The organism is Kineococcus aridisoli, assembly GCF_050871885.1.
Lineage (GTDB): Bacteria > Actinomycetota > Actinomycetes > Actinomycetales > Kineococcaceae > Kineococcus.
Genome location: NZ_JBJLSF010000003.1, coordinates 1 through 57,017 on the forward strand (window position 1 = coordinate 1; position 57,017 = coordinate 57,017).

50 protein-coding genes, 1 tRNA gene and 1 pseudogene (1 of these 52 running past the window's edge) are annotated in these 57,017 nt (G+C 74.9%); 18 read left to right on the forward strand and 34 right to left on the reverse strand.

Features of this window, described 5'->3' with window-relative positions:
* The 3 genes from ACRYM2_RS01420 to ACRYM2_RS01430 all read right to left on the reverse strand — a co-directional run.
* On the reverse strand, positions 1–571 hold a 571-nt coding region (locus ACRYM2_RS01420; protein ID WP_432519330.1), incomplete at its 3' end, for a response regulator.
* A gap of 17 nt (positions 572–588) precedes the next feature.
* Complete coding sequence (locus tag ACRYM2_RS01425; RefSeq protein WP_432519331.1) at positions 589–2,220, reverse strand: chemotaxis protein CheW; 1,632 nt, start codon at positions 2,218–2,220, stop codon at positions 589–591.
* Positions 2,221–2,245: 25 nt separating this feature from the next.
* Positions 2,246–4,180: a methyl-accepting chemotaxis protein gene (locus ACRYM2_RS01430; RefSeq protein WP_432519332.1), complete on the reverse strand. Its 1,935-nt coding sequence runs from the start codon at positions 4,178–4,180 to the stop codon at positions 2,246–2,248.
* Between the two features lie 200 nt (positions 4,181–4,380).
* On the opposite strand from ACRYM2_RS01430, the gene ACRYM2_RS01435 reads away from it, so the two are divergent.
* Complete coding sequence (locus ACRYM2_RS01435) at positions 4,381–4,752, forward strand: hypothetical protein (RefSeq protein ID WP_432519333.1); 372 nt, start codon at positions 4,381–4,383, stop codon at positions 4,750–4,752.
* Here ACRYM2_RS01435 and ACRYM2_RS01440 read toward each other — a convergent pair.
* The gene (locus ACRYM2_RS01440) at positions 4,749–5,144 is read right to left on the reverse strand and encodes a response regulator (protein WP_432519334.1); all 396 of its coding nucleotides are present in this window, start codon (positions 5,142–5,144) and stop codon (positions 4,749–4,751) included. The two genes, ACRYM2_RS01435 and ACRYM2_RS01440, sit on opposite strands and share 4 nt — an antisense overlap.
* Before the next feature lie 324 nt (positions 5,145–5,468).
* On the opposite strand from ACRYM2_RS01440, the gene ACRYM2_RS01445 reads away from it, so the two are divergent.
* Positions 5,469–7,823, forward strand: coding sequence for a diguanylate cyclase domain-containing protein (locus ACRYM2_RS01445; protein ID WP_432519335.1), 2,355 nt, complete (start codon positions 5,469–5,471; stop codon positions 7,821–7,823).
* Between the two features lie 33 nt (positions 7,824–7,856).
* Here ACRYM2_RS01445 and ACRYM2_RS01450 read toward each other — a convergent pair whose 3' ends face one another.
* Both ACRYM2_RS01450 and ACRYM2_RS01455 read right to left on the reverse strand, forming a co-directional pair.
* Positions 7,857–8,414, reverse strand: a complete 558-nt coding sequence (locus tag ACRYM2_RS01450; RefSeq protein WP_432519336.1) for a Uma2 family endonuclease — start codon at positions 8,412–8,414, stop codon at positions 7,857–7,859.
* A gap of 117 nt (positions 8,415–8,531) precedes the next feature.
* Positions 8,532–9,068 carry a glycosyltransferase family protein gene (locus tag ACRYM2_RS01455; RefSeq protein WP_432519337.1) on the reverse strand — a complete coding sequence of 179 codons (537 nt, stop codon included), beginning with the start codon at positions 9,066–9,068 and terminating at the stop codon, positions 8,532–8,534.
* Between the two features lie 200 nt (positions 9,069–9,268).
* Here ACRYM2_RS01455 and ACRYM2_RS01460 point away from each other — a divergent pair, with 200 nt between their 5' ends.
* A complete protein-coding gene (locus ACRYM2_RS01460) occupies positions 9,269–11,512 on the forward strand; it encodes an EAL domain-containing protein (protein WP_432519338.1) in 2,244 nt (747 codons plus the stop codon).
* 66 nt (positions 11,513–11,578) lie between these two features.
* On the opposite strand, the gene ACRYM2_RS01465 is transcribed toward ACRYM2_RS01460, so the two are convergent.
* From ACRYM2_RS01465 to ACRYM2_RS01495, 7 genes are all read right to left on the reverse strand, one after another.
* Positions 11,579–11,917 (reverse strand): hypothetical protein, encoded by a 339-nt coding sequence (locus ACRYM2_RS01465; protein WP_432519339.1) that lies wholly within the window; start codon positions 11,915–11,917, stop codon positions 11,579–11,581.
* Positions 11,918–12,258: 341 nt separating this feature from the next.
* Entirely contained in the window at positions 12,259–15,294 is a 3,036-nt protein-coding gene (locus ACRYM2_RS01470) for a S8 family serine peptidase (protein WP_432519341.1), read from the reverse strand.
* A gap of 50 nt (positions 15,295–15,344) precedes the next feature.
* Positions 15,345–16,349: a glycosyltransferase family 2 protein gene (locus ACRYM2_RS01475; RefSeq protein ID WP_432519342.1), complete on the reverse strand. Its 1,005-nt coding sequence runs from the start codon at positions 16,347–16,349 to the stop codon at positions 15,345–15,347.
* A gap of 13 nt (positions 16,350–16,362) precedes the next feature.
* Positions 16,363–16,722 carry a hypothetical protein gene (locus ACRYM2_RS01480; RefSeq protein WP_432519344.1) on the reverse strand — a complete coding sequence of 120 codons (360 nt, stop codon included), beginning with the start codon at positions 16,720–16,722 and terminating at the stop codon, positions 16,363–16,365.
* Entirely contained in the window at positions 16,719–17,141 is a 423-nt protein-coding gene (fliS, locus tag ACRYM2_RS01485) for a flagellar export chaperone FliS (RefSeq protein ID WP_432519345.1), read from the reverse strand. The genes ACRYM2_RS01480 and fliS overlap by 4 nt, the downstream gene beginning before the upstream one ends.
* 140 nt (positions 17,142–17,281) lie before the next feature.
* Positions 17,282–18,787 (reverse strand): flagellar filament capping protein FliD, encoded by a 1,506-nt coding sequence (gene fliD / locus ACRYM2_RS01490; protein ID WP_432519347.1) that lies wholly within the window; start codon positions 18,785–18,787, stop codon positions 17,282–17,284.
* 116 nt (positions 18,788–18,903) lie between these two features.
* The gene (locus ACRYM2_RS01495) at positions 18,904–20,067 is read right to left on the reverse strand and encodes a flagellin N-terminal helical domain-containing protein (RefSeq protein WP_432519349.1); all 1,164 of its coding nucleotides are present in this window, start codon (positions 20,065–20,067) and stop codon (positions 18,904–18,906) included.
* A gap of 455 nt (positions 20,068–20,522) precedes the next feature.
* Here ACRYM2_RS01495 and ACRYM2_RS01500 point away from each other — a divergent pair, with 455 nt between their 5' ends.
* Together ACRYM2_RS01500 and ACRYM2_RS01505 are read left to right on the forward strand one after the other, a co-directional pair.
* Entirely contained in the window at positions 20,523–22,052 is a 1,530-nt protein-coding gene (locus ACRYM2_RS01500; protein ID WP_432519350.1) for a glycosyltransferase family 2 protein, read from the forward strand.
* Between the two features lie 6 nt (positions 22,053–22,058).
* Complete coding sequence (locus ACRYM2_RS01505) at positions 22,059–23,573, forward strand: glycosyltransferase (protein WP_432519351.1); 1,515 nt, start codon at positions 22,059–22,061, stop codon at positions 23,571–23,573.
* A gap of 64 nt (positions 23,574–23,637) precedes the next feature.
* Here the strand turns inward: ACRYM2_RS01505 and ACRYM2_RS01510 are convergent, their stop codons facing one another.
* From ACRYM2_RS01510 to ACRYM2_RS01540, 7 genes are all read right to left on the reverse strand, one after another.
* A complete protein-coding gene (locus tag ACRYM2_RS01510) occupies positions 23,638–24,738 on the reverse strand; it encodes a glycosyltransferase family 2 protein (RefSeq protein WP_432519352.1) in 1,101 nt (366 codons plus the stop codon).
* A complete protein-coding gene (locus ACRYM2_RS01515; RefSeq protein WP_432519353.1) occupies positions 24,735–25,496 on the reverse strand; it encodes a glycosyltransferase family 2 protein in 762 nt (253 codons plus the stop codon). The genes ACRYM2_RS01510 and ACRYM2_RS01515 overlap by 4 nt, the downstream gene beginning before the upstream one ends.
* Positions 25,493–25,864: a hypothetical protein gene (locus ACRYM2_RS01520; RefSeq protein ID WP_432519354.1), complete on the reverse strand. Its 372-nt coding sequence runs from the start codon at positions 25,862–25,864 to the stop codon at positions 25,493–25,495. The genes ACRYM2_RS01515 and ACRYM2_RS01520 overlap by 4 nt, the downstream gene beginning before the upstream one ends.
* On the reverse strand, positions 25,861–26,601 hold the full coding sequence (locus tag ACRYM2_RS01525; RefSeq protein WP_432519355.1) for a glycosyltransferase family 2 protein: 741 nt from the start codon (positions 26,599–26,601) through the stop codon (positions 25,861–25,863). Before ACRYM2_RS01525 ends, ACRYM2_RS01520 begins: the two co-directional genes overlap by 4 nt.
* On the reverse strand, positions 26,598–27,230 hold the full coding sequence (locus tag ACRYM2_RS01530; RefSeq protein WP_432519356.1) for an HAD family hydrolase: 633 nt from the start codon (positions 27,228–27,230) through the stop codon (positions 26,598–26,600). The genes ACRYM2_RS01525 and ACRYM2_RS01530 overlap by 4 nt, the downstream gene beginning before the upstream one ends.
* The gene (locus ACRYM2_RS01535) at positions 27,227–27,865 is read right to left on the reverse strand and encodes a PI-PLC domain-containing protein (protein ID WP_432519358.1); all 639 of its coding nucleotides are present in this window, start codon (positions 27,863–27,865) and stop codon (positions 27,227–27,229) included. Before ACRYM2_RS01535 ends, ACRYM2_RS01530 begins: the two co-directional genes overlap by 4 nt.
* 105 nt (positions 27,866–27,970) lie before the next feature.
* A complete protein-coding gene (locus ACRYM2_RS01540; protein WP_432519360.1) occupies positions 27,971–29,536 on the reverse strand; it encodes a hypothetical protein in 1,566 nt (521 codons plus the stop codon).
* A 30-nt stretch (positions 29,537–29,566) separates the two neighbouring features.
* On the opposite strand from ACRYM2_RS01540, the gene ACRYM2_RS01545 reads away from it, so the two are divergent.
* Positions 29,567–30,421 carry a WavE lipopolysaccharide synthesis family protein gene (locus ACRYM2_RS01545; protein ID WP_432519362.1) on the forward strand — a complete coding sequence of 285 codons (855 nt, stop codon included), beginning with the start codon at positions 29,567–29,569 and terminating at the stop codon, positions 30,419–30,421.
* A gap of 94 nt (positions 30,422–30,515) precedes the next feature.
* Here ACRYM2_RS01545 and ACRYM2_RS01550 read toward each other — a convergent pair whose 3' ends face one another.
* Positions 30,516–31,400: a sigma-70 family RNA polymerase sigma factor gene (locus ACRYM2_RS01550; protein ID WP_432519364.1), complete on the reverse strand. Its 885-nt coding sequence runs from the start codon at positions 31,398–31,400 to the stop codon at positions 30,516–30,518.
* A gap of 247 nt (positions 31,401–31,647) precedes the next feature.
* On the opposite strand from ACRYM2_RS01550, the gene ACRYM2_RS01555 reads away from it, so the two are divergent.
* Entirely contained in the window at positions 31,648–31,998 is a 351-nt protein-coding gene (locus ACRYM2_RS01555; protein ID WP_432519365.1) for a hypothetical protein, read from the forward strand.
* 19 nt (positions 31,999–32,017) lie between these two features.
* Here the strand turns inward: ACRYM2_RS01555 and ACRYM2_RS01560 are convergent, their stop codons facing one another.
* Complete coding sequence (locus ACRYM2_RS01560; RefSeq protein WP_432519366.1) at positions 32,018–32,422, reverse strand: Uma2 family endonuclease; 405 nt, start codon at positions 32,420–32,422, stop codon at positions 32,018–32,020.
* Positions 32,423–32,566: 144 nt separating this feature from the next.
* On the opposite strand from ACRYM2_RS01560, the gene flgN reads away from it, so the two are divergent.
* The 7 genes from flgN (at position 32,567) to ACRYM2_RS01595 (ending at position 37,460) form a co-directional block, all read left to right on the forward strand.
* Entirely contained in the window at positions 32,567–33,058 is a 492-nt protein-coding gene (gene flgN, locus ACRYM2_RS01565) for a flagellar export chaperone FlgN (RefSeq protein WP_432519367.1), read from the forward strand.
* Between the two features lie 14 nt (positions 33,059–33,072).
* On the forward strand, positions 33,073–34,461 hold the full coding sequence (gene flgK, locus ACRYM2_RS01570) for a flagellar hook-associated protein FlgK (RefSeq protein WP_432519368.1): 1,389 nt from the start codon (positions 33,073–33,075) through the stop codon (positions 34,459–34,461).
* A 31-nt stretch (positions 34,462–34,492) separates the two neighbouring features.
* Positions 34,493–35,380, forward strand: coding sequence for a flagellar hook-associated protein FlgL (flgL, locus tag ACRYM2_RS01575; protein WP_432519369.1), 888 nt, complete (start codon positions 34,493–34,495; stop codon positions 35,378–35,380).
* Positions 35,381–35,417: 37 nt separating this feature from the next.
* On the forward strand, positions 35,418–35,819 hold the full coding sequence (gene fliW / locus ACRYM2_RS01580; protein WP_432519371.1) for a flagellar assembly protein FliW: 402 nt from the start codon (positions 35,418–35,420) through the stop codon (positions 35,817–35,819).
* Positions 35,820–35,940: 121 nt separating this feature from the next.
* On the forward strand, positions 35,941–36,456 hold the full coding sequence (locus ACRYM2_RS01585; RefSeq protein ID WP_432519372.1) for a YbhB/YbcL family Raf kinase inhibitor-like protein: 516 nt from the start codon (positions 35,941–35,943) through the stop codon (positions 36,454–36,456).
* A complete protein-coding gene (locus ACRYM2_RS01590; RefSeq protein WP_432519373.1) occupies positions 36,453–37,022 on the forward strand; it encodes a YbaK/EbsC family protein in 570 nt (189 codons plus the stop codon). Before ACRYM2_RS01585 ends, ACRYM2_RS01590 begins: the two co-directional genes overlap by 4 nt.
* Before the next feature lie 21 nt (positions 37,023–37,043).
* Positions 37,044–37,460: an SRPBCC family protein gene (locus tag ACRYM2_RS01595; RefSeq protein WP_432519375.1), complete on the forward strand. Its 417-nt coding sequence runs from the start codon at positions 37,044–37,046 to the stop codon at positions 37,458–37,460.
* On the opposite strand, the gene ACRYM2_RS01600 is transcribed toward ACRYM2_RS01595, so the two are convergent.
* The 8 genes from ACRYM2_RS01600 to ACRYM2_RS01635 form a co-directional block, all read right to left on the reverse strand.
* On the reverse strand, positions 37,449–38,429 hold the full coding sequence (locus ACRYM2_RS01600; RefSeq protein WP_432519377.1) for an NAD(P)H-dependent glycerol-3-phosphate dehydrogenase: 981 nt from the start codon (positions 38,427–38,429) through the stop codon (positions 37,449–37,451). The two genes, ACRYM2_RS01595 and ACRYM2_RS01600, sit on opposite strands and share 12 nt — an antisense overlap.
* On the reverse strand, positions 38,426–39,241 hold the full coding sequence (locus ACRYM2_RS01605; RefSeq protein ID WP_432519379.1) for a TrmH family RNA methyltransferase: 816 nt from the start codon (positions 39,239–39,241) through the stop codon (positions 38,426–38,428). The genes ACRYM2_RS01600 and ACRYM2_RS01605 overlap by 4 nt, the downstream gene beginning before the upstream one ends.
* Before the next feature lie 112 nt (positions 39,242–39,353).
* Positions 39,354–40,979 (reverse strand): putative bifunctional diguanylate cyclase/phosphodiesterase, encoded by a 1,626-nt coding sequence (locus ACRYM2_RS01610; protein ID WP_432519381.1) that lies wholly within the window; start codon positions 40,977–40,979, stop codon positions 39,354–39,356.
* Between the two features lie 199 nt (positions 40,980–41,178).
* A complete protein-coding gene (locus ACRYM2_RS01615) occupies positions 41,179–42,357 on the reverse strand; it encodes an anhydro-N-acetylmuramic acid kinase (protein ID WP_432519382.1) in 1,179 nt (392 codons plus the stop codon).
* A complete protein-coding gene (gene murQ, locus ACRYM2_RS01620) occupies positions 42,354–43,295 on the reverse strand; it encodes an N-acetylmuramic acid 6-phosphate etherase (protein WP_432519383.1) in 942 nt (313 codons plus the stop codon). The genes ACRYM2_RS01615 and murQ overlap by 4 nt, the downstream gene beginning before the upstream one ends.
* The gene (gene selB / locus ACRYM2_RS01625; protein WP_432519385.1) at positions 43,292–45,064 is read right to left on the reverse strand and encodes a selenocysteine-specific translation elongation factor; all 1,773 of its coding nucleotides are present in this window, start codon (positions 45,062–45,064) and stop codon (positions 43,292–43,294) included. The genes murQ and selB overlap by 4 nt, the downstream gene beginning before the upstream one ends.
* Entirely contained in the window at positions 45,064–46,413 is a 1,350-nt protein-coding gene (selA, locus tag ACRYM2_RS01630) for an L-seryl-tRNA(Sec) selenium transferase (RefSeq protein WP_432519386.1), read from the reverse strand. The genes selB and selA overlap by 1 nt, the downstream gene beginning before the upstream one ends.
* A gap of 19 nt (positions 46,414–46,432) precedes the next feature.
* Positions 46,433–46,528 (reverse strand) — tRNA-Sec (locus ACRYM2_RS01635).
* A gap of 52 nt (positions 46,529–46,580) precedes the next feature.
* Between ACRYM2_RS01635 and selD the strand changes: the two genes are divergently transcribed.
* Positions 46,581–47,591 (forward strand): selenide, water dikinase SelD, encoded by a 1,011-nt coding sequence (gene selD, locus ACRYM2_RS01640; protein WP_432519388.1) that lies wholly within the window; start codon positions 46,581–46,583, stop codon positions 47,589–47,591.
* Between the two features lie 13 nt (positions 47,592–47,604).
* Here the strand turns inward: selD and ACRYM2_RS01645 are convergent, their stop codons facing one another.
* The 4 genes and pseudogenes from ACRYM2_RS01645 to fdh form a co-directional block, all read right to left on the reverse strand.
* Positions 47,605–48,495, reverse strand: coding sequence for a formate/nitrite transporter family protein (locus ACRYM2_RS01645; protein WP_432519390.1), 891 nt, complete (start codon positions 48,493–48,495; stop codon positions 47,605–47,607).
* A gap of 82 nt (positions 48,496–48,577) precedes the next feature.
* Positions 48,578–49,774: an NrfD/PsrC family molybdoenzyme membrane anchor subunit gene (gene nrfD, locus ACRYM2_RS01650; protein WP_432519392.1), complete on the reverse strand. Its 1,197-nt coding sequence runs from the start codon at positions 49,772–49,774 to the stop codon at positions 48,578–48,580.
* Entirely contained in the window at positions 49,771–50,973 is a 1,203-nt protein-coding gene (locus ACRYM2_RS01655; RefSeq protein WP_432519394.1) for a 4Fe-4S dicluster domain-containing protein, read from the reverse strand. Before ACRYM2_RS01655 ends, nrfD begins: the two co-directional genes overlap by 4 nt.
* A 194-nt stretch (positions 50,974–51,167) precedes the next feature.
* Positions 51,168–54,428 (reverse strand): annotated as a pseudogene (fdh, locus tag ACRYM2_RS01660) (formate dehydrogenase); the annotation flags it as partial.
* 106 nt (positions 54,429–54,534) lie between these two features.
* Between fdh and ACRYM2_RS01665 the strand changes: the two are divergent.
* From ACRYM2_RS01665 to ACRYM2_RS01675, 3 genes are all read left to right on the forward strand, one after another.
* On the forward strand, positions 54,535–55,380 hold the full coding sequence (locus ACRYM2_RS01665; RefSeq protein WP_432519395.1) for an aldo/keto reductase: 846 nt from the start codon (positions 54,535–54,537) through the stop codon (positions 55,378–55,380).
* 82 nt (positions 55,381–55,462) lie between these two features.
* Positions 55,463–56,485: a DNA glycosylase AlkZ-like family protein gene (locus tag ACRYM2_RS01670; protein ID WP_432519396.1), complete on the forward strand. Its 1,023-nt coding sequence runs from the start codon at positions 55,463–55,465 to the stop codon at positions 56,483–56,485.
* A gap of 89 nt (positions 56,486–56,574) precedes the next feature.
* A protein-coding gene (locus ACRYM2_RS01675; protein ID WP_432519397.1) for a DUF4383 domain-containing protein crosses the window boundary here: on the forward strand, positions 56,575–57,017 show its 5' portion. 16 nt of this gene lie beyond the right edge of the window; only the first 443 of its 459 coding nucleotides appear in the window; its start codon is at positions 56,575–56,577; its stop codon lies off the right edge, out of view.

Here is a 57,017-nt window from a genome sequence, read left to right on the forward strand (position 1 = left end):
GCCGGCCGTTGAGGGCGCCAAGCACCGCCGGCGCGGCGGGGCCGCCGGGGCGGGCGCCCCCGGCCGCGGGACCGGCCGCGGGACCGGCCCGCCGGGCCGGGCGGGCGGCGGCGTACGCCTCCTCGCGCTGGCGGCGCAGCCGCGCCGTCAGCGAGCCGCGGCGCACCCGCGAGGACGCCGCGCGGCGGACCTTGCGGCGGATCTCCTCGGCGGCCTCGGACATGTTCATCGACACCGTGCCGCCGGGTTTGGCGACGTAGTCCACGGCGCCCAGCTCGAGGGCCTCCAGGGTGGCCACGGCCCCCCGCTCGGTGATCGAGGAGACCATGACCACCGGGACGGGGCGCTCGTCCATGATCCGCGACAGGCACGTCAGCCCGTCCATGACGGGCATGTTGACGTCGAGGGTGACCACGTCGGGTTCCTCGCGCGCCAGGACGTCGAGGGCGTCCTCGCCGTTGCGGGCGAGGACGACCTCCACGTCGCCGTCGGCGGTGAGCATGGTCTTCAGGGCCTTGCGCATGAGCGCGGAGTCGTCGACGACGAGCACCTTCAGGTGCGTTGCGACCACCGGGACGGCTCCCGCGCTCAGGCCGCGGTGGTCGCGGCCGGCACCTCGTCCGCCAGCTGCGCGACCTGGGCGCGGCCCAGGAGCTGGGAGGGCTCGAGGACGAGCAGCATGCGCTCCGAGCGCGGCAGGTTCGCCACCCGGGTGACGACCTCGGCCTGCTCGGGCGACAGCTCGGGGGCGGACTCCAGCTCGGCGCCGGAGACCCGCAGCACCTCGGCGACGGAGTCGACGACGAAACCCGTGCGGACGCCCTTGATGATGAGCACCACGATGCGCTGGCGCTCGTCGCGGGCGCTGCGCTCCAGGCCCAGGCGGGTGCGCAGGTCCACGACCGGCAGCACCGCACCGCGCAGGTTGACCAGGCCCTCGACGAAGTCGAGGGTCTTGGGCACGCGGATCAGCGTCTCCGGCACGCGGATGATCTCCTGCACGGCGTCGACCGCCACGCAGTACTCCTCGCCCTGCAGGCGGAAGACGACGAGCAGCTCGTCGTCGCCCCGGCCGTCGTCCACCACGTCGTCCTCCTGCTCGTCGCGGGTGCGGGTGACCACCGCGTTCTCGGTGTCGAGGTCGGCGAGGGCGCCGACGTCGACGAGGGAGTCGGCCGACAGCACCGACACCAGGCGCTTGCCGTCCTCCAGCCGGCACACCGACTGCACCTCGCGGCTGCGCCCGCCGCCGGAGACCACGTGCGGCAGCGCGCCGACGAGCTCGGCCGGCACCCGCAGCACCTCGCGGACGGTGTCCATGACGACGCCCACGAGGGACTCGCGGCCCTCGCGCTCGACCGTCACGACGACGATGCGGTTGTGCGCCTGCAGCGCCGGCACCTCCAGCCCGAACACCTGGCGCAGGCTGACGACGGGCAGCAGCCCGCCGCGCAGGTCCATGACCCCCAGCACGCGGGCGGCCGCGTTCGGCACGGCCGTGACGCGCTCGGGGGCCTGGACGATCTCCTGCACGCGGTCGATGGGCAGCGCGTACTCCTGGCCGTCGACGGCGAAGCTCACCAGCTCCAGGGTGTCGGAGGAGTCCTCCTCGACCACGGCCGAGGTGGGCGACCAGCCGCCCGCGCCGCCGGTGCCGGCGACCTTGCGCGCCAGGTCGGCGAACTCGCTGCGCACCAGGCGCTGGACGTCCAGCACCGTGGTCATGCGCCCGGCGCCGCCCTTGCCGGAGGCCGGCTTGAGGACCGCGGCCAGCAGCTCGGAGCGCACGGTGCCCTGCACGCCCTCGGCGCTCTCCAGCTGGTCCGCCTCCACCGACACGACGGCGGTGACGCGGTCCACCACGAGGCCGAGGGTCGCCCCGGCGGCCTCGACGACGACGACGCGGGTGGCCTCGTCGTGGCCGGTGGCGGACAGCCCGCAGCAGGCGCGCAGGCTCACCACCGGCAGCACGCGGCCGCGCAGGTTGGCCAGGCCCTCCAGCGCCGCCGGGCCCAGCGGGACCCGGATCAGCTCGGGCATGCGGATGATCTCCTGCACGCGCTCCATGTGCAGCGCGTAGGACTCCCCCGCCATCTCGAACGTCACGAAGTCGCTCGCGACGTCGGCCTCCTCCCCGCCGGTCCCACCGGTCTCGCCGGTGGGCGCGCCTGCCGGCGTCGCGGGGAGCTCCTCCTCGAGGAGGGTTTCCACGGTGCTCATCGCACTCCTCGTTCGACGGGTCCGGTCAGGGCTGCTGCAGCTCGTCGGCGAGGGCGGCGATCTCCTCGATCGCGGTGGCGAGCTCCTCGGCGCCGGTGGACTGCTGGCGGGCGGCGGCGGAGGCCTGGGTCGACAGGGCGTCCGCCTGGTTCGCCGCGGCGGAGATCTGGTCCAGCGCGGTCTTCACCTGCGAGAGCGCGGAGGCGATCTCGGCGCTGGCGGCGCGGACCTCCTCGTTGCCGGCGCGGACCTGCGCCATGTCGCGCTCGACCTCGACGAGGCGGGCGGTGCTGGCCTTGGCGCGCTCGACCTCGACGAGGGCCTGGCGGGAGGTCTCCTCCAGGTCCGCGCGCACGGCGGCGATGCGGTCCTGGACCTCCTTGACGAGGTCCTTGATGCGCTCGGCGTTGTCGGCGGAGTCGCGGGCCAGGTTGCGGATGTCGGTGGAGACGACCGCGAACCCCTTGCCGTACTCACCGGCGCGCGCGGACTCCACGGACCCGTTGACGGCCAGCATGTTCGTCTGGATGGAGACGTTGGCGATGGCGTCGACGATCTTGTCGATCTTGCGGGAGACGATCTCCAGCTCGACGACCTGCTTGACGCTGTCCTTGGCGGCCGCGGACGCGGCGGTGATCGCGGTGATCATCGCGTCGACGGCGTCCTTGTTGGTCGCCAGCTGGGCGATCATCTCGCCGGCCTTCTCCACGGCCACGCCCGCGCGGGTCTCGGCCAGCTGCGCGCCGGACTCGATCTGGTTGATGGCGCTGGAGGACTCCTGCGTCTTGGCCGACTGGGCCTGCGCCCCGCTGGAGATCTCGGTGATGGCCTGGGAGATCTGCGCCGCGGCGCGGTTGATCTCCTCGGCGGCGGCGGCCAGCTCCTCGGCGGAGGCGGCGACCTCCTCGGCGCTCTTGCCGATGTCGGCGGAGCCGCGCAGCTCGTCGGCGATCTCCGAGAGCTGCTCGGCGGCCTGCTCGCTCTGCTGCAGCGCGGCGCCCTGCTGGTCGACGGTCTGCAGGACCTCCTCGGCGGCGGCGGACTGCTGCTCGGCGGCGGCGGCGATCTCCTCGGCGCGCAGCTGCGCGTCCTGCGAGGCGCGCTCGGCCTGGCCGGCGGCGGTCGCGATCTCGCCGGCGCCTTCGAGGATCACGCTCATGTCGTCGCGGATCTGCGCGAGCTGCGCGGTGACGGCGCGGCCCTTCTCGACCTCACCGCGGGAGGTGTCGGCGGAGGCCTGCACGCCCTCGGCGACGGAGGTGACGCCGGCGCGGATGGAGTCGATGAGCTCGCGGATCTGGCTGGCGGAGCGCTCGGAGGTCTCGGCCAGGGTCCGCACCTCGTCGGCGACGACGGCGAAGCCCTTGCCGTGCTGGCGGGCGCGGGCGGCCTCGATGGCGGCGTTGAGGGCCAGCAGGTTCGTCTGGTCGGCGATGCGCGCGACGGCGGCGACGATGGTGCCGATCTCCTCGGCCTGCTTCTCCAGCTCGGTGATCATCTCCACGGAGGTGGTCTGGCGGTCGGCGGCCTCGCCGACGTTGGCGACCAGGCCGGAGATGCCCTCGGCGGTCTCGCCGAGCAGCGCCTGCAGCTTGGTGGTGGTCTCCTGCACGCGCTTGCTGGTCTGCTGCTGGGTGCGGATGCGCCCGGCGACCTGGTTGGTGGCGGCCAGCGACTCCTGGGTGGCGCCCGAGGCCTCCTCGGCGCCGGCGGCGATCTGCTGCATGGCCTCGCGCAGCTGGCGCGAGGCCTCGGCGGACTGGGCGGTGGAGGCGGCCAGCTCGGTGGTGGCGGCGGCGATGCGCTCGGCGGCCTGCTGCTGCTTGGCGACCGTGCGGGCGCGGCGGCGCGCCTCGTCGGACTCGCGGGCGTCCTTGCGGGGGGCGGCCGGGGCGGTGGGGCCGGCAGCGGGACGGGCTGCGGGGATGGTCGCCGTGGCGCCGTTCTTGGTCAGGGGCATCGAGCTGGATCCTTCGCTGGGAGGGCGCGACGAGGCGGTGGCCGGAGCGGTCCGGTCGGCGCTGGGGTGGGGATGACTAGATGGTCGGCAACCCCCGTTGCGGCCTTGAGCGGGGATTCGGGGCGGTCCTGCGCCCGGGCCGGGGAGGGGATCGCCGGGGCCCGGCTCAAGTCCGGTGCCCGGCGGTTCGATGGCGTGCTGTGACCGGACCCGAGCGGGCGCACGTGGCGCCCACCGCCGCGGACGCGACGGCGGACGCCCTCGTCGCGCTGGTCGAGGAGCTGACGGACGCCATCGCCGAGCTCGACCTCGTCCGCGAGCGCGCTCGGGCGGTGCTGCACCGGCGCGCGGCGGGGACCGGTTACGCCGACATCGTCGGCTCCAAGGAGCGCCCCTTCATCGCCGAGATGCTCACCGCGACGATGACCGGGCTGGGCGAGGCCGGTGGCCGCTACCGCCGCGCGCAGGTGCGGGCGCTGCGCGCCGAGGGGTGCACCGTCCCGGAGATCGCGCGGCTGTTCGGCGTCACCCGCCAGCGGGTGTCCGCGCTCCTGGACGACGGGACCCGCTAGCCGCGTTCGAGCGCGGCGGGGTGCACGAGCGCGGCCGCCGGCTCCCCGGTCCCGTCGAGGAGGACGACGGACGGCTGCGCCAGCTCGTCGGTGGCCCGCAGCCGGCGGGTGACCTCGGCGGCGCTGACGCCCGGCAGGTCGTCGCGCAGGACGACGAGGTCGAAGTGCAGCTGCAGCGCCAGGTCGAGGGCCACCTGCCCGCAGACGGTGGTGTGGACCTCGCGCCCGGGAGCGGACACCCGCTCCGCCAGCGCGGACAGCGCGAGCGCGTCACCCGCGGCGAGCAGCACCCGCTGCGGACGCGGGCGGGGCGCCGCCGCGGTCGCGGCGGTCAGCGGGTCGTCCTGCACCAGGACGGCGGTGGGTGCGGTGGAGGCGGTGGGGGGGGTCATCTCGGTCTCCGGGGTTCACCGTGGTCGTGGCACGGCACCGCCCGCTCGGGCGCCGCCGTGCCCGTCGCACCTTGTTCGGCGACGGGGGGGCCGCGCGTCGGGGGGGAGCACGGGCGAGGCCCACCAGGAGCATCGGCGCGGCCGGCGCCGGGCTTGACCACGTCGCGTCACAGCGGCGCGGGTGCGCTGCTCCGTCCGGGTCGGGAGGCGGTGCCGGACGGGTGACGGTCGTCGCCCGCGCGCCCCGGCGCGCCCTCGCGCGGAGCAGTCCCTAGGGTCGGTGCCGACCGGGCCACCGCCCGCGGGCGAGGGGAGGGCGGGGCGATGGGGCATCCGCACGCTGGAGCGCCCGGGCCGGACCAGGCCGGGCCGGACCAGGCCGGGCCGGACGGGGTGGAGCCGGACGAGGTGGAGCCGGACGAGGTGGAGCCGGACGGAGCGGGGCCGGCGCAGCTGCACGCGGTGTACCAGCCGATCGTGGACCTGCGCACCGGCGAGGTCGTGGCCGTCGAGGGCCTGGTGCGGGGGACGCGGGGCGCGCGGCAGCTCTCCCCCGGGCAGCTGTTCGCCGCGGCGGCCGCGCGCGGCGGCGCGGCCGTGCTCGAGCTGGACGAGGCGTGCGTGCGCTGCGTCGCCGGATCGGCGCGGGACCTGCCCCCCACCGCCACCCTGTTCGTCAACGTGGAGCCGCCCACGCTGGCGGCGCTGTCGCGGCGGGACCTCGAGGGCGTCGCGGCGCTGCTGCCGGCCGGTGTGCAGGTGGTCGTGGAGGTCACCGAGCGGGACCTGCTGCAGCACCCCGCACAGCTGCTGGCGGGTGTCCGGCGGGCGCGCGAGCTGGGCTGGGCGGTGGCCCTGGACGACGTGGGCGCCGAGCCGGACGCGCTGGCGCTCATGCCGTTCCTGCGCCCCGAGGTCATCAAGCTGGACCTGGCTCTGGTGCGCTCGCGGCCCAGCCTGGACGTGGCGGCCATCGTCAACGCCGTGCACGCCGAGGCCCAGCGCTGCGGTGCGCTCGTGCTCGCCGAGGGCATCGAGGGCCCCGAGCACCTGCGCCGGGCGCTGAGCACGGGCGCCCGGCTGGGCCAGGGCTGGCACTTCGCCCGCCCCGGCCCGCTGCCGCAGCGCTGGGGCGGGCGGCTGCAGCTGCCGCCGCAGGAGGTCGCGCCGCCACCGGCGGCGACGGTCTTCCAGGCGCTGAACCGGGACGTCGAGGCCCAGCCCACGACCCCCGAGCTGCTGGCCCCCCTGACGCGGCAGGTGGAGCGCCAGGCGATGCTCATGGACGAGACGGCCGTCGTGCTCGCGTCCTTCCAGCACGCCGACCTGCTCACCCCCGCCACCTCGCGCCGCTACGAGGCGATGGCGGCGGTCACCGCGCTGACGGCGGTCCTGGGCCCCGGCATGGGCCCGGCCCCCGTGCGGGGCGTGCACGGCACGCCCCTGGCCGCGGACGACCCGATGAGCGAGGAGTGGGCCGTCGCGGTCGTCTCCCCCCACTTCGCCGCGGCCCTCGCCGGCCGGGACGTCACCGGCCCCCCGCCGCGCGGCGAGCAGGCGGAGCCGGCGCGCGAACCCTCCGGGGCGGCGGGCGCGGACCGCCGGATGGAGTACGTGCTCAGCTACGACCGCGACCAGGTGATCGCCGCGGCGTCGCTGCTGATGTCCCGCGTGCAGGCGCCCGCTCCCCGCGACGGGGCCGACGGCTCCCCGCCGGCCCCGCGGCCCCGGGCCGGCGGCCGGGCCCGCGGCACCGGGGCCCGCCCGCCGGCCGGCCCCGCGCTGGCGGGCGTGGACCCCGAGCACCTGCCGGCGCTGCTGACGCGGGCCATCGCGACCGCCAGCAACGGGATCGTCATCGCCGACGCGACCGCACCGGACATGCCGCTGGTGTACGTCAACGCCGCCTTCGAGCAGCTGACCGGGTACTCCGCCGACGAGTGCCTGGGACGCAACTGCCGCTTCCTGCAGGGCCCCGGCACCGACCGCACCCAGGTCCGGGTGATCGCCCGCCGCCTGCTGACCGGCCGCACCGCGCGGGCCGTGCTGCTGAACCACCGCCGCGACGGCAGCGCCTTCTGGAACGAGGTCACCATCAGCCCCGTGCACGACGCCGAGGGGCGCCTGACGCACTTCATCGGCAACCAGGCCGACGTCAGCGACCGCGTCGAGCGGGAGCGGCGGACCGCGCACCTGGCCTACCACGACGACCTGACGGGCCTGCCCAACCGCGCCCACGTCCTGGAGCACCTGGAGCGGGAGCTGCGCCGCGCCGAGCGCTCGGGGGCCGCCGTGGCGGTGGTGCTCGTCGACCTGGACGGCTTCAAGGCCGTCAACGACCGGTTCGGGCACAGCACCGGCGACCGGGCGCTGGTGCAGGCGGCCCGGCGCCTGCAGTCGGTGGTGCGCGCCGGCGACCTGCTGGCCCGCCTCGCGGGTGACGAGTTCCTCCTGGTGCTCACCGGGCTGCCCGCGGACACCGGGGGCGCCGAGCGCGCCGTGCGCGAGGTCGTGCAGCACCTCCAGGCGGCGCTGCGGGACCCCGTCCAGACCCCCGGCGGCGCCCTGCAGCTGCGCGCCAGCACCGGTCACGCGCTCGTCCCCCGCGACGGCACGGACGCCGCGACGCTGCTCGACGTCGCCGACGCGCGCATGTACCGCAGCAGGCGCGGGGCCTAGGGACCCGCGCCGGACCTGCCCCTCGGCGCCGGTTCAGCCCAGCAGCGCGTCGAGGTCGACGGGCAACCGCGCCACGCCCAGGTCGAGCTCGGCGCGCTCACCGCGCCCGAGGACGGCGGCGGGGACGAACACGCCCTCCTGCAGGACGTAGGCGGTCAGCAGTTCGTCGCGCGGGTCCACCGTCCAGTACCGGGGCAACCCGGCGGCGGCGTACTTGCCCGACCTGTGGACCAGGTCGTCACCGCGGTTGGAGGAGAGGATCTCCACGACGAGGACCGGCATGCCGGTGAACCGGGCGTCCGGGCGGCCCTCCGCCTCGGCGAGCGGGTAGACCATGACGTCGGGGATGAACTCGTCGCGCCGCGGCTTCCAGGCCCACGCGGTGTTGACGTCGTGGGTGGCGGGCAGCACGGCCTGCAGGGCGAACGCGAGCCGCAGGGCGATCTTCTGGTGCCGCCCCGACGGGCTCGGGCTCACGACGAGGTGCCCGTCGATGTACTCCGCACGCGGGTCCTCCGGCAGGCGCTCGTACTCCTCCCAGCTGAGGGCCCGTCCCACGGTCGAGGTGGGCGGTGCGGTCTGCTCGGACACGGGCGGATCACCTCCTGGGGCTCCGCGCCAGCCTAGCCCGGGGGCCGTCCGCGGGGGCCGCGCACCACGCGGCCCCCGCGGGCGCCCCCCGACGCCCCCGACGGGCGCCACGACCCCTCAGACGCGGTCGAAGACCCCGTGCTGGCGCGGCACGCTCGCCGTGGTCGCCACCGGCTGGCGGACGGTCAGCAGGTGCGAGGGCACCTCGGCGAGGTCCCCGCCGAAGGCGGCACCCGGCAGCGCCTTGTGCAGCAGCCGCGCCGAGCGGTGCGTGCCGCGCACCACGTCGTCCACGCGCACCGACATCGCCGGCACGTCGGTGGCGTCCTCGAGCAGCCGGCGCAGCTGCTCGGGGGAGGCCGTCACCTTCTCCCCCGCCAGCACGCACAGCGCCCAGTCGGACTCCACGTGCGCCAGCGCCGCCTGCTGGGCGCGCTCGCGGTCGTCGGCCCAGAAACCGCTGACCACGGTGACGGCCGGGTGCAGCGTGGCGTCGAAGGCGGCGGTGCCGGGGGCGACGTGGTCGGCGGTGTCGTAGACCACGACCTCGTCGGCCACGTCCACGAGGCCGCGCAGGTCCTCCTCCAGGGCGGGGGTGCCGCTGGTGCCCTGCAGCACGAGGCAGGCGGCGAGAGTGGTGCGGGTGCTCGGCATGGTCGTCTCCGTCGGTCGCGTCCGGGCGATCGTCTGCACGCCCTGACTGAGCATCGGACGAGGATGGCGAAGAGTTACGCACGTCACACGGGTTTTACGCGACGTTGACATCCGGACGACATCCGCACGACACCCGCACCGGTCCGCACGGGCCCGTGCGCGCCTCCCCCCACCGCTCAAGCACACCGCCGGACACGCCGATGACGACGCTCGTGCCGACTCCCCCCGCACCCAGCGCCGCACCCGGCGCCGCGCCCGGCGCCGCGCCCGGTCACGCGCAGGGCCCGGTGGCCGACTTCGCCGCGGCCGCGGCGCGCACCCTGGCCGACCTGGCCGTGCGCGTGGGGCTGGAGAGCTGGTGGATCGCGCGCGCCGAGGGCGAGGAGCACGTCGTCCTGGCCGCCACCGACCCCGTCTTCGGGCTGGAGGCCGGTGCCGCGCTGGCGTGGCGGGACACGCACTGCCGGCGCGTGGTCGAGGAGGGCGCGCACCCGGTGCTGCGCGGGCCGCTGCCGGACTCGCTGGCCGGGCGCACCACGGCCGGCGCACCGGCGCAGGTGTCCGTCGTCAGCGTGCCGCTGACCTCGCCCGGCGGCGAGGTCCTCGCGACGCTGTGCGGGGTGGGCGCCGGGCCCGCGCCCGCGCTGGAGGAGGCGCTGCCCAGCGTCCGGCTGCAGGGCGACCTGCTCGGAGCGCTGCTGGCCGCCGAGCTGGAGGTCGTCGAGCGCGCCCGCGCCGCCGAGCGCGCCTGCACCGAGCACGTCGACGAGGTCACCGGCGTCGCCGGCCGCGAGGTCTGGGACGCCGCGCTGCGCACCGAGGAGCAGCGTGCGGCCCGCCACGCGCGGCCGGTGTCCCTGGTGCTGCTGGCCGTGGACGGCCTGACCGCCGTCAACCGCCGCGACGGCTTCGCCGCCGGGGACGCGCTGCTGCACCGGGCGGCGCGCACGGTGGAGTCCCGGTTGCGCGCCGGGGACCTGCTGGCCCGCCTGGCCGGGGACCGCTTCGGCGTGCTGCTGCCCGGCACGGACGCCGAGGGCGCCCGCGCGCTGGCCGGGCGGGTGCGCGCCGCGCTGGCCGCCGAGGGCGTCGCCGTGCGCACCGGCGTGGGCCGCCGCCGCCGCGAGAGCGGGCTGGCCGCCGCCTGGGCGGCCGCCGAGCGCGAGCTGGCCGCCGACGCCCCCACGCCGCTGCCCTCCCCCGAGCCCTCGACCGGTCCGGGCGCGGCTGCGGGCACTGGGGCGGGCGGCGTCCCGACCGCCGGCCCGGCGCCCGCGCGGGTGCCGCCCGCCGGGCGGGGCACCGCGGGGGCGAGCGCCCTGGACGCGATGCTGGACCTGGCCCGGCGCCAGCTGGGGGCCGACCTGGCGTTCATCTCGGCCGTCGACGGCAGCGAGCGGCACGTCCGCAACGTCGTCTCGCCGCTGCAGGTGCCGATGCACCCCGGCATGGCCTTCCCGCTGCAGGGGTCGCTGTGCGAGCGGGTGGTGCGCACCGGCGCCCCCGTCGTCGCCCCCGACACCTCCGCCGCCGAGTTCGCCGGCACCACGGCCCGGCGGGTGGGCATGGCCGCCTACGTCGGCGTCCCGCTGCACCGGCGCAACGGCGGCCTGTACGGAACGCTCTGCGCGGTCTCCGCGCAGCCGGACGAGGGCCTGCGCGAACGCGACGCCGAGGTGCTGCGGGCGGTGGCCGAGGCGGTGATGGACCTCGTCGAGGAGGAGGACCAGGCGCAGCGGGTGCGCCGCGCGCGCCTGGCCCGCCTGGACGACCTGGACGCCGCCGGCGGCCCGCACGTGGTCTACCAGCCGATCCTGGACCTGCTGACCGCCGAGCACGTGGGCGCGGAGGCGCTCAGCCGCTTCCCGGCCGGGACGCCCGCGCCCGACCGCTGGTTCGCCGAGGCGGCCGAGGTCGGCTACGGCGAGGACCTGGAGCTGCGGGCCGTCGCCAACGCGCTGCGGGGCCTGCCGCGGCTGCCCGGTTTCCTCACCGTGAACCTCTCCCCCGCGACCCTCACCTCCCCGGCGCTGGCCCGGCTGCTGGAACCGGCGCCGCTGGAGCGCCTCGTCGTGGAGATCACCGAGCACTCGGCCATCGAGGACTACGCCGCGCTGCTGGCGACGCTGGAACCGTTGCGCCGCAACGGCCTGCGCGTCGCGGTGGACGACACCGGCGCCGGGTACGCGAGCCTGCGGCACGTGCTGGCGATCCTGCCGGACTTCATCAAGCTCGACATCAGCCTCGTGCGCGGCATCGACGCCGACCCCTCCCGGCGAGCCCTGGCGGCCGGCCTGGTGACGTTCGCGGCCTCGACGGGTGCGCGGATCGTCGCCGAGGGCATCGAGACGCCCGCGGAACTGGCCGCGCTGCGCGGCCTCGGGGTCCAGCTGGGACAGGGCTACCACCTGGCGCGCCCCGCGCCGCTGCCCGCCGCCGCCTGAACCGACACCGCCTGAGCCGGCACCGCCGTCTGCCCCGTCCTGCCCGCACCGCCCGGCGGGCGAACCTCAGCGGGCTCGGTAGTCGTAGGTGTCGAATCCCAGACGCTGGGACACCCGGACCACGAACTGGTCCGTCGTGACGAGAGCGTCGTGTCGGGACTCGGCCGCGGCCATCGCGCTGCGGTCCCCGAGCGAGAGCCGACCGACCTCGCGGCCCGCATCCAGCTCGGCTCGGCGGGTGACCTCCTCCTCGAGGGCGTCGGTCTCCTCGTCGTGGTACTCGGCCCACGCCTGCTGGGCGGACACGGCACCGTTCCTGCGGCGGTACTTCGCGCGGACGCGGGCCTGCATGGCAGCGCGCGTCTCGAAGAGGATGCGGCCGGGCCCTTCGGCGTGCGGGATCAACTCGGCACCTTCCGCGATGCCCGCCGCGGCGAGGACTTCAGCGGGGACGACCGCCCTCCGCTTCGAGTCGATCCTCAGCGCCCGACCACTCACGGGTCCCACCCTACGGGTGCCGGTGGGACGCGTCACTGCTCATCCCACCCCATCGCGCGCCGCCGACCCGACACTCCCCTGGTGAGCCTCGTGGACCGCCCGGGACACCGGGTCGGCGGGGACGCGCGAGCGCCACGGGCGCGGCTCCCACCCGAGGGACGGCCACGCATCCGTCGTCACCGGCCCACCTCAGCAACGGATGTCTGCACATCCGTTGCCAAGGCGCGGCTCGCCGTGCACGGGAACGCTCAGAGCGGCGCCCCGGCGCAGCTCGTCTCGCAGGCCCCGGCCGCGAACGCGGCGTCCGGCGAGCCGAGGTCGTCGCGGCGCACCAGCGTCAGGCCCCGGCTCGTGCGGGTCGGGACCGGCGTCGCGCTTCCCGTCGGCGCGGACGGGCCGGCGGACGGAGCGCTGGAGCTGCTCGACGGCGTGCCGCCGCCCGCGCCACCGGTGGGCGTGCTCGACGCGGTGCTCGACGGGGAGGACCCGCCGGAGCCGTTCGTCGGCGCGCCGGAGGGCGCGGTCGTCGGGGCGGTCGTCGGGGCGCTGGACGGCTGCGCGGAGCCGGCCGGGTCCTCGTAGGTCAGCGCCCCGGGCAGCACGCTGGCCCGCGCGAGGTCGCTGCCGCCCTGCTCGAAGAGCGTCACCTCGTAGACACCGGCCACGCGTGCGGGCACCCGCACCTGCAGCGACGTCGAGGACGCGCTGAGGACGGCCGCGGTGGCCGTCGCGCCGACGCGCACGGTGCCGACCCGGTCGAGGTCCGTCCCCGTGATCGTCACCACGTCGCCCCCCGCGGTCGACACCCGTCCCGGGTCCACCCGCGTCACCTGGAAGCGGCCGGTGGACGGGTACGTCACCGCCGAGGGGGCGCTGGGCGCGGGTGCACCGGACGGCGTGCTCGCGGGGGCGCTCGCCGAGGTGCTGGAGGGCGTGCTGGACGGCGTGCTGGACGGCGTGCTGGACGGCGTGCCGGCGGGCGCGCTCGACGCACCGCTCGGAGCGGACGCGGTGGTCGTGGCGCTCGCGCCCGGTCCGGTGGTCGTGGCGCTCGCACCCGGCGCGGTGGTCGCGGTCCCCGTCGGGGTGCCGGGTGCAGCGGGTGCGGTGGTGGCCGTGCCGCTCGGGACCGCGCCCGGGGACGTCGTCGAGGTCGCGCCGGGCGAGGCGGCCGGGCTCGACGACGACGGGCTCGACGGCGACGCCGACGGGGACGCCGACGCGGACGCAGTCGGCGTGCTGGACGGCGAGGCGGTCGGGGCGACCGTCGGGGCAGCCGTCGGCGTGGCGGCCGGCGCCTCGGCGACGACGAGCGGCGCCGCCCACGGCCGGGTCAGCGGCGCGCCGTCGCGGTACAGCTGCGCGGTCACGAGGTAGCGCCCCAGCGGCAGCGCCGTGTCGACGGTGAAGGTGCGCGACACCGAGGTGCCGCTGCCCAGGTCGAGGGTGAACTCACCGCGGTCGTCGGTCGTGCGGGACTGCCCGGCGACGCTCACCTGCGCACCGCTGATCCCCCACAGCTGCCCGTCCTCCTGGGCCAGCAGCCCGACCCTCAGCGCGTAGGCACCGGCCTGCGCGCCACCGCTGACGCGCACGACGGGGTGCTGCTCGGCACCGACGACGGTGCCGGCACCGCTGAAGCCGTACTGGACGGTGGCGCTGACCCTCGCGCCGAGGTGCTCCAGGGACAACCGGCCCCCGCTGACGGAGATCGCGGACAGGTTCGCCTGCGGGGTCGTGTCGGCCAGCAGCGCCGCGCGGAGGGCGCGCATCCGCTCCACCGGCGTGCCGGCCGCCGGCTGCACGGAGCGGTGCAGGGCGGCGGCGGCCGCGACCTGCGGCGCGGCGATGGAGGTGCCGTCCACGAGGCGGTAGCTCCCGTCGTTCCACGGCGTGTAGACCTTGGTGCCGGGGGCGAAGAGGTCGACGCTGGTCCTCCCGTACGCCGAGCTGGCCGCCTTGGAGCCGCTGGCGGTCAGGTTGCCCACCGTGACGACGTTCTCCTCGGTGAGGCTAGCCGGGTACAGGAGGGAGCTGTCCCGGTCGGCGCCGTCGTTGCCCGCAGCGGCGACGACGAGGACGCCGCGGTCGGCGGCGTACTGCACGGCCAGCCGCAGGTTCAGCAGCGCGCTGCCGGTGGCCTGCCCGCCCCAGGAGGCGTTGATGACGTCGGCGCCGTGGTCGACGGCGTAGCGGATGGCGGAGGCGCCCAGGTACATGTCGACGGTGGACCCCGAGCCGATGACGAGCGGCATGACCTGCGCCTCCGGCGCGACGCCGGCCGAACCGTTCCCGTTGTCCTTGCGGGCGACGGCCACCCCCGCGACGTTGGTCCCGTGGGCCCCGCCGGTGCCGTTGTCGACGTCGGCGGAGTTCGTCGTGAAGTTCCAGCCGTGGCAGTCACCGGTGATGCCGTCGCCGTCGGCGTCGCTGCCGCAACCCGGGTTCGTCCACAGGGCGCCCGCGAGGTCGGGGTGGTCGGAGTCGTAGCCGGTGTCGACGACGGCGATGACGGTGCCGGCGCCCCGGGTGACGTCCCAGCCGGCGCTCGCGTCGACGTCCACGTCCGCGACGGCGACCTGCCCGGTGGCGTTCAGCCCGGTGTTCTCCAGGTTCCACCCGAAGGTGCTGAAGAACGGGTCGGTGGGGTGGGCCGCCGCCACCCGCCCCGACTGCGAGGCCTCGACGTCGATGACCCCGGGGACCGCGCGCAGCGCGCGGTCGGAGCCGGCGGTCGCCACCAGGGCGGTGCCGTCCGGCAGCGGCTGCGCCGAGCGGACGCCGGGCACCGCCTCCAGCGCCACGAGCAGCTCGTCGCCGACCTGCCCGGGGACCTCGCCCGCCAGCGGTGCGCCCGGTTGCGAGACCGGTCGCGAGGACTCCGCCGTCACGTACCAGGTCCGCTCGTGGACGAGATCGAGGTGGCCGCCGTCGCCCAGGTCGGCGACGGCCGCTGCGAACAGCCCCGGGTCCACCTGCGGCAGCCCCGTGGCGCCCAGCGCCGGGTCGGAGGCGCGAACGACGTAGCGGTGCAGGCCGTCGCCGGGGCCGAAGCCGCTGGCCACGGCCACCGGGCTGCCGGTGAGGAACCCGATCGCACCGGCACCCGCCGCCAGCGTGCTCACCGCGGCGATCCCGGAGATCCCCGAGACCCACCGCCGTCGTCCTGCACCCATCGCCTGCTCCCCGTCGTCCTGCCGGCCGTCGAGGTGTTCATCGACGGGCCCGGTGGGCGACGTGATGGCCCGGCGGCGGAACCACCCCGAGCGCTGAGCGGGCGCCACGCAGCGTCAGCGATCCGGTGCCCGCTCACCCGTCCGGCGCAGGGAGCGCCTCAGGCGGCGAGCAGCTCCTCGCACAGCGCACGCAGCCGCCCGAGCGCAGCGGGGTCGTGGCTGCGCCCGGCGGTGTCGACGATCGCGCCGACGTGCTGCAGCTGCGCGATCGCGTCCGCCGGGCGCCCGGTCTGCGCGAGCCCCTGGGCCCGCAGCCAGCGGCAGTACTCCGGCGGTGCGCCACCGCCCTCGAGCTGGTCGGCGAGCACCAGGGCGACCTCGGCCTCACCGGCACCCAGCAGGAGACGGGCGAGGTGGTCGGTGGCCTGGCGCCACAGGGCGCCGGAGGCGGCGGCGGCGCGGGCGAGCTCGAGGGCGTCGACGGCCCGCTGCAGCTCGCCGGCGCCGATGCAGGAGCGCCCGAGGTCGAGCGCGGCGCGCGCCACCTCCCGCGGGTCCGGCTGCGCGCACGCGGCGAGGTCGTCCAGCTGCAGGGCCGCGAGCCGGGCGTTGCGGGCGCTCTTGCGGTGCTGGGTGTCCAGGTCGGCGTACCCGTCGTGTTCGATGTGCAGCAGGTGCGGCGGCACCAGCCGCAGCGGCGTCTCGTCGTCCTCGACGCCGCGGGAGACGACGCGCTCGTGGACGCGGCCGGCCCAGCGGGCGCCGGCACGCCGGAAGAGCTTCACGGTCGTGGACGCGTAGCCGGCTCCCCCGCCGACGACGGGGTTGCGGATCGTCACCGCCAGCTGGTCCTCGGGCACGTCCGCCAGCCAGCGCCGCAAGGCGGCCGCGTCGGCGCGGACGACCTCGTCGGCGTCCACGCTGAGGACCCACCGCCCCCTCGCGCGCTCGAGGGCGACGTTGCGGGCGGCCGCGAAGTCGTCCTCCCAGCCACCCGCGACGACGACGGCCCCGTGGGCGGCCAGCCGGGCGGGGGTGCCGTCGAGGGACCCCGTGTCGTGGACGACGACCTCGTCGACCAGGCCCGCGAGGGCCTGCAGGCACCGGTCGATGCGTGCCGCCTCGTCGCGCACGACGAGGCAGGCGCTCAGGAGCACGTCCACGCTGGGCCGCCGCTCAGACCGCGGTGTCGACGAAGACCGGCCGCCGCTCGGCGGGCTCCAGCATCGTCAGGGCCCGCTGCTGCGAGCGCGCCTGCACCATCGCGGACGCGAGGCGCTCGCTGACCTCCACCTGCCGCTGCAGCAGCAGCCGCGCGCGGTCGGCGAACTCGGCGGGGATGTGGCCCAGCAGGGCCGGCGCGATCCAGTCGGACGCGGGAGGCTGCTCGGGCGGGTCCTCACCGGCGTGCAGCTTGTCCAGCAGCGTCTCCGCGGCGGCGACGTCGACCTCGGCGGCGTGCAGCGCGGAGGTCCACGCCTCGCGCCAGTGCGCGTCCAAGGGCTGGCCCTCGGCCAGGTGACGGCCAGGGTTCACGCGACACCGTGGCCGGTGGCCGGGGTCGAGCGCAGGTGCTCCTCGGCGGCCTGGCGCCACGTCTGCGCGAGGGGCTCGACGACCTGGGTGCGGCAGGCGGCGGTGCGCTCGGCGTCACCGCCGACGTTGGCGGCCGGCAGCTCCTGCAGCAGCCAGGTGTAGAGCGCCTGCAGGGACTCCCCGCCCTCCCACGCGTCGGCCTTGAGGCTGGTGCGCAGCTCCAGGACGATGTCCTGCGCGTGCACGAGGTTCTTGTGCGCCGTCTCCCGGTCGCCGCTGCGCTGGGCCTGCTCGGCGCGCTCGAGGTCCAGGACGAGGCGGTCGTAGAGCATGACGAGGAGCGTGGCGGGGGTCGCGGTCTCCAGGCCGTCGTTGAGGTAGCGGTTCGCCGAGCGCCGGCCGTACGTCATCGAGGTCATGCGGTGGTTCCTCCGTGGGTTTCCCGGTTCCTGACACTCCATCGGCAACTGCGTGGCACACTGCAGCCCTTCGGCGCACGCGTTGCGCCGCAACGACGAACGGGCCGGACGCGTGGAAGCGTCCGGCCCGTCCGGTCGGGTCAGCCCAGCGAGGCGAGCTGGCCCTGCAGCCAGTTCGACTGGCTCTGCAGCTTGCCCAGCGCGGTCTCCAGGGAGGAGTAGTACTTCTGGTACCGCTCCTTCTTGGCCGCCAGGCGGGCGTCCCAGTCCGCGATGCGGGTGGTCAGGTCGCTGATGGTCTTGTTCTGACCGGCGATGACTGTCGTGAGGGAGCCCTTGTCGGCATCGGTGGCGTTCTTGGCCACCGCGGCCAGCCGCTCCACGACGCCCTTGGACGTCGTGTCGGGGTCGAGGCTCGACGGGGCCAACTGCTTGCGCACCGTGGCCGGGTCGGCCTCGTAGGCCTTGAGGAACGTGTCCTTGTCGAAGGTCAACGCGCCGTCCTTGGTGGACTGCAGGCCGTACTTCGCCGCGGACTCCCCACCCCCGAGCGCGGCGGTCACCGCGTCGAGGACCTGCGACTTCATGCCCCGCAGGGTGCTGTCACCGCGCAGGGTGCCGCCGCCGACCACCTTGCCGTCCGAGCCGACGAGGCCGGCGCGGGACTGCACGGTGATTTCGTCGAGCGCCGCGTTGGCGGCCTTGACGAGCGACTCCACGGCCGTGGCGACGGCCGACGGGTTGCTCGTCACGGTCACCGACGCGGGCGTGGCCGTGGTGGCCCCGACCGTCATCGTCACACCGGGCATGAGCCCGGTGAACGTGTTGGTCGGCGACGAGGCGGTGATGGCGGTGCTGATGACGTTCCCGTTGCCGTCGACCTTGTTGGCACCCAGGGTGACCTGGGCGTCCGCGGCCGGGGTGATGGTCTTCCACCCCGCCTGCTCGGACCCGACGGTGCCGTAGGACTCGGTGTTGCCGTTCGCGCCCAGCTTCTTGGGCGCGGACGGCAGGCTCTCGGCCCGGCCGGTGTGCGGCACGACCTTAAAGTCACCGGCCTTCTCACCGGTGCCGGTCGAGGTGATCTGCAGCCGGTAGGAGTTCTCCCCCACCCGGATGGCGACCGCCTTGATGCCCAGGTCACCGGCCTTGTTGACCGCCGCCACGACCTGGTCGAGCGTGCCCGCGCTGGGCTTGATCGTGACGTAGGACCCGTCGCTGCGGACGATGTCCAGCGGCGTGCCGATCGAGCTGCCGATCGTCGCGTCGCTGACCTTGCCGTCCGCGCCGAGCGAGAACGTGCCGGACACGGCGGAGCGGGCCGCGGCGAGCTTCTCGACCGAGACGCTCAGCGAGCCGGCCGACGCGGTGCCGTCCGCGGTGACCGTGATGGCGTCGCTGGACGACTTGGCCGTGGTGGGTGTCCAGCCGGTGGCCTTCACCAGGGCGTCCGCCGCGGTGCCGAGGGCCGCCATCTTCGAGTTCACGGTCTGGTAGGCCGTGACCTTCAGCTGGGCGGCGCTCATGCTGGACTTCATCTGCGTCTGCGGCGCGGCGTCCGCGGTCAGCAGCTTGGAGATGATGCTGGACGTGTCGAGGCCGCTGACCAGACCATCGACGGTGGATGACGAGACGGTCGTGGACATCACGGCCCCCCTCTTCGAGTCACTGGATGGGTAACGGGCGGAAGGCGGGGGGCACCGGGTTCTCCGATGCCCCCCGCCTCATGAGCCGGTCAGCTCACGCCGCCCGGATCGGGTGATCAGCCGCGCAGCAGGGACAGGACGTTCTGCGACGCGGAGTTCGCCTGCGCCAGCATGCTGGTGCCGGCCTGCGACAGGATCTGGCTGCGGGTGAACTTCGTCATCTCCGAGGCCATGTCGGTGTCGCGGATCGCCGACTCGGACGCGGTCAGGTTCTCGATCGCGACGTTGACGGACTTGATGACGTTCTCGAAGCGGTTCTGCAGCGCACCGAGGTCGGCGCGGGCGCCGGAGACCTTCTTGAGCGCCTCGTCGATCGTGGTGATCGCCGTGTTGGCAGCCGCCTGGGTCGTCAGGGAGACGGTCGACAGCCCGAGGCCGCGGGTGTTGAAGGTGCCGGCCGGGTTCTCGGTGACAGCGGCCGCGCCCTGGGTGCTGACAGCACCGGTGGCGGCGGAGAAGGCGCCGGAGAAGGTGACGGAAGCGTCGGTCGCCGCACCGGCGGCCTTCGCGGTCAGGGTGAAGCCGGTGGTGCTGGCGCTGGCGACGTCGTACTTGACGCTCAGGGCGGTGTTGACGGCGGCGACGAAGGTGGCCTGGTCGGTGGCGCCGGAGACGTCGACAGTCACGCCGTCGATGATCACGTTGCTGCCGGCGGTGCCGGAGAACGAGGCGAACGCGCCGGACTTCCAGACCTCGGTCGTGGCGGAGGCCGCCGCGATGGTGGCCGCGCCCGACTTGATGTCGAACGTGATGGCGTCGCCGGCCGCGTAGCCGACCTGGAACTGCTTGCCGGCGAAGGAGCCGTCGAGCAGGTTGACGCCGTTGAAGGACGTCTTGGCCGAGATGCGGTCGAGCTCCGCCGTGAGGGAGGTGATCTCCTTCTGGATGGCGGTGCGCGAGGTGCTGTCGTTGGTGTCGTTGGCCGACTGGACAGCCAGGTCGCGCATGCGCTGCAGGATGGAGGTCGCGGTACCGAGGGCGCCGTCGGCGGTCTGGGCGACGTTGACGCCGTCCTGGGCGTTGCGGGCGGCGACGGTCAGGCCACCGATCTGCGAGCGCAGGCCCTCGGAGATCACGAGGCCGGCCGCGTCGTCAGCGGCCTTGTTGATGCGCAGACCGGACGAGAGCTTCTCCAGCGAGGAGTTCAGCGTCTTGTCGGTGGCCTGCAGGTTGCGGTAGCTGTTGAACGCCGCGATGTTGTTGTTGACGCGAAGACCCATGATGATCGTTCCTCCGTGAGTTGGGGTCCATCTGGTGTGCCCGCCGGTCCATCCGTGGTCCGGCTCGGCCGGGAGGGCTCTCGTCCGCCCGACACTTGGTTCATCGGCCCGGGGGGCGGGGACCTGAGCCGTCACCCGCTGGCAAACGGGTGAACGTCCTCCGGGCCCCTGGCCGGCCCTGCGCTCGGCCGGCCAGGCCGCTCCACGGAGCACCCGCGCGGGCCCACCCGTCCCGGGCCTCGTGGATCGGCCGCACCAGCGTCTCGGCACCCTCCGCGTGCGCGCCTGCACGCTCGCACGTGGAGGACGGCGCGCCTGCACCCGCTCGACCGGCGAACCGCCCCGCTCCCCCGATGCCGGCCCGGCGCCCGTCCGGGCTCAACCTCGTGCAGCGAGGTGTCGATGGATGGGCCGTACGGGTGGAAGGTGCTCAAGCACCTCGACGAAGGGCACACATGGCCGGCAAGCCCACGTTCATCAGCGGTTGCTACATCGTGAAGGACGAGGAGGAGTTCATCGGCGCGTCGCTGACAGCCATCGCCGCCTTTGTCGACGAGGTCGTGGTCTACGACACCGGCAGCACCGACCGCACCCGGGACATCGCCCGCGAGCACGGCGCCCGTGTCATCGAGGGCTACTGGGACGACGACTTCGGCGGCGCCCGCAACCGGGCGCTGGAGCACTGCCGGGGTGAGTGGGTCCTCAACGTCGACGCCGACGAGGTGGCGGTCGGGGACCCGCGGGCGTGGCGCCGCTCGCTGCACCTCGCCGAGCACGACGTCTTCACCGTCGAGATCTCCTCCACCCAGTGGGGTGACGCGGGCAACGAGGTGCGCTGCCCGGTGAACCGCGTCATGCGCCGCGCCGCCTGCCGCTGGGAGGGAGCCATCCACGAGCAGATCGTGGGCCGCTGGGCGGAGGTGCGCCGAGCCCACAACGAGGCGGTCTGGCTGAAGCACTACGGGTACAGCGAGGTCATGTTCCGCGAGCGGGACAAGGGCGCCCGCAACATGACCCTCGCGGAGAAGGCGCTGCGCACCGCCCGGGAGAAGGGGCAGGACACCGCCGAGGCGATCGTGCAGCTCGGGCGGTCGGCCTCGGTGGCCGGGCAGCACCGCAAGGCGCTCGACGTCTTCGCCGACCTCGACATGAACACCGTGCCTCCGGGACTGGGCATGCTCGCCGCCATCAGCGCGGTCCAGTGCGCCCTCGCCGTCGCCGACCTCGACGCCGCCGAGACGTGGATCGGGCGCATGCGGACGTGGGGACAGGACGAGCAGGTCTGCCGCTCCTTCGAGGGCAAGCTGGCGATGGCGAGGCTCGACTTCGCCGGCGCGGAGGCGATCTTCTCGGCCCTCGAGCCCGGGCGCAGCTCCAACGGGATGCCCTTCGACCCGGACAACTGCGGTGACGAGCTCGTCATCTGCATCGCCCGCCAGGGTCGCCGCGCGGAGGCGGCGGAGAGGCTGCTGCAGCGGTTGCGCGCCGGCAAGCTGGGGTTGCCGCCCATCGACGTCGTCGGCTACCTCGACGGCATCGAGGACGGGCCGCAGCGGCTGGCGGAGGCGCTGCCGGAGGCGCTCGCCGTCCCCTACGTCGGTCACGTCCAGGTGTGCGAGGCGTCGTTCGCCAGCACGTTCCTCGCCGCCCTGTGGGAGGCCGACCGCGCACGGCTGGCGATCGTCGCGGCCGTGGGCAAGCTCGCCCGTCGACTGCCGGTCCCCCTGGTCCTGGAGTGGGCCCTGCGGCTGCGCGAGGCCCAGCTGGCCGAGCACTGCCCGCTGCGGCGCATCCTCACCGACACCGGGCGCGACTCCCTGAGCCGGATCCTCTGCGGTGCGGCGCTGTACGAGATCGGTGAGGAGGACGTGCTGGCGCGGCTGGAGCCCTTGCTGGCGAGCGTGCCCGACGAGGAGGCCGGCGCCGTCCTCACGGCGGTGCGGGACCTGGCTCCGCGGTTCGCCGCCCTGCTGGTCCCGGCCTGAGCCGTGGTGATCAGCGGCTGCTACATCGTCAAGGACGAGGAGGACGTGCTCGCCGCGTCGATCCGCGCGCTGCGTCCCTTCGTCGACGAGGTCGTCGTCTACGACACCGGGAGCAGCGACGGCACGGTGCAGGTGGCGCGCCGTGAGGGTGCGGTCGTCGTGCAGGGGCACTGGGACGACGACTTCGGCGGCGCCCGCAACCGCGCGCTGGCGCACTGCCGCGGTGCGTGGGTCGTCTGCGTGGACGCCGACGAGGTGGCCGACGGCGATCCCGCGGCCTGGCGCGAGGAGCTCGCCCGGACGCGCGCCACCGCGCTCGCCGTCGAGCAGGTCTCAGGTGCCGCCGACGGCTCGGGCCGGCAGACCAGCGCCTGGCTCAGCCGGGGCCTGCGCCCGCAGGAGTGCCGCTGGGAGGGCGCCCTGCACGAGCAGGTCGTCGCGCGGCGCGGCGAGCTGGTCGGCGACCTGGCCCGCTCCCTCCGGTTGCGCCACTCGGGCTACGAACCCGACCGGATGGCGGCCAGGGACAAGGGCCGACGCAACCTGCGGATCGCCTCGCTGGCGCTGCAGCGCCACGGCGGCGACACCGTCGACGGGCGGCGCGTTCGCCTGCTCCTCAACGTCGGCCGGTCGGCGACCGGGAGCGGCGAGCACCGCACGGCGCTCGAGGCCTTCGAGGACCTGTTGCGGCAGGGGCCGCAGCTCGGCGAGCTGGTGAGCGCCGCCCGGTGCGCCGTGGAGAGCGCGCTGGCCGTCGACGACGTCGCGCTGGCGCGCACGTGGGTCGAGCGGGCTCGGGCCGCCGGTGAGTCCGCATCGGCCTGCCGGGCGATGGAGGGACGCATCGCCCACGCCGCGGGCGACGCCGAGACCGTCGTGCGGCTGCTGGACGGCCTGGACGAGGTCGTCGACCACTCCGGCGCAGCCCTCGACACCTCGCTGCACGGCGACTGGGTCGCCGACGCCCTGTTCCGGCTCGGGCAGGTGCAGCGCGCCGCCGAGGTCCTCACCGCGCACGTCCTCGCCCGCCGCAGCAGCACCCGGCCCACCGTGGTGGTGGAGCGCCTCGCCCAGGTGCCGGGCGCCCTGGAGGCGCTGGTCGCCCGCATGCCCGGCGAGCAGGTCAGCGCGATGGCCGCGGACCTGGCAGAGGCCGGGTCCGGTCTGGGGAGGTTCATGGGGGCCGTCTGGGACTGCGGGCGCAGCCGCGCCGCAGTGCTCGAGCAGCTGACGCGGGACCCTCGCTGCCTGGCGCCCGACGACGTCCTCGACTGGATCGGCCGCCTCGCAGCGGCCGGCGCACCGGCCGGGACGTTCCTGCTCGCCGTGGCGCAACGCTCCCAGGTCTGCACGCCCTCGCGCCTGGTCGCGGCGGCGGTGCTCGTGGAGGCCGGGGCGGCGGAGGCCCTCCCGGTCCTCGACAGGCTCCTGGCGCTGGTGCCGCACGAGGAGGAGGCGACCGTGCGATCGCTGATCGCACGGGCGGCGCCGGCCGTCGCCGCGGCGCTGGAACCCGCCTGACGGTACCTGCGAGGACGCCCCGCACTCCGGGAGGGTGCGGGGCGTCGTCGTGCGCGCCGGGGCGTCAGGAGACCGTCAGCACCTCACGACCGCGCGCCATGCGGATCAGGCGTCCACGCCGGTCCTCGTCGGTGGTTCCCGGCGCGGAGGGCGTGAAGACCACGTTGCCCCGCACTTCGCGGCTGACCAGCTGGACCACCGCGTCGTCACCGCAGTCGACGAGGACCTCGCAGCTCTGACCGTCGGCGTGCTGGGACACGGCCACCAGCGCTTCGATCAACCGGTCCTTGCCGTCCTGCACCACGACGTACGTCCGAGCGGGACCTTGGTAGGGCTGGTCGTAGACGCCGTCGCGGTGGGGGTTACCGAGCCCGTTCCAGAAGTAGGGGTACCAGTCGAGCTCATCGGGCAGGACGATGGTCCCCGCACGAAGGCGATCCACCATCTTCTGCCGGTCGAAGATGTCGTGGAAGTCGGAGACCTGCCACTTGTGCGTGAGCAGGTTGCTGAGCTCCCGCTCGAAGGCCGTCGTGTGCAGCAGCGGGTCCTCGGCGCTGTAGCCGTGGAAGCTCGGCTCGTTGATGATCGGCTGCCGGGGGTTCCAGCACCCAGCGCTGCCCATGTGGTCGTCGTTGATGCTGGCTCGGTCGCCCAGCAGCGCGGCGGCCCGGGTGAAGTAGTCCTGCTCCTGGAAGGCGATCGTGCTGAAGCGCTCGTCGAAGAAGCCGACGTCGCGCACGGCGCTGATGCGGAACCCCATGGACTGGTCCCCGCGCGGCTGGCTGAAGAAGTCCAGACCATCGGGGAGCGCGTCCAGACGCCGCTGCCAGTCGGGCAGCCACTCGACGTCGTTCTGCGCGAGCACGCACCAGGTGACGTCGGACCCGGCGCTGGTCCCGAAGGCGTCCAGCAGCCCGGCGTTCCAGTCCCGCGCGAGGTTGCCCCAAGCGCGGTCCGGCCGCACGACGTTGTGCAGGACGCGCACGTCGTGCGACGACGTCGGGAGCTCGAACTCGGTGTGGTTGTTGATGATGGTCAACCGCACGCGCTCCGGCTCGTGGGCTCCGCGCCACAACGAGGCGACGGCGCGCTCGAGCACCTCCGGTCGCTTGTACGTGACCACGTAGACGGCGATCACGCCACCACCGGCCTCCGGAGCGCTCACGCCGGTGCTCCCGTCGCGGCGCTCCAGGCGACGAAGGCGTCGAGGTCCGCGGGCGTCCCGATGCCGTGCATCGTCCCCCCGAGGCGCGCCACGTCGACGAGGTGGAAGCGCCTGCCCGCGGTGATGAGCTCGTTGTAGACCGGCGCGACGTAGTACTCGCCGTTCGTCCTGCGGTCGGCCGCGACCATCGCGCGGTACCCCTCCAGGAAGTCGCGGGTGCTCGCGAAGTTGTAGATGCCGACGGTGGCGCTCGTGGAGATGACCTCCTTCTCGACCACGCGGGTGACCCACCCGTCGTCGTCGGTGGCGGCGAAGCTCCACTTGGGGTCGTCGGCGGTCATGGTCATCATGTAGCCGTCCGCCGAACGGCCGTCCCCGGCCGCCAGGTAGTCGTCGATGCGGAGGTCCACGTACTGGTCGCAGTTGGCGATCATCAGCGGCGAGCCCTCGGGCAGGTCCACCAGCGCCAGCGACACCGTCTCCGCCGCCCCCTGGGTCACCTCCGGAACCTCGAGCACCCGGCAGTCCCCGGCCACGGCGCGCAGCGCGGCGTCAAGCCGGCCACCGGCCCGGTGCTCGGCCCGCACGACGAACGTGAAGCGGTGCGGGCGCACCGGCTTGAGGTTGTCGACGACCAGCTCGATCATCCGTCGGCCGTCGGGCATCCGGATCAGCGGCTTCGGGTCGGCGTAGCCGGCGTCGGCGAAGCGGCTGCCTCGCCCTGCCATGGGGATGACGATCTCCAGGACGTCGTTCACCGCGGGTCTCCTCCGGGGGTCGGCTGCTCTTCGTCCTCCGGGACCAGGTGCTTGTCACCCGACACGGAGGGGGTCTTCACGGCGACGGTGGTGCAGTCGATGAGAGCGGTGAACCCGGTGGCGGTGAAGGGCGGCAGGACGAGGATGTCGCCGGCCTCCAGCTCGCGACCGCACATCAGGGCCCGGCCGCTGACCAGGAGGGTCACCTCGGTGGCGATGCGGTGCTCGTGCCGCGCCTCGGTCTCACCACGACGGTAGTGCTTCACGGCGACCTCCGCGGCGGAGCTGTGGTGCGCCGTCGGCTGGAAGGCACCGACGAACCAGCCCCCCACCATGTCCTCGAGCCGGAAGTGCTGGACCTGGCTCACCGGACGGCTCCCGCACCGGCCTGCAGGTGGTTCTCGAACGTCGCGATCTCCGCCGGGTCCCGGAAGGAGAAGTAGTCGGACCGGTCGATGACGTGGACGCCGATGCGGGCCCCGTCGAGGATCAGCTCGTTGAGCGCCGGGCACACGAAGTACTGGCCCTCGACGCCGGCGCCCTTCTCGATCATCCGCATCGTGGCGGCGAGGAACGAGCCCGCCGTGCGGAACCAGTAGAAGCCGGCGGTCGCCCACCGGCTGATCGGGTTCTTCTCGCCGGCCTCCACGACGAGATCGTCGGAGACCTTGACGAAGGACCACCGCGGGTGGACGGCGGAGAAGACGACGCAGCCGGCGTCCAAGCCCCGGGCGTCGAACCCCCGGATGACGTCGGTGAGCGAGGCGTCGATCAGCGCGTCGCCGCTGGCCACGACGAGCTGCTCGTCGGCCGGCAACTGGTCGTAGGCCATGAGCGCCGAGCAGGCCGCACCCCGGGTGGTGCCGACGTGGACGACCGTCGCCGTCGGCTCCAGGAGTCGCACGACCTGGTCGGTGCGGTGCGCGCGCGTCTCCTCGCGAGCCAGGACGGCGACGAGCCGGCCGTCGCCGGCCAGGCCGCCGAGACTCTCCATGACGTGCTGCACGAGGGGCTTGCCCGCCACCTCGGCCAGATTCTTGGGGTAGCGGTAGCCGGCGTCGACGTACGCCTGGCTACCACCTGCTGCCAGCAGGAGCGTCTTCACGCCGGGACCTCGCTCATCTCTCGGATCGCCGCCGCGATGCGTTCGTGGGTGACACCGCTGGGATCGCTCACGGGCAGGACCCGGCAGCCGGCGGCCCTCGCCGCGGCGATGCCCTTGTCGTTGTCCTCCACGACCAGCACGTCGGCCGGATCGAGGTCCAGCGACCGCAGCGTCTTGCAGTAGATCTCGGGGTCGGGCTTGCCGCGGACGACGTCGTCGGCGGAGGTCACCACCTCGAACAGCGGCAGGAGCCGCGCACGGCTCAACATGGCCTCGATCGTGGGACGGATCGAGTTGCTGGCGACGGCGAGGCGGTACCCGTCCTGCCGCAGCCGGTTGAGGGCGTACTCGTGCGCGAACGTCGGTCGGCACTCGCGGGCGACGGTCTCCATGGTGAACTGCTGCTTGAGGTTGTTGATGAAGGGGTGCAGCCCCGTCGGCAGCCCCTGCTCGACCGAGAGCATCTCCAGCTTGGTGCGCGTGGGCAGGCCGTCGTAGGTGACGAGGTGGTCGAAGCGGGAGATGGCCAGGCCGAAGTGGCCGAGCGCGGCGTTCAGCGCCTCGTAGTGCCACTCCCGGGCGTCGACGAGGACGCCGTCCATGTCGAAGATGACCGCCTTGACGCTCACGCGAAGAACTCCTCGGCCTCGTCGGGGTGGTCCGTGCAGAGCGCGAACCCGGCGTGCAGGTGGAGGCGCGCCGCACGCACCCGCGTCCACGTTGCAGCGTGCTCACGGCCGTGCAGCTCCGGGGAGACCAGGACCACCTGGCGCCCCCGCTCCAGCTGGGCCCGCACCTCGGCCTCGTCCCACCAGGTGTCGTCGGTGAAGGCGTCGAGCCAGAGCCCCCGGGCACCGGGTGACCAGACGGGGGCCTCGATCTCCGACCACCGCGTGAGCACGGGGACACCGGCGCGGTCGTAGGCCAGCTGGTCGGGGACGGCCATGTCGAAGACGAACGCCCGCTCGACGGCGTCGGCGCTCTGCAGCGACCGGGTGACGGCCGGCGCCAGCCCGTCCGACTTGATGTTCAGCGCGAGCCGCCCGGGACGGCCCAGGGCCGTCCAGCTCTCCAGCAGCGCGCTCAAGGAGAAGCCGTGGCGGTCGCTGCTGCGCGGCGGGTCGTGGCTCACGACGACCTCGCCGTCGAGGTCGCGCAGGTCGGTCTCCACTCCGTGACCGCGGCGCCAAGCGCTCTCCAGCGCGGCCAGCGTGTTGCGCTCGTGCGGCGCCGTCCACGCTCCGCGGTGCGCGAGAATCTCCATGCGTCCTCCTGATGGCCCAGCGTTCTCTCACTCGATCGGCGCAGCAGCGCCGGTCCTTGAGCCTCCGCTCGATCCCGTCCAGTGAGGTCCGTTCCGGCTCCTGGGCTAGGAGGGTGCCGCCTCCAGGAGCTCCCCCAGCGCATCGGCCTGTTCACCGGCCCCCACCCGCCGCAGCGCCGCCTGCATGGCGGACGTGCGCTCGTCGTCGGAGCAGAACCGCCTGATCACCTCCGGCAGGTGCTGCGGCGCCGACTCGTCGACGGCCAGCAGGACCCGCAGGGCATCCCCTGCGTGGAGGTGCTCCACGGCTTCGCCGATCAGCCCGAGGGGTGCGACGGCGAGGGAGCCGGCGCAGGCGGCGGCGACGACCCTCTCGACCGGATCGAGCGCCGGGTCCTCCGCCCGCTGCTGCAAGGCGTGCGGTCCGGGCAGTCCCAGCCGGGTGGCGTGCGCGGTCCAGCGGACGGCCGCGCCGGCATCCACGCGTGCCGCCAGCCGGGCGGCGGCCACGACGACCTCCGGGAAGGGCGTGACCGCGTGGATCGCCTCGGCGATTCCCAGCCACCAGCGCGCGCTGCGCCCGTCGCAGGCCACCAGGCCGCGGTAGAGCGCGCTCACGTCGTTGCCCGGCCAGCGCCGGACCAGCTCACCCGGGTCCAGACCGGCCCGGCGCCACCACTCCACCAGCTGGTCGGGATCGACTCCTCGCGCCGCCTCCGCCATGATCCTGCGGGCCACCTCGGCCGCCGCCTCCGCCTTCTGCCGGGCTGCAGCCCGCGCGCGGACGCTGGCCCACGGATCCGCGACGAGAGCGGTGACCCGCTCACCCGCCGGTGCCGGATCGTCACGGGCGAGCCCCACCTCGACCCGCCACGTGGCGAGCAGGCCACGTCCTTCGGCCGTGTCCTCGACGGCGGCCCACCGCTCGAGGAACACCTCCGCCTCCGCCCAGCGCTCGCCGCAGCACGCGGCCGCCACCGCCACCCTGGCCCACAGGACGGCGACCTGCGCCGGGCAGCGAGCGTTCAGCGCGGCCGTCGCCCTCGACAGCACCGCGTCCCACTGGCCGGCGAGCAGGAGCAGGGACGCCGTGAACGGGGACGGTCCCTCGAGCGTCTCGGCTTGGCGCTGCGTCACGGCCACCGCTGCCCGCCGCGCCCACTCGCTCGCAGCTCCTACGGCGCGGGACGCGGCGGGAGGAGCGTGCAGGGACCACGGCGTGCCCCGCTCGCCCCCGCTCGCCTCCGCCGGCGCACCGGTGTCCACGTCATGGACGGAGGGCAGGAAGGCGTTCACCGAGACCCGCCCTCGTCGCAACCTGGGTTGCAGCCAGAGGAACGGGTCGGGCACGGCCGACGGTGCCGAGACGACCTGGGGGCGGGCAGCAGCGGTTCCGGACGCCAGTGCAGCGACGAGCGAGCAGGCGTCCACCTGCTCGCCCTCGACGAGGAGGAGGGTCCACACCGCAGCGGACGGATCGTCGATGCCGTCCAGCGGCTCTCGCCCCGTCTCGCGACCCTGCCGGCCCGCCGGCTCCTCGGGCCACCAGTCGTCCAGGGCGACCTCCTCGACGGCCAGGGGTGCGAGCGGGCCGAGGGAGGCGCGGGTGACGGCAGCGAGCTCCGGGACACCGCTCACCAGCATATGTACCCTGAGTAGCTGTTCAGTCACCCATTGAGTCTATTGCTGAGGGGGGATCACGTGCACCCGATCGACCCGAGCACCGTCTCCGTCGTCTTCTCGGGACCGGTCAGCGCGTGGACCTCCCGAGCGCTGACGTCCGCCCGCGCGCACCTGCCCGGCGCGCAGGTCGTCCTGTCGACCTGGCGCGGAACGGTTCCCGGCGACCTGGACGTCACCGGCGTGGACGTCGTCGAGAGCGAGGACCCCGGAGGCGGCCCTCGGGACGTGGACGCGTCCGGGAACGAGCTCCCCCCCATGAACACGCAGCGGATGTTCACCAGCAGCCGCGCCGGCCTCGCCCGCGCAGGACGTCCGCACGTGCTGAAGACGCGTTCGGACGCCGTGCTCACCGGAGCGGAGGCCCTGGGCTGGACGCAGCTCGCGGCGCACGCCACCCGCAGCGCGTTCCAGCAGCGGGTGCTGACCTGCTCGGTGGCGACGCGCCCGGCGTCCTCCCAGCTGCTGCACCACCTCTCGGACTGCTTCCACTTCGGCCTGCGCGAGGACGTGACCGCCCTGTGGAACGGGGACGTCCTCGGCGAGGAGGAGAACCACGGCTTCTGGTCGCGCCAGGGGCGCGCCACCCCGTGGATGTGGGATGCGAGATACGCGAACGAGCAGCTGCTGTGGCTCGGCTTCCTGCGGGCACGAGGGATCCAGGTCGACTACCCGTTCCTCGGCGCCGCCGCCCCGGCCGAGGAGGCGGAGCGCTCGACGCGGCTGATCGTGGAGAACTTCGTGGTGCTGGAGCCGTGGCAGCTCGGCCTCTCGCTGCCCAAGCTGGATCCCGTGGTGCGGGTGAGCGCCCGCGCCGGGTACCTCAGCTTCGACGAGTGGCTGGAAGCTGAACGGCGGTTGAGGCCCGCACGCTGACGCCGGCCGCCCACCCGAAGCCCGGGACGACGGAGCGCCCCGCCACGAGGTGGCGGGGCGCTGCGTGGTGACGTGGGACGGCCGGGGCGGTGGCTCAGGCGGTGCGCGCCACTGCCGGTGCGGCGAAGGCGCCGAAGGCCGACAGCGCCAGCCGGTTGCGGAAGTCGCTCTGCGTCCCGACGGCGGCGTAGTAGGCCTCCTTGCGCTTCACGGCGGCCCCCGCGCCCGCGGAGGGCTTGACCATCTCCGGGGACAAGTGGGTGTTCATGCCGTCGCGCAGCAGGACGAGGGCCTCCGCGCGCATCTGGGAGATGCGGGACTCGGAGACGCCGAGCTCCTCGGCGATCTCGGCCATGGGGCGCTCCTGCAGGAAGTAGCCCTCGACGACGATCCGCAGCCGCTCGGGCAGGCAGGCGACGGCCGAGCGCAGGTAGCCCAGGCGCTCGCGGTGCAGCAGCTCCTGCTCGGGGCCGGGGGTGTGGGTGGGCAGGTGGTCGTCCAGGGAGGCGCCGTCGGCGGTGAAGCCCTGCATCGACAGCACCATGGAGCGCTGCGCCTCGTCGCGGGTCTCGGCGAGCTCGCGCTCGGAGACGCCGAGGACGGCGGCCAGCTCGGGGGCGGTGGGGGTGCGGCCGAGCTCGACGGTGAGGGTGTCCTCGGCCTGGCTGAGCTTGCGCTGGCGGCTGCGCAGGCCGCGGGAGGCCCAGTCGGCGCCGCGCAGGTCGTCCAGCAGCGCCCCGCGGATGCGGGTGTTGGCGTAGCGGTTGAAGGGGACGCCCGTGGAGGGGTCGTAGGCCTTCGACGCCTGGAAGAGGGCCATGAGACCGGCAGACGTGAGGTCGTCGCGGCTCACGTGGGAGGGGAGCCGACCGATGAACTCGCTGGTGATGTAGCCGACGAGCGGCAGGTGCTTCTCGACGAGCTCCGCGCGCTGGGCGTCGGTGAGCTCAACGGGGGCGATGGCGGCGTCTGCGGTCACACCCCACTTCTCGGCAGCGCCGACCGGGTGACTTGAGCGCCGAACGGGTGACTGCTGCGGACGCCGGCTCAGGCCAGCAGCCCCCTGTCCGACCACGGCGCGTGGCGAGGCGGACCGGCCGGGTGACGTCTCCCCCGATCGGTCCACGCCGGCTCAGCAGCAGCCCTCCGATGGTCGAAGGTTGAAGCGTGCACGACCACGGGAAGGCTCCGTGGCGCAAGTGGTTCCAGAGCCTGGAGGGACAGACGTGAAGCCGCTGTGGGAGGTCGTCCGCGACCTGGAGTACGCGTACAAGAGGGGTCAGCTGACCCCGACCTACCTCGACGTCTACGCGGAGAAGCACGGCGAGCGCATCAGCGCCCTGTACGCGCTGTGCGCGAAGAACTTCCTCACCGTCCAGCACGAGGCCGGCCGCAACGACCACGTCCTGCGCGACGAGCGCGAGATGGGCATCGACCAGTCCGCCGTCGCGAGGGCGATGGAGGAGAACAGCCGCGAGATGCACCGCGAGCTGCGCAAGGCCATCGATGACGGGCGCCCCTACGCGCTGCGCAAGCCCACCAAGCACGCCCAGTTCATCCGCAAGGACGGGCACTGAGCCGGCGGCCGGCGCTGACTCAGCGGGGCCAGATGCCCGCGGCGTCGAGCTGCGCCAGCCAGCCGTCCTGCCCCGCACCCTCCTCGTAGCGCCGGTCGGCGGTCAGCACGAGCCAGGTCAGCGTCCGGGTGGAGTGGTCGGCGATCCAGTAGTGCGGCACCCGCCACTGCGCGTAGAGCTCGCGCTTGAGCCGGCGGTCGTGCGGGTCACGGCGTGCGACGTCGGTTCCCGGCAGCACGACCCAGCCGGCCGGCGCCGAGGCCAGCAGGCGCGCCTGCAGCTCCCCCACCACGTACTGGTGGGCCGGCCCGGCCATCGGCGTCACGATCAGCCCGCCGTCCACGAGCTCGATGCGGGGACCGCCGTCGTCGTGCGGCAGGTCCTCCAGGTGCAGCGGCAGCGACGTGCCGATCGAGACGCTCACGTGCCCACCTCCTCGTGCCGATCCTAGCCAGCGGACGCGCCCGCTCCGCCCCTTCGAGCCCTCAGCTCGTGGTGGCGGCCGCCGATGGAGGCTCGAGCACCACCGACGGCACCACCGACGAGCAGGGATCGGGGAAGGACACGCATGGGACTGGCCGAGGTCTCCGGCATCCTCTGGAAGGAGCGGGAGCTGCTGGAGCTGCTGCTCTTCAAGCTGGAGGAGGAGCAGCTCGTGCTGGCCAGCGGCCGCACGCGCTGGCTGGCGCACGCGACCCGCGAGGTCGAGTTCGTCATGGAGCAGATCCGGACCACCGAGGTCCTGCGCGCCGCCGAGGTCGACGCCGTCGCCGCCGAGCTCGAGATCGAGCCCGGCCCGAGCCTGAGCGCCCTCGCCGCGGCCGCCCCCGAGCCGTGGGGCGAGCTGTTCCGCGGCCACCGGGACGCCTTCCTCACCCTGACCGCCGAGATCCAGGACCTCGCGGACGCCAACCGCGACCTGCTGAACTCCGGCGCCCGTGCGCTGCGCGAGACGCTGCTCGGTCTGGACACCCCCCTCGACACCTACACCGCCCAGGGCAAGAACACGGTCGCGTCGACCGGTGGATCCCGCGCCCACTTCGTCGACGAAGCACTCTGAGAGGAACCCTGACGATGAGCACCTTCTCCGGCATCAACCAGGCCGCCCGCGCCCTGGGCGCCGCCCAGCGCGGCATGGAGGTCACCGGCCAGAACATCGCCAACGCGAACACCCCCGGCTACTCGCGCCAGCGCGTCGAGCAGTCCGCGAGCGTCCTGCCGCAGACCGGCCAGCACGTGCAGAAGTTCGTGGCCGGCGACGGCGTGACGGTCAACGGCATCACCCGCGTCGCCGACGCGCTGGCCACCGCGACCGCCCGCCAGGACGCCGCCGCCGCCGAGGAGCTGGCGACCGCCGCGAACGTGTGGGCCGGCGTCGAGGCCGCCCTGGGCGACACCGGCACCAGCGGCATGAGCAAGGACCTCGCGAACCTCACCTCGGCGTGGAACGACCTCGCCAAGGCCGGCACGGACGGCCTCGAGGGCGCCCGCTCGCTCGTCGTGACCCGCAGCCAGGCCGTCCTGGACACCATCACCACGATGGACACCAGCCTCCAGGCCCAGTACGAGCAGCTCGGCCTGCAGGCGCAGACGCTGGCGACGCAGGCGAACACGGCCGCCGAGAACGTGGCCAAGCTCAACAAGTCGATCCGCGAGACCCTCGCCTCCGGCGGCTCCGCCAACGAGCTGATGGACCAGCGCGACCAGGTCCTCGACCAGCTCGCGAGCATCACCGGCGCCCGCTCGGTGCACCGCCAGGACGGGACCGTCGACGTCCTGGTCGGCAACGCCACCCTGGTCACCGGCGAGTTCTCCTCCGGCATGGTCATCGGCAACACCGCCGGCGGCAACCCGCAGGTGCGCGAGGGCGCGGAGTACACCGTGAGCGTCGGTGGCCAGAGCACCGGCCCGGTCGCCGGCTCGCTGAAGGCCACGCTGGACGGCGCGAACGACACGCTGAAGAAGCAGTGGGACAACCTGAACGCGTTCGCGACGAAGTTCACCGACGCCGTCAACACCGCCTACAACCCGACCAACGCGGTCGGTGGCGACTTCTTCACCAGCAACGGCGCCACCCTGACCGCGCACGACCTCAAGATCGCCGACGGGCTCACCGCCTACCCGGCCACGCTCAAGGACAGCAGCGGCCTCGCCGGTGCCGCGGGCGGTTCCGACCGCAAGATCGCTCAGGCGGTCGTGGCGACGTTCGACTCGACCAAGGCGGTCTGGCGCACCAACGCGACCACGATCGCCGCCTCGACCCAGTCGGCGGACAACCGCGCCGCGCTGGCCTCGCAGGTCTCGCTGAAGTCCTCCAACGCCCGTGACGCCGTCGCCGGCGTCAACCTCGACGAGGAGATGACCAACCTCGTCTCCTACCAGCACGCCTACTCCGCCGCGGCACGCGTCCTGAACGCGATCGACGAGGCGCTCGAAACGCTCATCCAGCGCACCGGCGTCTGACGACCCCGCTGATCCGACAGGAGGAACCACCATGCTCGGCCGAGTGACCCAGCGCAGCATCGCCACCAGCTCGCTGACCAACCTGCAGAACGCCCAGGCGCGGACCGCCAAGCTCCAGGAGCAGCTGTCCAGCGGCAAGACCCTCAGCAAGGGCTCCGACGACTCGGTGCGCGCGGCCGCCGCGCTGCGCCTCAACGACCAGGTCGCCGTGAGCGCCGAGCACGAGCGCAACGTCATCGACGCCCGCGGCTGGACGTCCGTGCAGGAGGGCGCGCTCGACGCGGTCGTCGACGCGCTGCAGTCCGCCCACGCCCGCCTCGTGCAGGCCGGCAACGGTGCGCTCGACGCCAAGGGCCGTGCGGCGATCGCCGCCGAGCTCGCGGAGGTCAAGAACACCGTCCTCGGCAAGGCCAACACCCAGCACCAGGGCCGGGCCGTCTTCGCCGGCACCACCGACGCCGACGTCGCCTTCGACCCCACCTCGTACGCCACCAAGGACGACGGCGGAGCCGTCCGCCGCACCGTCGCCCCCGGTGTCGCCATGACGGTCAACATCAACGGCTCGACGGTCTTCGGCGACGGCGCCACCTCGCTGTTCAAGGAGCTCGACGACCTCGTCGCCGCCGTCACCGGCAACGACACCGCGGCGATGGCCGAGGGCCTGACCACCCTGCAGGGCCGGATCCACAAGGCGACCAGCGCCATGGCCACCATCGGCGCCCGCGACAACCAGCTCACGCTGGCCGAGGACGCCAACCGCGCCCAGGGCGCCTTCCTGACCCAGCAGCTGGACGACGTCGAGGGCCTGGACATGGCCAAGGCGTTCGTCGACTTCAACCTGCAGAACGTCGCCTACCAGGCTGCGCTGGCCTCGACCGCCAAGGTCATCCAGCCCACCCTCATGGACTTCCTCCGCTGACCTGCCCCCACCCCCAGGAGTTCCTAGAGTGACCCTCATGACCGACGCGCCCGTGACCGCCCCCACGATCGAGTTCGTCTCCCCGATCATGGGCTTCGCCGAGCACACCAGCTTCCACCTCGTCCCCCTCGACGAGGACGGGCAGCTGTACTCGCTGCGCAGCACCGACGGCACGGGCGTCCGCCTGGTCGTCGTGGCTCCGGGCAGGTTCTTCCCCGGCTACGCGCCCGAGGTCGACGACGAGACCGTCGCCGCCCTCGACCTGCGCGACGCCACGGAGGCCGCGGTGCTCAACGTGGTGAACATCGGCGACGACCCGGCCACGGCGACGGTCAACCTGCTCGCCCCCATCGTCATCAACCACCGCACCATGCGGGCCGCCCAGACCGTGCTCGTCGGCACCGACCTGCCGCTGCGCGCGCCCCTCATGGCCGCCTGACCCGCGAGGCCGCTCCCCGCGGCAGCACCCCGCACGGACGCGCACGAACCCGCACCACCCCGCAGGGCCCCGCACCGGCACCGCCGGTGCGGGGCCCTGCTCGTGCTCGTAGCCTGCGACCATGAACCTCGAGCGTCCCGTGGCCCCGGAGCCGTACTCGCTGCTGCCGGCGGTCCCGTCCTTCTCCCTCACCTCCACCGACGTCGCCGCCGGCGAGCCGATGGACGAGCGCCACGCGAGCGGGAACACCTCTCCGCAGCTGGCGTGGGAGGGCTTCCCGGAGGGCACGAAGTCGTTCCTGGTCAACTGCTTCGACCCGGACGCGCCGACCCCGGCGGGCTTCTGGCACTGGAGCGTGGTGGACCTGCCGGTCACCGTGACGAGCCTGCCCACCGGTGCTGGCGGGCAGCCGGCGCCCGAGGGGGCGACGACGCTGCGCAACGACATGGGCACGGCCGACTTCACCGGCGCCGCTCCCCCGCCCGGTGACCGCCCGCACCGCTACGTCTTCGCGGTGCACGCCCTCGACGTGGAGTCCCTGGGCCTGCCGGAGGGCGCCACCCCGACCGTGGCGGCCTTCATGTCGCTCGGTCACGTCCTGGCCCGCGCCACCCTGGCGCCCGTCTACTCCCGGTGAGCGGCACGACGGACCAGGCCCGGGTGCCGGCGGCCGCGCAGCGGGTCGCGGGCGACCTGGAGCTGCTGCCCGCCGCCGAGCACCCCGAGCTGCTGCCCGAGGCGGTCCTGCGGGCGCTGCCGGAGGGTGCGTGGTCGCTGGCCATCGACCCCGGCGTCGCGGACACCGCGGCCCTCGTCGAGGCGGCGGGCGTGCCGCTGGACGGCTCCGCCAACTGCGTCGTCGTGGGCGGCAGGCGCGACGGGGAGGAGCGGGTCGCGGCGTGCGTGGTGCTGGCCAGCACCCGCGCCGACGTCAACGGCGCCGTGAAGAAGGCGCTGGACGTGCGCAAGGCCTCCTTCCTGCCCCAGGAGCGGGCCGTGGCGGAGTCCGGGATGGAGTTCGGCGGCATCACCCCCGTCGGCCTGCCCGCGGGCTGGCGCATCCTCGTCGACTCCGCGGTCGCCGCCAGCGACTGGGTGCTCATCGGCTCCGGGGTGCGCCGCTCCAAGCTCGTCGTGCGGGGTGCGGACCTGGCCGCGCTGCCGGGCGCGGAGGTCGCCGACATCGCCCTGCCCGCGAGGTGAGCGCCCGGTGAGGCAGCCGTGATGCTGCTCGCCCGCGGCGGCCGCGACGCGGCGGCGGTGTGGGAGGACTACGCGCTGATCGGGCGCTGGCCGGCGTGGTCGCCGCAGATCCGGTCCGTGCAGGCGTCCGCCGACGCGATCGCGCCCGGGGTCACGGGCACGGTCCGCGCCCCGCTGGGGGTGCGGATCCGCTTCCGCGTCACCGCCGTCGACGAGGCGGCCCGCAGCTGGCGCTGGGTCGTGCAGGCGGCCGGGATCACCGCCGGGCTGGAGCACCGGGTGCTCGCCGTGCCCGGCGGGTGCCTGACGACGCTGCGCATCGAGGGGCCGGTGGTGCTGGCCGCCGCGTACGCGCCGGCGGCGCTGCTGGCCCTGCGCCGGCTGGTCGCCGCTCCGGGCACCCCGGGCGCGGTCCCGGCCGGCCCGTCAGACCGGTGAGAGCAGCCGGCCGACCGCCTCGGCGGGCGGGCTCTCCCCGCGCAGGACGGCGACGACCTCGCGGGTGAAGGGCAGCTCGCCGACGCGGTCGAGCACGGCCGGGGCGGTCCACACGCCCTCGGCCGTGCCGCCGGAGCGCTCCAGCGCCGCCGCCAGCGGCAGGCCCTCCCCCAGCGCCACCCCGACGCGGTGGTTGCGCGAGAGCCCGGAGGTGCAGGTGGCCACGAGGTCGCCCGCCCCGGCCAGGCCCAGGAAGGTGCCCTGCTCCCCGCCCAGGCGCACCCCGAGCGCGGCGGTCTCGGCCAGGCCCAGGGTGAGGACGGCCGCGCGGGCGTTGGCGCCCAGCCCGGCGCCCTCGACCATGCCGACGGCGAGCGCGACGACGTTCTTCAGGGCCCCCGCGACGTCCACGCCCACGACGTCGGTGACCGGGTGGCCGTGGAAGGAGGGGGTGCCCAGCCGCTGCGCGACGGCCGTCGCGACGGCCAGGTCCGCGCAGGCGACGACCGTGGCGGCCGGCTGGCCGCGGGCGATCTCCAGCGCCAGGTTCGGCCCGGACAGCACCGCCACGTCCCGCCCGCCGCCGGTGCCGCTCGCGGTGCCGAGGACGTCGGCGACGACCTCGGCGCCGAACAGGCCGCTGCCCTGCTCCACGCCCTTGGCGAGGTTGACCAGCGGCACGGCCGGCAGCAGCTCCCGCCAGGCCGTCAGCTGCGCGCGCAGCCGCTGCAGCGGCACGGCGAGGACGACGACGTCGGCGCCGTCGAGGACCTCGTGCACGTCGGCGGAGGCGGCCAGCTCGGCGGGCAGCTGCACGTCCGGCAGGTAGCGGGCGTTGCGGTGCGACCGGTGCACCTCCTCGGCCAGCTCGGGGCGGCGGCACCACAGCCGCGTCGGCCCGCCCTGCGCCGCCAGGCCGGCGACGGCCGTCCCCCACGCCCCGGCGCCCAGGACCGCGACCCGCCTCATGCGCGCGTCGCCCACAGGGCCACGGCGCTGGCGGCGGCGACGTTGAGGCTGTCCACCCGCTCGTCCATGGGGATGCGCACGGCGACGTCGGCACCGCCGAGCGCGCGGCGGCTCAGCCCGTCGCCCTCGGTGCCCAGCAGCAGGGCCAGGCGCTGCGGGGCGGCGAACTCGGCCAGCGACACCGCGTCCTCCCCCAGCGCCAGCGCGGCGACGGTGAACCCGGCCTGCCGCAGCAGGTCCAGGTCCCCCGGCCAGGCGCCCGCCCGCGCCCACGGCAGGTGCAGGACGGTGCCCATCGACACCCGCACGCTGCGCCGGTACAGCGGGTCGGCGCAGCGCGGGCTGACGACCACGCCGTCGACGCCGAAGGCGGCCGCGGAGCGGAAGAGGGCGCCGACGTTGGTGTGGTCGACGACGTCCTCGAGGACCACCAGGCGCGCCGGGCCGGGCGGCAGCGCGGCCAGCAGCTGCGCCACCGTGCGCTGCGGGGGGCGGTGCATCGAGGCGATGGCCCCGCGGTGCAGGTCGACGCCGGTGAGCGCGGCGAACGCCTCGACGGGGGCGGTGAAGACGAGCGCGTCGGCGGGCAGCACGTCCTCCAGGTCCGCCAGGCGCGCCGGGGTCAGCAGGAAGGAGCGGGGCCGGTGACCGGCGGCCAGGGCCCGGCGGACCACCTCGACGCCCTCGGCCAGGAACAGCCCCTCGGCGGGTTCGCGGCGGGCGCGCAGCTGCACGTCCTTGAGCGAGGTGTAGTCGCGCAGGTGGGTCGCGTGGGCCGGGTCGGTGAGGTCCTCCAGCACGATCCGCGGCACCCGCCGACGCTACCCCACCCTTCCGTCGTGATCTTCCGCGGTGCACCGCGGAAGATCACGAGTCGTCCACAGGGCGGCGCCGGCCGTGGTGGCGCGGGTGGTGCGGGACGGGTCAGCGGGTGGGGACGCCCTCGGGGCTCTGCAGGACGGCGGTGTCCCGGACGGCGGTGTCCCGGAGGGGCTCCAGGGCCGCCAGGTCCAGGACGCCCTCGACGCGGGGGTCGGGACGGCCCAGCAGGAAGCCCTGCGCGGCGTCGCAGCCCAGCCGGCGCAGCGCGTCCAGCTGGCCCTGGGACTCCACGCCCTCGGCGACGACGCCCACGCCCATGTTCTTGGCCATGCCGATGATGCCCGCGACGACGGCCTCGTCCTGGCGGCGCTGGCCGAGGCCGGCGATGAAGTGCCGGTCCACCTTCACGTGGTCGATGGGCATGGTCTGCAGGTGGGCCAGGGAGGAGACGCCGGCGCCGAAGTCGTCGACGGCCACCCGCACGCCCATCATGCGCAGCGCGTGCAGGGTGCTGAAGTGCGCCTTGGCGTCGGCGACGAGCAGCTCCTCGCTGACCTCCACGAGCAGCGCGTTGCCGGCCGGCCCGCTCGGCTGGGCGGCGGCGATGGCGTCGAGCAGCTCGGCGTTGGCCAGCTGCTTGGGCGAGACGTTGACGGCGATGGTGAGGTCGCAGCCCTCGATGCGCTCGTACCAGTGCTCCAGGGTGCGCCAGGCCTCGGCGATGACCCACTTGCCGATCTCCACGATGAGCCCGCTGCGCTCGGCCAGCGGCACGAAGTCCGCCGGGTGCAGCAGGCCGCGGCGCGGGTGCTGCCAGCGCAGCAGCGCCTCCAGGCCCTGCACGTGCCCGTCGCGCAGGTCGACGATGGGCTGGTAGTGCAGGCGCAGCTGGCCCTGCTCGACGGCCAGCGCCAGGTCGACCTCGGTCTGGCGGCTGTCGACGGCCTGGGCCTGCATGCGCTCGTCGAACAGCTCCGAGCGCGCCTTGCCGCCCTCCTTGGCGCGGTAGAGCGCGGCGTCGGCGCGGCGCAGCAGCTTGGAGGCGTCGCCCTCGTCGCGGGCCAGGGCGATGCCGACGCTGGGGGTGATGTGCAGGCTGCGGCCGCCGCCGATGTCGACGGGGCGGTCGGCGATGGAGCTGACGACGCGCTCGGCGATGCGGCTGGCGTTCAGCTCGTCGGCGAGGTCCTCGCACAGCACGGCGAACTCGTCGCCGCCGAAGCGGGCGACGGTGTCCTCCGGGCGCACGGCCGCGCGCAGCCGGTGGGAGACCTCCACGAGGACGACGTCGCCGGCGGCGTGGCCGTGAGTGTCGTTGACGCCCTTGAAGCCGTCGAGGTCGAGGTAGAGGACGGCGCAGGCGCGGGCGCCGCGGCGGGCGAGGGCGTGCTGGAGGCGGTCGGTGAACAGCTGGCGGTTGCCCAGGTCGGTGAGGGGGTCGTGCAGCGCCTGCCGCAGCGCGGCGTCCAGCGCCTCCTGGTTGCGCAGCCCCTCGGCGTCCAGGCGCTCGGCGGACTGCACGGCCAGCACGAGCAGCAGCGCGGCGGCGGTGATGCCGCCGGCGAGCGCCGCGAGCAGCGCCTGCAGGGTGGGCTCGCCCTCCAGCAGGCGCTGCAGGAGGGCGACGACCCCCACGACGACGAGCGGGGAGGCCAGCGCCCAGGGCACGACGCGGGTGCGGACGTCGTCGCCGGCGAGGTGTCGTGCCGACCAGGGCCAGCGGGTCATCGGGCTCCTCCCGGCCCCGGGGGCCGTTGCGGACGGGACCACGCACCGATCACTCGGTGCGCTCCATCAATCGCTCATCGTCACGGATCTAGAACTACCTGTCTACTTCACCCGTCCGGGCGCGTCCTGTCGAGATGCTCCGGCGCTCACCCGAACGGGTGTCGGGACGGCGGCCCGGGACGGCGGCTCGGGCGGCGGGTCAGGACAGCACGAGGGCGCCCGGCCAGCTCGCCGGCGCCGGCGGGGGCCGCCACCGGCCGGCGCCGGTGCGGGTGCCCGGGGTGAGCGCGCCCAGGACGCGCGGGCCGGCGGCGCCGGTGCAGGAGGGCACGTTGCCGGGCAGGCCGTGGACGTGCGCCCAGCCGAGCAGCGCGAAGGCCACGGCCTCCTTCTCGTCGGCGGGGCAGCCGAGCTCCTCGGTGCGCCGCAGCGCGCCGGGCGGCAGCCGCGCGGCGAGCGCGGCCATCAGCGCGGGGTTGCGCACCCCGCCGCCGGAGGCGAAGACCAGCTGCGCACCGGCCGCGGTGAGGGCCTGCGCCACCGTGCGGGCGGTCAGCTCGGTGAGCGTGGCCACGAGGTCGGGCAGCGCCGGCCGCAGCCCGGTCCGCTCCAGCACGGCCTGCACGTACCCGGCGTGGAAGAGCTCCTTGCCCGAGCTCTTGGGCGCGGGCAGCGCGTAGTACGGCTCGGCGAGCAGGGCCGTCAGCAGCGCCGCGTCGACGGTGCCGGCCGCGGCGAGCGCGCCGTCGCGGTCGAAGACCTCCGGCACGGCGGGGTCGGCGGCGACGACGGCGTCCACGAGGGCGTTGGCGGGGCCGGTGTCGAAGGCCACCGGCTCGGCGCCCGGGCCGCAGAGCGTGGCGTTGGCGATGCCGCCGAGGTTGAGCGCGGCCACCCGCCGGCCGGCGGCCACGTGCGGTGCCAGCAGCAGCCGGTCCAGCAGCGGCACCAGCGGGGCGCCCTGCCCGCCGGCGGCCACGTCCGCGGTGCGCAGGTCGGCCACGACGGGGGCACCGGTGGCCTCGGCGGTCCAGGCGGGCTGGCCGACCTGCAGGGTGCCGCGGGCCCGGCCGTCCTCGACCCAGTGGTAGAGCGTCTGCCCGTGCGAGCAGACCAGGTCGAACGGCTCGGGCACGGCCGCCGCGGCGGCGGCGAACTCCTGGCCGATGCGCACCTGGAGCGCGCACAGCTCCCGCGCGCTCAGCCGCGCGGGCGGCAGCGCCCGCACCAGCGCGGCGCGCAGGTCCGGCGAGTACGGGACGCTGCCGCGGTGGCCCAGCCGCGCGTGCAGCACCCCGCCCTCGAGGTGGAAGTCCACGACGGCCACGTCGATGCCGTCGTGGGAGGTCCCGGAGATCATCCCGAGGACGCGCGTCACAGCTCACCCAGCGCCCGGGCCAGCGATCCGCCGGCGCGCTCTAGGGCGGCGCGCGCGGCGGGGGCGTCCACGCCCAGGCGCAGCATCGCGACGGCCGTCCCGGCGTGGCCGTCGGCCGCGGCGAGGGCGGCGCGGGCCTGCTCGTCCGCGGCCCCGGTCGCGGTGGCCACGATGCGCAGCGCCCGCTGCTGCAGCTTGGCGTTGGTGGCCCGCACGTCGACCATGAGGCTGCCGTAGGTCTTGCCGAGGCGGACCATCACCAGCGTGCTGAGGGTGTTGAGCACGAGCTTCGTCGCCGTGCCCGCCCGCAGCCGGGTCGAGCCGCGCACGACCTCGGGGCCGACGACGACCTCGATGGCGACGTCGCTGCGGGCGCTGACCGGTGTGGCGGCGTTGCAGGACAGGCCCACGCGCAGGCAGCCGAGCTGCCCGGCGCGCTCCAGGGCGCCGAGGACGAACGGCGTGCGCCCGCTGGCGGCGATGCCGACGACGCTGTCCAGCGGCCCGGCACCGGCCTCGTCGAGCGCGGCGGCCCCGGCCGCCGGGTCGTCCTCGGCGGCCTCGACGGCCTCCACGAGCGCCGCGGGCCCGCCGGCGACGATCCCGACGACCAGGCCGGGCGGGGTGCCGAAGGTGGGCGGGACCTCCGAGGCGTCCAGGACGCCGAGGCGGCCGGAGGTGCCGGCGCCCACGTGCAGCAGCCGGCCGCCGCGGGCCATGCGCTCGGCGATCGCGTCGACGGCGGCGGCGATGGCCTCGCGCTGGGTGGCCACGGCGTCCGCGACGCGCGCGTCGCCCTCGCCCACGAGCCGCACCAGCTCCGGCGTCGACATCGCCTCCAGCTGCGGGCCGAGCTCGCCGGAGGACTCGGTGGTCAGCGCGTCCAGGTCCTCGGGGGCCTCCCCGGGCGGCCGCCCGCTCCCCCGCCCGCCGCTCACCGGCCCTGCCCCGTGGTCACGGTGCGCCGGTCGTCCAGACCCCGGCGGGTGATCCCCGTGCGGTCCAGCTCCTCCAGCAGCGGCACCGCCACCCGCCGGGAGGTGCCCAGCGCGCGCCGGGCGTCGGCGGTGGCGAACGGCTGCGGCAGCCGCGCGAGCAGGTCCGCGGCGCGCTGGCGGTAGCCGGGGGCCAGCACGAGCCCGTCGGCGACGCGCTCGAGCCGGCCGGCGCGCACGGCGGCCGCCAGCTCGGTGCGCCCCAGCCGCAGCTCGCGCAGGCGCTCGACGTCCGGTGCGGCGAACGGCTGGCGCGCGAGGTCGGCCAGCACCGCCTCGACGGCGCGCTCGACGGCGGGCGGCAGGGTGTCGGTGCGCTCGACGACGCGGCCGTCGGCCAGCCGCAGCGGCGGGGCGACGAGGGCCTCGACGAGGGCGCGGTCGGGCAGGCCGAGGGTGCGGCGCGCCTCCTCCAGGCTCGGGCCGGGCTGCAGCGGGTGCGCCGCGCGGTGCGCGCGCACCGCCTCCAGCAGCGCCGGGCCCAGCCGCGCCCAGTGCGCGGGGTCGGCGTACCAGTCCCCCGCCACCGGCCGCGAGCGCACCGGCACGCCCATCGCCCGCAGCAGCGGCGCCCGCACCAGCTGGCGCCGGCGCAGCTCGGAGGCCTCGTCGGGCTCCCCGCGCAGCAGGCTCAGCTGGGCGGCGCGGGCGGCCGCGGCGCCGCGCCGGCGCAGGGCGGGCGGGCGCACGTCGAGGGCGGTCGCCCCGCCGAGCACGACGTGGCGCGCGGGGTCGCGCAGCAGGAGCCGGTCGCCCAGGCGCAGCGGCAGCGGCTGCGCCAGCTGCAGGCGCAGCAGGGCGTCGTCGCCGTCGGCGCCCAGCGGGCGCACCCGCGCGGGCACGGCCGCCGAGCCGACGTGCACGACGAGCTGCCCGGCGTCCTGCCGGCCCTCCTCGCCCGCCGGCAGCCGCACGTCGACGACGTCGGTGTGCACGTGGGTGCCGGGGGTCAGCAGCGCGTCGCCGCGGCGGACGTCGGAGCGGTCCACGCCGCGCAGGTTCAGCGCCACGCGGGCGAGGGCGGTGGCGCGCTCGACCTCCGCCTCCAGGCTCTGCACCGAGCGCACCCGCACCCGGGTGCCGCGCAGCTCCAGCTCGTCGCCGACGGCGACGCCGCCGGCGCCCAGGGTGCCGGTGACGACGGTCCCGGCGCCCTTGACGGTGAAGCTGCGGTCCACCCACAGCCGCACGGGTGCCTCGGCCCGCGGCACGGGCAGCGCGGCGAGCAGCCGGGCGAGCGCCGCGCGCACCTCGTCCAGCCCCTGGCCGGTCACCGCGCTGCACGCCACGGCGGGCACCCGGCCCAGCGAGGTGCGGGCCAGCTCGGCCAGCGCCCGCTCGGTGGCCGGGGCGGGGTCGGCGAGGTCGGCGCGGGTGACGACCAGCAGGCCGTGGCGCACGCCGAGGGCGTCCAGGGCGGCCAGGTGCTCGGCCGACTGCGGCATCCAGCCGCCGTCGGCGGCGACGACGAACAGCGTGGCGGGCACCGGCCCGGCGCCCGCCAGCATCGTCGGCACGAAGCGCTCGTGGCCGGGCACGTCGACGAGGGCCACCGGCCCGGCGCCGGGCAGCTCGGTCCAGGCGAAGCCCAGGTCGATCGTCAGCCCGCGCCGCTTCTCCTCGGCGAAGCGGTCGGGGTCGCGGCCGGTGAGGGCGCGCACGAGGGTCGACTTGCCGTGGTCGACGTGACCGGCGGTGGCGACGACGTGCATCAGCGCGCCCCCGCCGCGAGCGCCGCGACGTCCGCGACCGCGTCGGCGACCCGCGCGTCCTGCTCGGGGGCCAGGCAGCGCAGGTCCAGCAGCAGGCGGCCGCGCTCGACGCGCCCGACGACGGCGGGGGTGGCGCGCCGCAGCGGCAGCGCGAACGCCTCCGGCAGCGAGAGCACCCAGGAGGGCAGCTCGACACCGGGCGCTCCCCCGCCGCCGACGACCGCGGGCGCGGCCTGCACGGACACCTCGACACCGGCGCTCCGCACCGCCTGCGCGGCCGCCTCGCAGCGGGCGCGCAGCCGCTCGGGGTCGGCGTGCACCGCCGTGCTCGTGGGGTTGCGCACGTCGCGCACGGTCGCCTCCAGCGCGGCCAGGGTCAGCTTGTCCACCCGCAGCGCCCGGGCCAGCGGGTGCCGCCGCAGCCGCTCGACGAGGTCGGCGCGGCCCAGCACCAGACCCGCCTGCGGGCCGCCGAGCAGCTTGTCGCCGCTGGCGGTCACCAGGTGCGCGCCGGCGGCCAGCGCGCTCGCGGCGTCGGGCTCGGCCGGCAGGGCGGGGTCCGGGCGCAGCAGGCCGGAGCCGGTGTCGACGACGACGGGCACGCCGAGGGTGGCCAGCTCACCGGGTTCGACGCCGGCGGTGAAGCCCGTGACGACGAAGTTGGAGGGGTGCACCTTGAGGACCATGCCGGTGCGCGGCCCGATCGCGGCCGCGTAGTCGGCCAGGGTCGTGCGGTTGGTGGTGCCCACCTCGCGCAGCCGCGCGCCGGTGGACTCCAGCAGGTCCGGCAGGCGGAACCCGTCGCCGATCTCGACGAGCTCGCCGCGGCTGACGACGATCTCGCCGCCCGCGGCGAGCGCGGTGGCGGCCAGCACCAGCGCGGCGGCGCCGTTGTTGACCACGTGCACGTCCCCGGCCTCGGGGACGGCGTCCCGCAGCGCCTGCAGCGTGCCGCGCCCGCGGCGGGCGCGGCGGCCGGTCTCCAGGTCCATCTCCACGTCGGTGGCCCCGGCCGCGGCGACGACGGCCTCGAGCGCCGCGGCCGACAGCTGCGCGCGGCCGAGGTTGGTGTGCAGGACGGCTCCCGTGCAGTTGAGCACCGGGCGCAGGGAGGAGCCGGCGGGGGGCAGCGCGGCCAGGACCTCGGCCACGAGGTCGGCGGCGGGCACGGCTCCCGCGCGCACCCGCTGCTGCACCTCGCGGACCAGTCCCTTGACGAGGTCGCGGCCGTGGCGCTCCAGCGCGTCGGCGAGCTCCGGTGCGGCCAGCACCGCGTCGGTGCGCGGGACGCTGCGGCGCACGTCCTGCGGCGCGTCCTGCGGCGCGGTGGGGGGCACGGTCGCTGGCACGGGGCAGGAACCTACGCGCTGGCGGAGGCGGATGGGAATCGAACCCACCTGACCGAGGTGCTCGGTCACGTCGGTGTTGAAGACCGCGGGGGCCACCAGGCACCCGTACGCCTCCCCGGGCAGCGCGCGGGGGCCACCCTGCCACACCGCGGCGGCGGTGACCTACCGTGGCGGCCGTGACGGCTCGGAGCAGCGCCCAGCAGGTGCGGTTGACCCAGTACGCCCACGGCGGCGGGTGCGCGTGCAAGATCCCGCCCGGCGAGCTGGAGGAGATGGTGGCCGGGCTGGCCCCGGCCGCCGGCGGCGACCTGCTCGTGGGGGTCGGCGACGACGCGGCGGTGGTGCGGATCGACGGCGGCACGGCCGTCATCGCCACCGCCGACTTCTTCACCCCCGTCGTCGACGACGCCTACGACTTCGGCCGGATCGCGGCGACCAACGCCCTCTCCGACGTCTACGCCATGGGCGGGCGGCCGCTGGTGGCGGTGAACCTGCTCGGCTGGCCGCGCGACGTCCTGCCGCGCGAGCTGGCGCGCGAGGTGCTGCGCGGGGGCGCCGACGCCGCCGCGGCGGCCGGCTGCCACCTCGGCGGCGGGCACAGCATCGACGACCCGGAACCCAAGTACGGGATGGCCGTCACCGGCACCGGGGACCCGCAGCGGCTGCTGCGCGCTGACGCGGCCGTCGCGGGCGTGCCCATCACCCTCACCAAGCCGCTGGGGCTGGGGGTGCTCAACAACCGGCACAAGCAGACCGGGGAGGTGTTCGAGGAGGCGATCGCCGTCATGACGACCCTCAACGCCGACGCCTCGGCCGCGGCGCTGGCCGCCGGTGCCCGCTGCGCCACCGACGTCACCGGTTTCGGCCTGCTGGGGCACCTGCACGAGGTCGCCCGCGCCAGCGGGGTCACCGCCGTCGTCGACGCCGCCGCCGTGCCCTACGTCGAGGGGGCGCGGGCCTCGCTGGCCGCCGGCCACGTGCCGGGCGGCAGCCGCCGCAACCTGGACTGGGTCCGCCCGGGCCTGCGGGCCGACGGCCTGGACGAGGACGAGCTGGTGCTGCTGGCGGACGCGCAGACCTCCGGCGGGCTGCTGGTCGCCGGGGAGGTGCCCGGGTACCCGGTGGTCGGGGAGTTCGTCCCCGCGCAGGAGGGCACCACCCTCGTCGTCCGCGGTTGAGGCGCCCGCGCGCTCAGGGCTTGCGCTGCTCCTGGCGCGGGGCGCCGGAGGTGCCGCTGCCGTCGGAGGTCCCGGCGGTGGTGGCCGGGGTGGCCGGGGCGCCGCGCAGGTAGAGGAACCAGTAGGCCAGGCCGACGAAGACGCTGCCGCCGACGACGTTGCCCATGCCCGCGAACAGCCAGTTGCGCAGGATGTCGCCCCACCCGAAGCCGGGGGTGCCGGCCCAGTGCGCGGCGGGCAGGAAGAACATGTTGGCCACGATGTGGTCGAAGCCCAGCGCCACGAAGGCGGTGATGGGGAAGAAGATCGCCAGGACCTTGCCGGCGATGTCCTCGGCCGCCAGGGCCATCCACACCCCCAGGCAGACCAGCCAGTTGCAGCCGATGGCGCGCAGGAAGATCGTGCCGTTGGACTCGGTGACCGCCTTGCCGGTGGCGATGGCCGACAGCCGCTCGTAGGTGGCGGCGGCCGTGGAGCCGTCCGGGGAGCCGGCCGTGCCGACGACCCCGGCCTGGATGGCGAGGACGTAGGCCACGAACAGCGCGCCGAGCAGGTTGGCGACGAGGATGACGCTCCAGTTCAGCCCGAGGCGGCCGATGCCGATCCGCTTGTGCAGCACCGCCATGGGGACCAGGGCCATGTTGCCGGTGAGCAGCTCGGACCCGGCGACGATGACGAGGACGAGGCCCATGCTGAAGACCGCGCCGGTGAGCAGCGTGGTCACCCCGCCCCACAGGGCGGGGTCCAGCCCGGCGGTCACGTCGACGGCCAGCAGACCGGCGAAGGCGATGTACGCGCCGGCGAGGAAGCCGCCCACGAGCATCTTCGCGACCGGCAGGTGCGCCTTCTTCTCACCGGCCGCCGCGGCGGCGACGGCGATCTGGTCCGGCGTCTTGTACGCCACGGTGGTGCCTCCCTGCGGGGGTGTGGTCAGCGGGCGGCCGCTGTGCCGGCCGTCCGCCCGGCGGGTGGTTCCACCGGTCCTCTCAGGCGCGGGCCCCGCGGGCCCGCTCGTCCTCGGCGTGGTGGTCCTCGCGGGCGAGGGCCTCGCGGTCGGCGAGGCGCTGGCGCTGCGGGACGACCACGTACTTGGGGTCCTTCGTCGAGGCGACCCCGGCCTCGAAGACCGCCATCCGGGTCAGGAACGACCCGGCGAGCAGACCGGCCCCGGACAGCGCGGAGGCGACGCGCGAGCGGCGGCCGAGGACGGCCCCCACGGCCCCCGCGGCCGTCAGCGCCCGCGCCAGCTTCAGGAACCTGCCCGGACGCCCCAGGTGGAACGGTTCGCTGACCAGGCCGTGGCCGGACTCCATGCGGTGCGCCGCGACCAGCTCGACGCTCGCGCCGATGAGCGCGGCGCGCGAGGCGGTGGCGTTCTGGGACACCGGCGAGAGCACCAGGCCGGCGCCCGCGCCGGCGGCCAGCGCGCTGCCGCCGAAGACGAACGGCAGCTCGCGGTACGGCTCGTGCCAGCTGGGGACGGCGGTGTCGGCGAACAGGACGGCGGTGTAGGTGGCCAGCAGCGGTGCCGTCAGCGCGGCCCCGGCACCGGCCGCCGAGCCCAGCGGCCCGGCGAGGCGGCGGGCCAGGCCGAGCAGGCCGTGCCGCGGCAGCAGCGGGCCGACCTCGGAGACGGCGGCGGCCCCGCACAGCGGTCCGAACGCGGACAGGATCCACGTGCCGACCGACATGGGCGAGGTGGGCTTGGCGATGCGGAGCATGTTGTAGAACCGCTCGGGCCGGCCGAGGTCGATGATGAGGAAGTACGCGCTGGCACCGACGGCGCCCAGCGAGGTCAGGCGCAGCCCGCGGCGGGCGGCCACGTGCCCCTTGCCGTCCGCGACCGCGGCGAGCATCGAGGTGCCTGCGGCCAGGCCGCCGGTGAACAGGTAGTAGGCGATGTCGTGCGTCCACACCGGGGGCTTGAGCACGGCGCGGCCGTAGTAGGAGCGGAACTCCGCGTCCGGGACGACGGCGTTGACGTCGCCCTTGCGCTTGCGGCCGGCGCCTGCGTCCCGCTTGCCCATCCCGGCGCCCCACATGCGTGCGGCCTGCCCGCCGATCGGGTCGGTGCCGTCGGCGTGCTCGGAGCCGGGCTGGCCGGGCTGGTGCGGGGTGCGCTGGGAGGGCCGGGGGTCCTCCTGCCGGAAACCCCTCATCTGGGGCGGCTCCTGCGGGCTCATCGCCGGCCCACCGCCGCCGCGAGCGTGCCGAGCACCATGAACCCGGCCGCGGCGGCCATGTGCTTGTACATGGACGGCAGGTCGCGGGTGGTGACGACCGGGTCCGGCGGCAGGCCGTAGACCTCCGGCTCGTCGAGCAGCAGGAAGAACGCCCCGTCCCCGCCGACGCCGTCGTCGGGGTCGTCCCCGTACAGGCGGGCCTCGGTGACGCCGACCTCGTGCAGCTGCCGGCGGCGCCGCTCGGCGCGCTCGCGCAGCTCGTCGAGGTCGCCGAACTGGATCGACTCCGTGGGGCACGCCTTGGCGCACGCGGGCGTCTGGTCCTCGCCGAGGCGGTCGTAGCACAGCGTGCACTTCCAGGCCCGGCCGTCGCCCTCGCGCTTGTCGATGACGCCGTAGGGGCAGGCGGAGACGCAGTAGCCGCAGCCGTTGCAGACGTCCTGCTGGACCACGACGGTGCCGAACTCGGTGCGGAAGAGCGCCCCCGTGGGGCAGACGTCCAGGCAGGCGGCGTGCGTGCAGTGCTTGCAGACGTTGGACATCATCAGCCAGCGCACGTCCTGCCGGCCCTGGCGGTCGGGCACGGGGGCGGGGGCGAGCATCCCCGGCATGCCGAGGAACTGCCCGGTCTGCTCGGCCGTGCCCGCCGCCGTGCCCCCCGTGCCCGCCGTGGCCGTCGCCGCGGCGGTCGGTGCACCGCCGCCGCAGCCACCACCGCCACCGCTGCCGCACGCGCAGCCGCCCGAGGGCGCCGCGCCGCTCCGCTCGGCGGCGACGTCGGCGAGCGGCTGGCCGCCCGGGACGCCGGTGCCCAGCCGGGAGGCCTCGTCGAAGACGTCGACGCCCGCGGCGACCACGTCCTGCTGCAGCGCCTCGGAGGAGGTCCCCGTGGCGGCACCGGCGAACGGCGAGCTCTGCGCGCCGACCGGGCGCGACTGCTCGATGAAGGCGACGGCGCGCCAGGAGTCGGCACCCAGGCCGCCGGTGTTGTCGTAGGACATGCCGAGCAGGTCGATGCCGTCCTCGGGCACCATGTTCCACTCCTTGCACGCCACCTCGCAGGCCTTGCAGCCGATGCAGACGGAGGTGTCGGTGAAGAAGCCCTTGCGCGGCGGCGGGTCCACGTACCCGGCGTCGCGCGCCGGGTCCAGCAGCCGGCCGGACAGGCTGTTCTCGCCGATCTTCAGGCCCAGGACCATCAGTGCCCTTCCAGGGTCGTGTCGGGGTGCCCGTCGATGACGACCGGGTCGACGCCGTGCTGCTGCGGCTGCCCGGGGCGGGAGCGGACGTCGTGCCGCACGCTGAGGACCTTGTCCATGTCCTCGGCGCCGTGCCCGGTCCCGGTGGGCGTGGCGCCCGCCATCGCCTGCTCGGTGCGGGTCTTGCCCTGCGGGTCGAGGAGCTCGGAGGTCACCGAGACGGCGCCGGAGGACATCGTCACCGCGCCGCGGACGCGGTAGGCGTCGATGAGCTCCAGCGAGGCCGGCCCGCGCGGGCGCCGGCCGGGCAGCACGTCGCAGGTGCCGGCCTTGAACTCCTGGATGTGCACGTTGGGGTCCAGCGTCAGGTGCGCGAGGTCGTTGACGACGTCACCGGTGGTCAGCCCGCCCTGGCCCCAGTGGTAGGGCAGCCAGACCTGGTGGACCTCGGTGCCCTGGACCCGCAGCGGGGCCAGCCGGTCGGTGACCATGACCCGCGCCTCCACGACGGCGCGCGCGGTGACCACGTGCGCCCAGCCCAGGTGCTCCAGACCGCGCATCGCCGCCAGCTCCGGGGAGACCTCCATGAACAGCGCCGGCTGCAGCTCCGCCAGGTAGGGCAGGTAGCGGCTCATGCCGCCCGCCGTGTGGTGCTCGGTCATCCGGGAGGTGAACCACACGAACGGGAACACCTCGCTGCCGCGCTCCGGCGGGGAGGGGTGCACCTCGTTGAGGTGGTTGGTGTAGATCTCCCGCGCCGGGTTCGCCTGCTGGGTGTAGACCGCGTTGCGGAACGGCGACTCGGCCGGCTCGTAGTGCGCCGGCAGCGGGCCGTCGACGACGCCCTTGGGCGCGTAGAGCCAGCCCTTGCCGTCGCTCTGCATGATGAACGGGTCGTCGCCGGCGATGGCCTCGATGCCGGTGGCGCCCTTCGGCGGGCGGTACGAGGGCGCCTTGGTCGCCTCGAAGTCGGGGATGTCGTCCCCGACCCAGCGGCCCTGCTCCTCGTCCCACCACACCAGCGCCTTGCGCTCGCTCCACGGCTTGCCGTCCGGGTCGGCCGAGGCGCGGTTGTAGAGCACCCGGCGGTTCATCGGCCAGGCCCAGCCCCACTCGGGGGCGTGCAGGGACTGCTCGCGACCGGGCTTGCGGCGCGCGGCCTGGTTGACGCCGTCGGCGTAGACGCCGGAGTAGATCCAGCACCCCCCGGAGGTGGTGCCGTCGGCCTTCATCGCCGTGTACCCCGACAGCAGCTCACCGGTGCTGAGGTCGTAGCCGTTGATCTCCTTGAGGACGTCCTCGGAGCTGGGCTCCTGCTCCTCGCCGTGCAGCGGGTAGTCCCAGGTCATCTGGAACAGCAGCCGGTCGCGCGGGTCGGTGGAACCGGCCAGCTTCTCGCGCATCCTCCGGCCCAGGTGGTAGAAGAACCACAGCTCGCTGGTGGCCTGGCCCGGCGGGTTGACCGCCTTCTCGCGCCACTGCAGCAGCCGCTGCGTCTGGGTGAAGGTGCCCTCCTTCTCCACGTGGGAGGCGGCGGGCATGAAGAACACCTCGGTGCGGCACTCCTCGGGGACGATCTCCCCCGTCTCGACCTCGGGGGCGTCCTTCCAGAAGGTGGCGCTCTCGATCATCACGAGGTCGCGCACGACCATCCAGTCGAGGTTGGCCATGCCCAGGCGCTGGGCGCGGCCGTTGGCCGAGCCGACCGCCGGGTTCTGCCCCAGCAGGAAGTACCCGAAGATCTTCCCGCCCTCGATCATGTCCATGACCTGGCCGTAAGTGCCGTGGTCGCCGTTGATCCTGGGCAGGGAGTCGAAGAGGTAGTCGTTGTCCGCCGTGGCGTTCTCGCCGAAGTACGCCTTGAGCAGGCTGACGGTGTAGGCGTCCGCCTTGGACCAGAAGCCCTTCTGGTTCGGGCCCTTGATGGAGTCGACGTAGGTCTGCAGGTCCGGGTGCCGCTCGGCGTGCGGCATCTGCAGGTACCCCGGCAGCAGGTTGTACAGCGTCGGGATGTCCGTCGAGCCCTGGATCGAGGCGTGCCCGCGCAGTGCCATGACGCCGCCGCCGGGACGGCCCATGTTGCCCAGCAGCAGCTGCAGGATGGCGCCGGTGCGGATGTACTGCACGCCCGTGCCGCGCTGGGTCCAGCCGACGCTGTAGACGAGGACGCCGGTCCTCTCGCGGCCCGAGTTGGAGATCCAGGCCTCGGCGACCTCCTCGAAGAGGTCCTGCGGGATGCCGCAGACCTCCTCGACCATCTCCGGGGTGTAGCGGGCGAAGTGCCGCTTGAGCACCTGGAAGACGCACCGCGGGTGCTGCAGCGTCTCGTCGCGCTGGATGCGCTCGTGGTCCACCGCCGCCCCGCCGGAGCCCAGGGCGTGGCCGGACTCGCTGTCGGTGGACTCGGCGGTCTCCTCCTCCTCGTCGCCCTGCCCCTCGGAGCCGGCGTACTGCCAGGAGGAGGTGTCGTAGGAGCGGGTCTCGGAGTCGAAGCCGGAGAACAGCCCGTCGAGGTCCTCGGTGTCCCGGAAGTCCTCGCTGACGATCCACGAGGCGTTGGTGTACGCCAGCACGTACTCGCGGAAGTCGCGCTCCTGGGTCAGGACGCGGTTGATGATCGCCCCGAGCAGCACGATGTCGGTGCCGGTGCGGATCGGGACGTAGGTGTCCGCGAGCGCACTGGTGCGCGTGAAGCGGGGGTCGATGTGGATGACCTTGGTCCCGCGCGCCTTGGCCTCCATCACCCACTGGAACCCGACCGGGTGGCACTCGGCCATGTTCGAGCCCTGGATGACGATGACGTCGGCGTTGCTCAGGTCCTGCAGGTCACCGGTGGCCCCACCGCGACCGAACGAGGCACCCAGACCGGGCACCGTGGCGGAGTGTCAAATGCGGGCCTGGTTCTCCACCTGGATCGCGCCCATGGCGGTGAACAGCTTCTTGATGAGGTAGTTCTCCTCGTTGTCCAGCGTGGCGCCACCCAGGCTGGCGATCCCCATCGTGCGGTTGAGGGGGCGGCCCTGGTCGTCGGCGTCCTGCCAACCGCGCCGCCGGGCGTCGAGCACCCGGTCGGTGATCATGTCCATCGCGGTCTCGAGGTCCAGGTCGGTCCACTCGGTCGCGTAGGGCGCGCGGTACTTGATCGTCGTCTCGCGGCCCGTGCCGTTGACGAGCTGCTCGCTGGCCGAGCCCTTGGGGCACAGCCGCCCGCGCGAGTGCGGGCTGTCCGGGTCGCCCTCGATCTGCACGACGCGCTCGTCCTTGACGTAGACGCGCTGACCGCAGCCGACGGCGCAGTACGGGCAGACCGACTTCGCGACGCGGTCGGCCGTCACCGTGCGCGGTGTCAGGGCCTTCGACCGCGCCGACTGCGTGGCCGCACCGCGCCCCAGCGGGTCGTCACCCGTCAGCTGCCGGTAGACCGGCCACCCTTCGAGGAAGGTCTTGAGACCCATGCCGCACCTCCTGGTCGTGGACCCTACGACAGCTTCCGGTGGCGGGCACGCGCACCCGGGGCCAGCGTGTCCCGCGTCGGCTTCCACCCCTCAGGAGGGACTTCCCGTGGCAGTACCCGCCATCACGCTCAACGACGGACGCCGGATCCCGCAGCTGGGCTTCGGGGTCTTCCAGATCGAGCCCGCGCAGACCGCCGAGGCGGTGCGCAAGGCCCTGGAGATCGGCTACCGGCACATCGACACCGCCGAGATGTACGGCAACGAGGCGGAGGTGGGCCAGGGCGTGCGCGACGCCGGCCTGGCCCGCGAGGACGTCTGGATCACGAGCAAGCTCGACAACGGCTTCCACGAGCCCGACGCGGCGCGGCGGGCGATCGACGGCTCCCTGGCGGCGCTGGGCACCGACCACCTCGACCTGTTCCTCATCCACTGGCCGCTGCCCACCCGCTACGGCGGCGACTTCGTTTCCACGTGGAAGGTGCTGGAGGAGGCGCACGCCGACGGCCGCCTGCGCTCGATCGGCGTGTCGAACTTCCAGCCCGAGCACCTGCGCCGCCTGCGCGAGGAGGCGAGCGTGGTGCCCGCCGTCAACCAGATCGAGGTGCACCCCTACTTCACCAACGAGGCGGCCCGCGAGGCCAGCGCCGCGCAGCAGACCGCGGTGGAGGCGTGGTCGCCCATCGCGCAGGGCGCCGTGCTGGACGACCCGGTGATCACGGAGATCGCCCAGCGGTACGGCAAGAGCCCTGCGCAGGTGACCCTGCGCTGGCACGTCGAGCGCGGCGACATCGTCTTCCCCAAGTCCGCCACGCCCTCGCGCATGGAGGAGAACTTCGCCCTCTTCGACTTCGAGCTGACCGGCGAGGACGTCGCCGCCATCAGCGCGCTGGACAAGGGCGAGGAGGGCCGCACCGGCCCGAACCCCGACACCTTCGACTACATCCCCGACTGAGGCGTTCCAGCTGAGGCGTCCCGACTGAGGCGTCACCGGCTGAGGCGTCCTCGACCGGGACGGGCAGGGAGGTGAGCGCGGGGTGGGCGCGACGGGTGCGGTGGTGCTGCGCCGCGAGCAGGTCCTGGCGCACCGCGTGCGCGCCCAGGAGCTGGACCGCCCGCGCCGCGCGGTGGCGGGCTCCGCCCTGGCGGTGACCGCGCTCGGCATCGTCGACGTCCCGCACCCGGCGGCCGCCACCGCCCTCGCCGTGCGCGGCGGGCACGCCGACGACGCGCTGGCCCTGGTCTGGGGCGCCCGCGGTGCTCCCGCGCTGCACCGGCGCGCGGAGCTGCAAGCGCTGGCCGACGCGCTGTGGCCGCGCTCGGACGCCGACGCCACCCGCCGGCTGGCGAACCCGCGGATCGCCGACGGCGCCCGCCTGGGCCTGGCCGCCTTCCGCGCCGTCGCCGCGGCGGTGCACGAGGTCCTCGCCGCCGCCGACGGCCCCGTGCCGAAGGCGGAGCTGTCGCGCGGGGTCACCGAGCGCGTGCCCTGCGGGGCCCGGCACGTGGCCGGGTCGGTGCTGCAGGCGGCGGGCCTGGCGGGCGGCGCCGAGCTGGTGCGCGCCGGGCGGGCCAACGCCTTCCGCCTGCTGCCGGACCTGCGCGTGCCCGAGGCGGCCGCCGGCACCGACCGGCTGGTGCGCCGCTACCTGCACCTGCTCGGCCCTGCCACCCCCGCCGACGTCGCCGGCTGCCTGCAGGTGTCGGTGGCCGACGTGCGCGCCGCCTGGCCCGACGGCCTGGCCGAGTTCTCCGTCGACGGCCGCCGCACCTGGGCGCCCGCCGAGGACGCCGGCTCGCTGACCTCGGCGCAGCCGGCCCGGCTGGTGCGGCTGCTGCCCCCCGGCGACCCGTGGCTGCAGGCGCGCGACCGCGCGATCACCGTGCCGGCGCAGCGGCACCGGCTGGTGTGGCGGCCGATCGGCGCGCCCGGGGTGCTGCTCGTGGACGGCGAGGGCTGGCAGGAGCTGCCGGCGCGGGTGCGCTCGGCGCTGGCGGAGGAGCTGGACCTGCTGGCCGCCGCCCGCGGCGCCCGCAGCGCGCGGCTCACCTCCTGCTGAGGCGGCGCCGGCGCACCCGCGGGCGCGCGCACCGGTGTGTCGCCACCCGGTGACGGGCGCCACCGGGCGGTTGCGGGATGATGGTGCGCATGAGCTCTCCGGCGGCCATCGAAGCGGCGACCACCAGGGGCGGCCCGGTCCGCCAGCACGCCAGGATCACCGGCGGGGTCCTGATGGTCCTCGGCGTCCTGGGGCTGGTCCCCGGCATCACCACGGACTACGACCAGCTGGGCATCTTCCGCAGCGGCGCCCAGCTGCTCGGCGTCTTCCAGGTGTCCGTCCTCACCTCAACGCTGCTGTTCCTGTACGGCGTGACGGTGCTGGTCTTCGCCGGCTCGGTGCGCCAGGCCCACAAGAGCGCCGTCCTGCACGCGCTGCTGCTCATCGGGATGGGCCTGACCGGCTGGGGCATCGTGCAGAACTCCCCCGCGGAGGTGCTGCCCGCCGACGGCGCGAGCAGCCTGCTCTACCTGCTGCTCGGCATCGTCTTCCTCATCACCAGCAACCGCGCCCGTGCCCGTGAGATCAAGGA

Bases quoted from the DNA above. Each gene is read 5' to 3' on its own strand.
- flgL (WP_432519369.1), top strand. From the start codon at position 34,493: ATGCTCGGCCGAGTGACCCAGCGCAGCATCGCCACCAGCTCGCTGACC.
- ACRYM2_RS01495 (WP_432519349.1), bottom strand. From the start codon at position 20,067: ATGGGTCTTCGCGTCAACAACAACATCGCGGCGTTCAACAGCTACCGC.
- ACRYM2_RS01500 (WP_432519350.1), top strand. From the start codon at position 20,523: ATGGCCGGCAAGCCCACGTTCATCAGCGGTTGCTACATCGTGAAGGAC.
- ACRYM2_RS01535 (WP_432519358.1), bottom strand. From the start codon at position 27,865: ATGGAGATTCTCGCGCACCGCGGAGCGTGGACGGCGCCGCACGAGCGC.
- fliW (WP_432519371.1), top strand. From the start codon at position 35,418: ATGACCGACGCGCCCGTGACCGCCCCCACGATCGAGTTCGTCTCCCCG.
- ACRYM2_RS01445 (WP_432519335.1), top strand. From the start codon at position 5,469: ATGGGGCATCCGCACGCTGGAGCGCCCGGGCCGGACCAGGCCGGGCCG.
- ACRYM2_RS01455 (WP_432519337.1), bottom strand. From the start codon at position 9,068: ATGCCGAGCACCCGCACCACTCTCGCCGCCTGCCTCGTGCTGCAGGGC.
- flgN (WP_432519367.1), top strand. From the start codon at position 32,567: ATGGGACTGGCCGAGGTCTCCGGCATCCTCTGGAAGGAGCGGGAGCTG.
- fliS (WP_432519345.1), bottom strand. From the start codon at position 17,141: ATGACCTCGATGACGTACGGCCGGCGCTCGGCGAACCGCTACCTCAAC.
- ACRYM2_RS01430 (WP_432519332.1), bottom strand. From the start codon at position 4,180: ATGCCCCTGACCAAGAACGGCGCCACGGCGACCATCCCCGCAGCCCGT.
- ACRYM2_RS01610 (WP_432519381.1), bottom strand. From the start codon at position 40,979: ATGACCCGCTGGCCCTGGTCGGCACGACACCTCGCCGGCGACGACGTC.
- ACRYM2_RS01600 (WP_432519377.1), bottom strand. From the start codon at position 38,429: ATGAGGCGGGTCGCGGTCCTGGGCGCCGGGGCGTGGGGGACGGCCGTC.
- ACRYM2_RS01595 (WP_432519375.1), top strand. From the start codon at position 37,044: ATGCTGCTCGCCCGCGGCGGCCGCGACGCGGCGGCGGTGTGGGAGGAC.
- ACRYM2_RS01655 (WP_432519394.1), bottom strand. From the start codon at position 50,973: ATGGTCCTGGGCCTGAAGATCGGCGAGAACAGCCTGTCCGGCCGGCTG.
- ACRYM2_RS01440 (WP_432519334.1), bottom strand. From the start codon at position 5,144: ATGACCCCCCCCACCGCCTCCACCGCACCCACCGCCGTCCTGGTGCAG.
- ACRYM2_RS01460 (WP_432519338.1), top strand. From the start codon at position 9,269: ATGACGACGCTCGTGCCGACTCCCCCCGCACCCAGCGCCGCACCCGGC.
- ACRYM2_RS01585 (WP_432519372.1), top strand. From the start codon at position 35,941: ATGAACCTCGAGCGTCCCGTGGCCCCGGAGCCGTACTCGCTGCTGCCG.
- fliD (WP_432519347.1), bottom strand. From the start codon at position 18,787: ATGTCCACGACCGTCTCGTCATCCACCGTCGATGGTCTGGTCAGCGGC.
- flgK (WP_432519368.1), top strand. From the start codon at position 33,073: ATGAGCACCTTCTCCGGCATCAACCAGGCCGCCCGCGCCCTGGGCGCC.
- selB (WP_432519385.1), bottom strand. From the start codon at position 45,064: ATGCACGTCGTCGCCACCGCCGGTCACGTCGACCACGGCAAGTCGACC.
- nrfD (WP_432519392.1), bottom strand. From the start codon at position 49,774: ATGAGCCCGCAGGAGCCGCCCCAGATGAGGGGTTTCCGGCAGGAGGAC.
- ACRYM2_RS01425 (WP_432519331.1), bottom strand. From the start codon at position 2,220: ATGAGCACCGTGGAAACCCTCCTCGAGGAGGAGCTCCCCGCGACGCCG.